This is a genomic window from Kitasatospora sp. NPDC004531 (genome assembly GCF_053602195.1).
Genome location: NZ_JBSGDD010000069.1, coordinates 1 through 42,014, shown reverse-complemented (window position 1 = coordinate 42,014; position 42,014 = coordinate 1). Strand labels below are relative to the sequence as shown.

34 protein-coding genes are annotated in these 42,014 nt (G+C 73.0%); 11 read left to right on the top strand and 23 right to left on the bottom strand.

What is annotated here, in order from left to right; genetic code table 11:
- Nucleotides 1-402 (top strand): phosphotransferase (locus ACWEMJ_RS24650; protein WP_452139288.1); only part of this gene is annotated, 402 nt, incomplete at its 5' end.
- Here the strand turns inward: ACWEMJ_RS24650 and ACWEMJ_RS24645 are convergent.
- The 4 genes from ACWEMJ_RS24645 to ACWEMJ_RS24630 form a co-directional block, all read right to left on the bottom strand.
- Nucleotides 396-1,316 carry a GNAT family N-acetyltransferase gene (locus ACWEMJ_RS24645; RefSeq protein WP_452139287.1) on the bottom strand — a complete coding sequence of 307 codons (921 nt, stop codon included), beginning with the start codon at nt 1,314-1,316 and terminating at the stop codon, nt 396-398. The genes ACWEMJ_RS24650 and ACWEMJ_RS24645 overlap by 7 nt on opposite strands.
- 29 nt (nt 1,317-1,345) lie before the next feature.
- The gene (locus ACWEMJ_RS24640) at nt 1,346-2,002 is read right to left on the bottom strand and encodes an HAD family hydrolase (RefSeq protein ID WP_452139286.1); all 657 of its coding nucleotides are present in this window, start codon (nt 2,000-2,002) and stop codon (nt 1,346-1,348) included.
- Nucleotides 2,003-2,092: 90 nt separating this feature from the next.
- Nucleotides 2,093-2,770 (bottom strand): maleylpyruvate isomerase N-terminal domain-containing protein, encoded by a 678-nt coding sequence (locus tag ACWEMJ_RS24635; protein WP_452139285.1) that lies wholly within the window; start codon nt 2,768-2,770, stop codon nt 2,093-2,095.
- Between the two features lie 45 nt (nt 2,771-2,815).
- The gene (locus ACWEMJ_RS24630; RefSeq protein ID WP_452139284.1) at nt 2,816-4,093 is read right to left on the bottom strand and encodes a PP2C family protein-serine/threonine phosphatase; all 1,278 of its coding nucleotides are present in this window, start codon (nt 4,091-4,093) and stop codon (nt 2,816-2,818) included.
- Between the two features lie 262 nt (nt 4,094-4,355).
- Here ACWEMJ_RS24630 and ACWEMJ_RS24625 point away from each other — a divergent pair, with 262 nt between their 5' ends.
- Nucleotides 4,356-5,582 carry an MFS transporter gene (locus ACWEMJ_RS24625; protein ID WP_452139283.1) on the top strand — a complete coding sequence of 409 codons (1,227 nt, stop codon included), beginning with the start codon at nt 4,356-4,358 and terminating at the stop codon, nt 5,580-5,582.
- Nucleotides 5,583-5,592: 10 nt separating this feature from the next.
- Here ACWEMJ_RS24625 and ACWEMJ_RS24620 read toward each other — a convergent pair whose 3' ends face one another.
- Together ACWEMJ_RS24620 and ACWEMJ_RS24615 are read right to left on the bottom strand one after the other, a co-directional pair.
- Nucleotides 5,593-6,144 (bottom strand): GNAT family N-acetyltransferase, encoded by a 552-nt coding sequence (locus ACWEMJ_RS24620; protein WP_452139282.1) that lies wholly within the window; start codon nt 6,142-6,144, stop codon nt 5,593-5,595.
- A 49-nt stretch (nt 6,145-6,193) separates the two neighbouring features.
- Nucleotides 6,194-6,727, bottom strand: coding sequence for a GNAT family N-acetyltransferase (locus ACWEMJ_RS24615; RefSeq protein WP_452139290.1), 534 nt, complete (start codon nt 6,725-6,727; stop codon nt 6,194-6,196).
- Between the two features lie 162 nt (nt 6,728-6,889).
- On the opposite strand from ACWEMJ_RS24615, the gene ACWEMJ_RS24610 reads away from it, so the two are divergent.
- Nucleotides 6,890-7,306, top strand: a complete 417-nt coding sequence (locus tag ACWEMJ_RS24610) for a nuclear transport factor 2 family protein (protein ID WP_452139281.1) — start codon at nt 6,890-6,892, stop codon at nt 7,304-7,306.
- Nucleotides 7,307-7,317: 11 nt separating this feature from the next.
- Here ACWEMJ_RS24610 and ACWEMJ_RS24605 read toward each other — a convergent pair whose 3' ends face one another.
- From ACWEMJ_RS24605 to ACWEMJ_RS24580, 6 genes are all read right to left on the bottom strand, one after another.
- Complete coding sequence (locus tag ACWEMJ_RS24605; RefSeq protein ID WP_452139280.1) at nt 7,318-7,770, bottom strand: MarR family transcriptional regulator; 453 nt, start codon at nt 7,768-7,770, stop codon at nt 7,318-7,320.
- A 98-nt stretch (nt 7,771-7,868) separates the two neighbouring features.
- The gene (locus tag ACWEMJ_RS24600; protein WP_452139279.1) at nt 7,869-9,320 is read right to left on the bottom strand and encodes an amidase; all 1,452 of its coding nucleotides are present in this window, start codon (nt 9,318-9,320) and stop codon (nt 7,869-7,871) included.
- Between the two features lie 106 nt (nt 9,321-9,426).
- A complete protein-coding gene (locus ACWEMJ_RS24595; protein WP_452139278.1) occupies nt 9,427-9,939 on the bottom strand; it encodes a hypothetical protein in 513 nt (170 codons plus the stop codon).
- Between the two features lie 305 nt (nt 9,940-10,244).
- The gene (locus tag ACWEMJ_RS24590; RefSeq protein ID WP_452139277.1) at nt 10,245-11,009 is read right to left on the bottom strand and encodes a bestrophin-like domain; all 765 of its coding nucleotides are present in this window, start codon (nt 11,007-11,009) and stop codon (nt 10,245-10,247) included.
- A gap of 81 nt (nt 11,010-11,090) precedes the next feature.
- On the bottom strand, nt 11,091-11,957 hold the full coding sequence (locus tag ACWEMJ_RS24585) for a hypothetical protein (protein WP_452139276.1): 867 nt from the start codon (nt 11,955-11,957) through the stop codon (nt 11,091-11,093).
- Nucleotides 11,958-12,167: 210 nt separating this feature from the next.
- On the bottom strand, nt 12,168-13,574 hold the full coding sequence (locus ACWEMJ_RS24580; RefSeq protein ID WP_452139275.1) for a family 2B encapsulin nanocompartment shell protein: 1,407 nt from the start codon (nt 13,572-13,574) through the stop codon (nt 12,168-12,170).
- A gap of 706 nt (nt 13,575-14,280) precedes the next feature.
- On the opposite strand from ACWEMJ_RS24580, the gene ACWEMJ_RS24575 reads away from it, so the two are divergent.
- Both ACWEMJ_RS24575 and ACWEMJ_RS24570 read left to right on the top strand, forming a co-directional pair.
- Nucleotides 14,281-15,501, top strand: coding sequence for a helix-turn-helix domain-containing protein (locus ACWEMJ_RS24575; protein ID WP_452139274.1), 1,221 nt, complete (start codon nt 14,281-14,283; stop codon nt 15,499-15,501).
- Between the two features lie 135 nt (nt 15,502-15,636).
- Nucleotides 15,637-16,980 (top strand): serine hydrolase domain-containing protein, encoded by a 1,344-nt coding sequence (locus tag ACWEMJ_RS24570; RefSeq protein WP_452139273.1) that lies wholly within the window; start codon nt 15,637-15,639, stop codon nt 16,978-16,980.
- Between the two features lie 7 nt (nt 16,981-16,987).
- On the opposite strand, the gene ACWEMJ_RS24565 is transcribed toward ACWEMJ_RS24570, so the two are convergent.
- From ACWEMJ_RS24565 to ACWEMJ_RS24550, 4 genes are all read right to left on the bottom strand, one after another.
- Nucleotides 16,988-17,182: a DUF1737 domain-containing protein gene (locus ACWEMJ_RS24565; RefSeq protein ID WP_452139272.1), complete on the bottom strand. Its 195-nt coding sequence runs from the start codon at nt 17,180-17,182 to the stop codon at nt 16,988-16,990.
- A gap of 336 nt (nt 17,183-17,518) precedes the next feature.
- On the bottom strand, nt 17,519-17,680 hold the full coding sequence (locus ACWEMJ_RS24560; protein WP_452139271.1) for a hypothetical protein: 162 nt from the start codon (nt 17,678-17,680) through the stop codon (nt 17,519-17,521).
- 97 nt (nt 17,681-17,777) lie between these two features.
- Nucleotides 17,778-18,329: a dihydrofolate reductase family protein gene (locus ACWEMJ_RS24555; RefSeq protein ID WP_452139270.1), complete on the bottom strand. Its 552-nt coding sequence runs from the start codon at nt 18,327-18,329 to the stop codon at nt 17,778-17,780.
- Between the two features lie 103 nt (nt 18,330-18,432).
- Nucleotides 18,433-19,341, bottom strand: coding sequence for an RNA polymerase subunit sigma-70 (locus ACWEMJ_RS24550; RefSeq protein WP_452139269.1), 909 nt, complete (start codon nt 19,339-19,341; stop codon nt 18,433-18,435).
- Nucleotides 19,342-19,404: 63 nt separating this feature from the next.
- On the opposite strand from ACWEMJ_RS24550, the gene ACWEMJ_RS24545 reads away from it, so the two are divergent.
- Nucleotides 19,405-20,385, top strand: coding sequence for a sigma-70 family RNA polymerase sigma factor (locus tag ACWEMJ_RS24545; RefSeq protein WP_452139289.1), 981 nt, complete (start codon nt 19,405-19,407; stop codon nt 20,383-20,385).
- A 6-nt stretch (nt 20,386-20,391) separates the two neighbouring features.
- Here ACWEMJ_RS24545 and ACWEMJ_RS24540 read toward each other — a convergent pair whose 3' ends face one another.
- A complete protein-coding gene (locus tag ACWEMJ_RS24540) occupies nt 20,392-20,679 on the bottom strand; it encodes a hypothetical protein (RefSeq protein ID WP_452139268.1) in 288 nt (95 codons plus the stop codon).
- A gap of 149 nt (nt 20,680-20,828) precedes the next feature.
- On the opposite strand from ACWEMJ_RS24540, the gene ACWEMJ_RS24535 reads away from it, so the two are divergent.
- On the top strand, nt 20,829-21,389 hold the full coding sequence (locus ACWEMJ_RS24535) for a dihydrofolate reductase family protein (protein WP_452139267.1): 561 nt from the start codon (nt 20,829-20,831) through the stop codon (nt 21,387-21,389).
- A gap of 266 nt (nt 21,390-21,655) precedes the next feature.
- Nucleotides 21,656-22,126: a hypothetical protein gene (locus ACWEMJ_RS24530; protein ID WP_452139266.1), complete on the top strand. Its 471-nt coding sequence runs from the start codon at nt 21,656-21,658 to the stop codon at nt 22,124-22,126.
- A 66-nt stretch (nt 22,127-22,192) separates the two neighbouring features.
- Here ACWEMJ_RS24530 and ACWEMJ_RS24525 read toward each other — a convergent pair whose 3' ends face one another.
- Complete coding sequence (locus tag ACWEMJ_RS24525; protein WP_452139265.1) at nt 22,193-24,385, bottom strand: MMPL family transporter; 2,193 nt, start codon at nt 24,383-24,385, stop codon at nt 22,193-22,195.
- 104 nt (nt 24,386-24,489) lie between these two features.
- On the opposite strand from ACWEMJ_RS24525, the gene ACWEMJ_RS24520 reads away from it, so the two are divergent.
- A complete protein-coding gene (locus ACWEMJ_RS24520) occupies nt 24,490-25,074 on the top strand; it encodes a TetR/AcrR family transcriptional regulator (RefSeq protein ID WP_452139264.1) in 585 nt (194 codons plus the stop codon).
- A 190-nt stretch (nt 25,075-25,264) separates the two neighbouring features.
- Here the strand turns inward: ACWEMJ_RS24520 and ACWEMJ_RS24515 are convergent, their stop codons facing one another.
- Nucleotides 25,265-26,035 carry an SDR family NAD(P)-dependent oxidoreductase gene (locus ACWEMJ_RS24515; RefSeq protein WP_452139263.1) on the bottom strand — a complete coding sequence of 257 codons (771 nt, stop codon included), beginning with the start codon at nt 26,033-26,035 and terminating at the stop codon, nt 25,265-25,267.
- A gap of 107 nt (nt 26,036-26,142) precedes the next feature.
- On the opposite strand from ACWEMJ_RS24515, the gene ACWEMJ_RS24510 reads away from it, so the two are divergent.
- Both ACWEMJ_RS24510 and ACWEMJ_RS24505 read left to right on the top strand, forming a co-directional pair.
- Entirely contained in the window at nt 26,143-26,739 is a 597-nt protein-coding gene (locus ACWEMJ_RS24510; RefSeq protein WP_452139262.1) for a TetR/AcrR family transcriptional regulator, read from the top strand.
- A gap of 252 nt (nt 26,740-26,991) precedes the next feature.
- Complete coding sequence (locus tag ACWEMJ_RS24505; protein ID WP_452139261.1) at nt 26,992-28,560, top strand: RICIN domain-containing protein; 1,569 nt, start codon at nt 26,992-26,994, stop codon at nt 28,558-28,560.
- A 73-nt stretch (nt 28,561-28,633) separates the two neighbouring features.
- On the opposite strand, the gene efeU is transcribed toward ACWEMJ_RS24505, so the two are convergent.
- From efeU to ACWEMJ_RS24485, 4 genes are all read right to left on the bottom strand, one after another.
- Nucleotides 28,634-29,482, bottom strand: a complete 849-nt coding sequence (gene efeU / locus ACWEMJ_RS24500; RefSeq protein ID WP_452139260.1) for an iron uptake transporter permease EfeU — start codon at nt 29,480-29,482, stop codon at nt 28,634-28,636.
- Nucleotides 29,483-29,525: 43 nt separating this feature from the next.
- Nucleotides 29,526-30,809 (bottom strand): iron uptake transporter deferrochelatase/peroxidase subunit, encoded by a 1,284-nt coding sequence (gene efeB / locus ACWEMJ_RS24495; RefSeq protein WP_452139259.1) that lies wholly within the window; start codon nt 30,807-30,809, stop codon nt 29,526-29,528.
- Between the two features lie 91 nt (nt 30,810-30,900).
- Nucleotides 30,901-32,052, bottom strand: a complete 1,152-nt coding sequence (gene efeO / locus ACWEMJ_RS24490) for an iron uptake system protein EfeO (RefSeq protein WP_452139258.1) — start codon at nt 32,050-32,052, stop codon at nt 30,901-30,903.
- 313 nt (nt 32,053-32,365) lie between these two features.
- Nucleotides 32,366-41,605 carry a DUF7507 domain-containing protein gene (locus ACWEMJ_RS24485; protein ID WP_452139257.1) on the bottom strand — a complete coding sequence of 3,080 codons (9,240 nt, stop codon included), beginning with the start codon at nt 41,603-41,605 and terminating at the stop codon, nt 32,366-32,368.
- Between the last annotated feature and the right edge of the window lie 409 nt (nt 41,606-42,014).

The following is a 42,014-nucleotide window of genomic DNA, read 5'->3' as shown; positions in this document are numbered from 1 at the left end:
CTTCGCTGGCTGGCGGGCGCGGAGGCCGGGCTGCTGGCGGGCGGCGCGGCGGCGGTGCCGGTGCTCGGGCAGGCGGACGGCAACCTCGCCAACTTCCTCTGGGACGGCGCCGAGGTGCGGGTGGTCGACTTCGAGGACTCGGGGCGCAGCGACCGTCCGTACGAGCTGGCGGAGGTGGTCGAGCACCTCTCGGCCTGGGTGGACACCGAGCTGGACGCGGCCGCGTTCCTGGCCCGTTTCGACCTCTCCGCCGCCGAGCGGGGCCGGCTGCTGGAGTGCCGCCGCCTGTTCGCGCTGCTGTGGCTGGTCTTTCTGACCGGCGACCCGGCGACCGCGGCCCGCAATCCGCCGGGCACCGCCGACCGCCAGGCCGACCGTCTGCTGGCGCTGCTCGCCTACTGAAGGGTCTTCTTCATCACCGTCGAGCTGTGCCTGACCGTCATGCCGGCCTTCAGGTACAGGTCGAGCGCGCCGGTCGCCGAGTGCGTCCACAGCGTGCAGCTGCGCAGGCCCGCGTCGCGGCAGGCGTGGAAGGTGTGGCGCAGCAGGTGGCGGGCGATGCCGCGGTGGCGGTGGGCGGTGTGGACGGCGACGGTCTCGACGTAGCCCTCGCCGGTGTCGGGGAGGTCGAGGGCGAGGGCGGCACCGACCAGCCGGTGGTCGGCGAAGGCGAGTGGGGAGCGGTCGGCGGCGAAGGCGGGGCGGTGCACGGTGTGGGCGGCCCATTCGTCGAAGTCCATGCGGCGGGGCTGCCAGGCGGCGAAGGCGTCCTCGGTGAGCCGGTGCGCGGCGTGTTCGTCCGCCGGGTCGCCGGCCCGCAGCGGGCGGACGGTGACACCGTGCGGGGCGGGCGGCAGGGTGTCCGGCAGGTCGTCGAGGTCGATGGCGAGCAGCCAGCTGGTGACGTCGGGGCGGAAGCCGTGCGCGGTGAGCAGGGCGGTGGCGGCCCTGTCGCGGTCGGGGACGATCTGGGCGAGTTCGGCGGTGTCGCGTTCGCGGGCGCGCTGTTCGATCCAGTGCAGCAGTGCGGTGCCGAGGCCCCGGCCGCGGTGCTGCGGGTGGACGTCGGCGTCGGTGCGCCGGTCGGTCCAGGCCCAGGCGGCGAGTCGGCCGTCGGGGGCGTGCACCAGCAGGGTGTCGCCGGCGGGGTCGAGTCCGGGCCGGGCGAGGACGGCGGTGAGTGCGCCGGTGTCGGTGGTGGCGGTGCCGTCGAGGGCGCGTTCGCAGGTGCGGACGAGTTCCTGGACGGCGGGGAGGTCGGTGGTCGGGTCGATCGGCCGTGCGGTGTAGCCGGCGGGCAGTGCGGCCTGTGCCATGGGGGCGTCGCTCCTCGGGTCCGGGGGTGTCAGTGGCGCAGCAGGGCGGGCAGGTGCCGCATGTCGGAGAACAGGACGGTGCCGGGCCCGGTGAGCGCGTCGGCGCCGGTGGGGCCGCCGGTGTAGCCGAAGCAGCGCATGCCGGCGGCGCGGGCGGCCTGCGTGCCGGGGCCGCTGTCCTCGACGACGGCGCAGGCCTCGGGGGCGTGGCCCATGCGGCGGGCGGCGTGCAGGAACAGGTCGGGTGCGGGTTTGCCGCGGGCGACCTCGGTGGCGCTGAAGATCCGGCCTTCGAAGTGTTCGTACAGGCCGGTGCGGCCGAGGGTGTGGCGCATCTTCTGGTGGGTGCCGCTGGAGGCCACGCAGGACGGCAGGTCGAGGGCGGCGAGCGCCTCCAGGATGCCGTCCACGGGCCGGAGTTCGGCGTCGACGAGTTCCCGGTGGCGCTGTTCGAAGCGGCGCTCCCATTCGGCGGCGGCGCTCGCGCCGAGGCGTTCGCCGACGAGCTGCCAGGCGGCGGCGTGGGAGCGGCCGATGAAGTGGTGCACGACCTCGGCCTCGGTGAGCGGCCAGCCGAGCTGGGCGCCGACCTCCTGCTGGACGCGGACGGCGATCCGTTCGCTGTCCACCAGGACGCCGTCGCAGTCGAAGATCACCAGTTCTACCGGCCGGTTCGAGTCGATCATCCGCTCAGCATATGGCGACAGGCCCGAACGCCCGCTCCGGCCGCGGACATTGAGCGGCCCGTTCCCGCTGTCCCGCGCATTCCGGCCGGTTCAGCCGAGCGTCAGCCAGGTGATCCCGGCGCGCTCGACCGCGTCCTGTTCGGCGGCGTCCAGTGCGGCCCGCCCGGTGGTCTTGCGCAGCAGGGTGGCCCGGTCCCAGCCGAGCGCGGCGCGCACCGAGGCGCCGTCGGCCCGGCTCAGCAGCAGGGCCTCCAGCAGGTCGGAGGCCTCCTCGGTGAGCCAGGCGGGGCGGCCGAGCGCGTCGGCCAGGTCGAGCCCGTGCACGGCGAGTTCCACCACCCGGGTGATCATGAACTCGGTGAGCAGCATCGGGTCGCCGTGCCGGGTGCGCACCGCCCGCGCCCCGCCCTCGGCCGCGAACCGGTCCGCCACCTCCCGCCAGGTCCGCCCGAACTCCTCGGCCGGGTCGGCGCCGGTGCCCGCTGTGTCGCGGGCAAGCGCGATCCGGGTGCTGTTGGCGGCGGCGTCGAAGCGCTCGTCGGGGCGGTAGTACCCGGCCGCGTCGATCTCCGGCCGCTCGGGCTCGGGGGCGGCCAGCATCGCCGGCACCCGCCCGACGGCGACCCGCACGTGCGCGAGCAGTTCCGCCGCCGTCCACGGTTCGCACCGGGTGGCCCGCGCCCACTCGCCGTCGGTGAGGTGGGCCGTCGCCGCTCCGAGCGCGCCGGCCTCGGCCCGGAACGCCTGCTCCACAAGGTCCTTTCGCATGGCGGGCAACCTACCGGCGGCCGCGCCGGGGCCTGCCGCCGGGGGTCAGCTCCGGGCGGGGGTGCGGATGGCGAGCACCGCCATGTCGTCGTGGCCGTCGCCCGGGTGCAGGTCGGCGAGGGTCCGCACCAGGTCGTCGAGCGGCAGCCCGGCGTGGGCGGCGGCGATCCGGGCGAGCGCGTCGAGCCCTTCGTCGAGGTGGCGGTCGGGGCGTTCGACCAGGCCGTCGGTGAAGAACAGCACGGTCGCGCCGGACGGCAGCGCGTGCTTGTGGTCGGGCCGGGGGACGGTCGGATCGACGCCGATCGGGATGCCGGGGTCGCCCTCCAGGTACCAGGTCCGCCCGTCGGGGCCGAGCACCAGCGGCGGCGGGTGCCCGGCGGTGCTCCAGTACACCGTCCAGCCGTCGCCGGCGGCGTCCGGTTCGATCCGGGCCAGGCAGGCGGTGGTGACCGGCAGGTCGGTGATGTCCTGCACGGTGCGGTCGAGTTGGGTCAGCACCGAACTCGGGGGGCTGCGGCGGTCGTACAGCAGTGCCCGGAGCATGTTGCGGGCCTGCGCCATCGCGGCGGCGGCGTGCAGGTCGTGCCCGACGACGTCGCCGATGACGGCCGCGCACGCCCGGTCCGGCAGGATCACGGCGTCGTACCAGTCCCCTCCGACGCCGGCCGGCTCGGCGGCGGTCCGGTACGCGGCGGCCGCCGAGAACGGCGACAGGTCCGGCAGGGTGGGCAGCAGCAGACGCTGGAACTGCGCGGCGCTGTCCCGCAGGTAGCCGAACAGCCGGGCGTTCTCGATCGCGATGCCGGCCGCCCCCGCGAGCGCCCGCACCACCTCCTCGTCGGCCTCGTCGAACGGCCGGCCGTCCCGGCGCTCGGACAGGTACAGGTCGCCGTAGATCTCGCCCCGGACGGTGATCGCCACGCCCAGCAGCGTCCGCATCGGCGGATGCCCCGGCGGGAAGCCCACCGACGCCGGGTGCGCGGCGATGTCCGCCACCCGCAGCGGCTCCGGATGCCGGATCAGGTGCCCCAACACCCCGCGCCCGCGCGGAAAGTCGATGCCCGCCAGCGCGTCCCGCTCCTGCTGCGACAGCCCCGCCGTGATGAACTGCCCCAGCCGGTCGCCCGACGGCGTGAGCACCCCGAGCGCACCGTAGCGCGCCCCCGCGAGCTCCATCGCCGTCGTCACGATCCGGTGCAGCACCGTCGGCAGGTCCAGGTCGCCCCCGATCGCCAACACCGCCGACAGCAGCCCCTGCAACCGGTCCCGCGCCCCGGCCAGCGCATTCAACTGCGCCGCGATGTCATCCGCCTCGTTCATCGCCCCCCACGGTACGCACCCCGCCACCCCCGGCCCCGCCCAACACGCGCGGCGCCGCCCGGCCGGAACGGGCGGCGCGCGGGCCGGAACCCGCACAACTCGCCTGCCGGCGCGGGGAGATCGACCGCCCCCGCCGTCCGGCTGTCAACGTCCGAACCCGCCGCTTCCCCCGCAACGGTGATGTCCGAAAGGTGCCAGCGGCCGCCCCGGGCGGGCTGTTGGACTGGCCGGGTACCCGACGGCCCGGCACAGGACGGAACCCATGGCCTCGCTCACCACCCTCTCTCCCCGCGCCGCCGGTCGGCCCGATCGGTCTCCCGCCGTGCAGTGGCTGTCCGTGTGGGCGGTCATGCTGGGGATCTTCTCGATCGTCACGACCGAGATCCTGCCGATCGGCCTGCTGACGTCGATCGGGTCCGACTTCGCCGTCTCGGACGGGATGGCCGGGCTGATGATGACCATGCCCGGCTTCCTCGCGGCGCTCTCCGCGCCGCTGGTCACCGTCGCGACCGCGCGCTTCGACCGGCGGGCCGTGCTCGCCGCGTTCATGGCGCTGCTGGCGGTGGCGAACGGGCTGGCGGCGGTGGCGCCGGGGTTCTGGCTGGTGCTGGTGTCGCGGGCGCTGGTGGGGGTGGTGATCGGCGGCTTCTGGTCGATCGGGGCCGGTCTCGCCGGGCGGCTGGTGCCCGGGCGCGCGGTCGGACGGGCGGTCTCGGTGATCTTCTCGGCGGTCCCGCTGGGGTCCGTGCTGGGCGTCCCGGCGGGCACGTTCATCGGTGACGCGGCGGGCTGGCGGGTGGCGTTCGTCGTCCTCGGCGTGCTGGCGGTCGGCGTGTTCGCCCTGCTGCTGGCGGCCATGCCGGCGCTGCCGTCGGAGGGGGCGACCCGGCTCGGCGTGCTGGGCGGCCTGTGCCGCCGGGTGAACGTCCGCTTCGCGCTGCTGCTGACGTTCCTGGTCGTGCTGGCCCACTTCGGCGCCTACACCTACGTGACCCCGTTCCTCGAACAGGTGACGCACGTGGGCCCGGGGGCGATCACCGTCTTCCTGCTGGTCTACGGCGCCGCCGGCATCCTCGGCAACTTCCTCGGCAGCACCCTGGTCGTCCGGCGGCCGAGGCTCGGCTTCGGCGCCGCGGCCGCGCTGCTCGCCGCCGCCACGCTGCTGCTGCCGGTGCTGGGCGGCTCGAAGGTCGGCGCGCCGGTGCTGCTGTTCGTCTGGGGGGTCGCCTACGGGGCGGTGCCGGTCTCCTCCCAGACCTGGTTCGCCAAGGCGGCCCCCGACGCGCCCGAGGCGGCGTCGGTGCTGTTCACCGCCTCGTTCCAGGCGACGATCTCGCTCGGCGCGCTGCTCGGCGGGGCCGTCGTCGACCACGCCTCGCCCGCCGCCGTGATGACGCTCGGCGGCATCACGGCGGCCCTGCTGGTGCCGGCCGTGTACGCCCACCTCGCCCGCGGGCTCGACTGGCCGGACGGCGCCGGCCGCCCCTGAGCGGGGCGGTTCAGCGGCCCCAGGTGCGCGGCCGCGCCAGCGCCTCCCACTCGGGGCGCAGCAGGGCGAGCATCGCGAGGTCGAGCCGCCGCCCCCGGTGCAGACACGCGCCGCGCCGGACGCCTTCGCGGGTGAACCCGGCCCGGGCGAGGGCGGCGAGCGCGGCGGCGTTGCCGGTGTGCGGCTCCGCGTCGAGGCGGTACAGCGGGAGTTCGCCGAAGGCGAGGTCGGTGACGGAGTTCAGGGCGGCGTTCGCGTAGCCGCGGCGGCGGTGCTCGGGGTCGGTCAGGAAGCGGACCCGGGCGGTGCCGTCGGACATGTTCTGGTCGGTCAGGAAGACCGCGCCGACCGGGGTGCCGTCCGGGCGCAGCACCAGGAAGCCGTCCTGGTCGGCGTCCTCGATGTCGCGCTCGATCCGCTCACGGGTCGCCGACAGCGGCCGGGGCCAGTTCCCCAGCTCGTGGGCCGTGCCCGGCTCGTGCCACCACTCGTGCAGCAGCTCGGCGTCGTCCACGTCGATCGGCGCCAGGGTGACGGCGGGCCGGGCGTTCTCACGGGTCATGGCGCGGATGCTAGGTCACATCCGCCCCACCGGTCACCCGGATTTGTCGCTACGGCAGCGCGAAGCGCCACATGTCGCGCGGCTCGCCGCCGACTTCCTGGTGCGCGGGCACCAGCGTCTCGCGCCGGTACCCGGCCCGTTCGGCGGTGCGCAGCGAACCGGTGTTCCACGGCTCGATGTACAACTCGACGCGCGGGACGGCGAGTTCGCCGAACGCCCAGGCGGTGACGGCGTTCAGCCCGGCGAGCGCCGCGCCGCGGCCCCGGGCTCGGCCGGCCACCCAGTACCCGGCGGTGGCGCTCCCGCGCAGCGGCAGCTCGCCGACCCACAGGCCGACGTTGCCGACCGCCTCCCCGTCGGGCCCCTCGATCACGAACGGATAGCCCGTCCCGATCGCGGTCCGCCCCCACTGCCGGCGCACGAACGCCTCCGCCTCGGCGTCCGAGTACGGCGCGGGCACCGTGGTGATCAGTGGAATGTACGGGTCGCCGGCCGCCTCCCGCAGCAGCTCCCGGTCCGCCGTCTCCCAGCGCCGCAGCCGGAATCCGTTCTCCGCCTCGATCACCGGCATCACCCTGGGCATCTCCACCCGCCCATCCTGCTCCACCCGCCCCGCCACCGGCCAGTCCGTTCTCCCCGCCCCGATCCGGACCGGCGGAGGTGTCGGTTCTCCGACTGCGGTCCCGTCAGGCCGACATAGGCTGCGGATCGCGCCGCCGCCCACAAGACCGACCGGAGTGTCACCATGACCGATTCGCCGCTTCTCGACGTGCTGGCCCGCTACCGGCGGGCGGTGCTCGACCTGGATGCCGATGCGCTCGCGGAGCTCTACGCGGCGGACGGGGTGCACGAGTTCCCGTTCCGGTTCCCGGGGTTCCCGGCCCGGTTCGAGGGGCGGGAGGCGGTGCGGGCCGGGTACCGCGCGGCGTGGGCGGCGACGCCGGCGCGGCCGACGGTGATCGAGGAGGCGGGCGTCCATCTCTCCACCGACCCGGAGGTGCTGCTGGTCGAGCAGACGGTGCGGGGCGAACTCGCGGGCGGGCGGGGCGGGTTCGCGGTCGCGGGCCTGCTGGTGCTGCGGGTCCGCGGCGGCCTGATCGTGCACGCCCGCGACTACATGGACGGCCTCGCGGCGACCGGCGGGGTCGGCGGCCGGTCGTAGCCGCGTCCCGGTCAGTCGTGGCCGAGGCGTTCCAGGACGGCCATCGCGGCGATCACGGTCTGGCGTTCGGCTTCGGTGCACTTGGCGTGGAGTTCGGCGGCCAGCCATTCGCCGCGGGCCCGGCGGCCGTCCTCGGCGCGGCGGCGGCCCTCGGGGGTGAGGGCGATGAGCATGCGGCGGCCGTCGTCGGGGTCGCGGCGGCGTTCCACCAGGCCCTGGGCGGTGAGGGCGGCGATGGTGGTGGCCATGGACTGGTGGCGCATGCCCTCGGCGACGGCCAGCTCGCTGGTGGTGAGGCCCTGGCCGTCGCTGTCGAGCAGTCGGCCCATCGCGGAGGCCTGGGTGAGCGTCAGGTCGCCCGTCCCGGCGGCGGCCCGGATGCGGCGGCGGAGCCGGCCGATCACCGATCGAACCTGCTGCGAGGCCCGCACGGCGGACGGCGCGGCCTCCAGGTCATCACTCATGGGGTCAGCCTAGGTTCCCGGCGGCCGGAGGTACAGTTTTCCTGTACACTCCGGCCCCCGGGTAGCGGGGGTGACGCCGCGTCACCCCGGCCGGCGGTTCAGTTCGGCGCGCGGAAGCCGCCCGTCTCCCGTTCGAGCAGTTCGGCCAGCCGCAGCGGGGTCCGGTCCTCGTACATCGGGCCGATCAGCTGGACGCCCACCGGCAGGCCCTCGGGGGAGGGTCCGGTCGGCACGGCGGTGGCGGGCAGTCCGGGCATGGTGGCGAGGCCCGCCCAGACCAGCTGGTCGAAGTACGGGTGGCGGGCGCCGTCGATGTCGAGCCGGCGCTCCAGCGGGTCGGGGTGGTGGTCGTGCGGGAACGCGGGCGTGGGCGTGATCGGGCACAGCACGATGTCGTACCCGGCGAACAGCTGCCGCCAGCCGTGCCGGTGCATTTCGCGGCGGGCGTTCAGCTCCATCCAGTCGTCGTGGCCGAGCACCATGCCGCGCAGCCTCGCCGCGTCGAGGCCGGAGTCGTCCGGGCGCAGCGCCGCGGCCCGGGCCTCCAGGCGGGCGCGCTCCTCGACGGGGAAGTGCGCGACGGACCCGGAGAACAGGAGCTGGGTGTAGATGCTCGCGGCGTCGGCGAGGTCGGGCAGCAGCGGGCTGTGCCGGTCGACCCGGGCGCCGCCGCGTTCGAGGATCTCGGCGATCCGGTTCAGGCCGGCGCGGACGGCGGCCCCGGTCGGGATGAACGGGTGGTCCTCGACGAGCAGGACCCGGAAGTCGCGCAGCCGTTCGTGGCGGGCGGGCGGCAGCGCCAGGCGGTACGCCGCTCCGCGGGTCAGCGGGTCGGGTTCGGCCATGATGTCGAGCAGCAGCGTCAGGTCGCGGGCGGTGCGCGCCATCGGGCCGACCACGGCGAGGTCGTGCTCGAACGGCAGGGCCGGCCCGGGCGGCGGGACCATGCCGCGGCCGGGCACCAGTCCGAGGCTCGGCTTGTGCGCGTGGACGCCGCAGAAGTGCGCGGGGGTGCGCAGCGAACCGGCCAGGTCGGAGCCGATGGACAGTGCGCCGAACCCGGCGGCCAGGGCGGCCGCCGATCCGCCGGAGGATCCGCCCGCCGTGCGGCTGTGGTCCCAGGGGTTGTTGGTGGTGCCGTGGAGGGCGTTGAAGCTCTGGATGTCCTGCAGCCCGAGCGGCACGTTGGTCTTGCCGAGCACCACCGCGCCCGCCGCCTTGAGCCGGGCGACCTGCACCGCGTCCTCGGCGGGCACGAAGTCCCGGTACGCCGGCATGCCCCAGGTGGTGGGCAGCCCGGCCACGTCGTAGGACTCCTTGACCGTGACCGGAATGCCGAGCAGCGGCCGGTCGGCGCCGCCCGCCCGGGCCAGGTCGGCGCTGCGCGCGGCGGCCCGGGCGCGGTCGAAGTCCGGCGTGCAGATCGCGTTGATCGCCGCGTCGTCGCGCTCGATGGCGGCGATCGCGGCGTCGGTCAGTTCCGCGGAGGTCACCTCACCGGCGCGCAGGGCGGCGGCGAGTTCCTCGGCCGAGTGGAAGTTCCAGTCCATGGCCGCGACCGTAGCGGCCCCTCGGACGGGGCACGAAATGCCGCTTCCCACAACGGAATCGGACGCCGAACTCCCGGCCGGACGACGCTTGCCACAGCGGGGCGGGTCAGGCCAGCCGCAGCCCGTAGTCCGCCAGCCAGCCGCGCACCTGGGCCCGCTCGGCGCGGGCCAGCGAGCCGCCGGTGAAGCGCGGGTCGTCGGTGACCTCGGCGAGACAGCCCTCCGGAGGGGCGAACGTTTCTGCGTCCTCGGCGGTCTCGAACTCGGCCTCCGCCAGCACCAGCCCGTGCAGCCGGCCGTCGAAGACGTCGACGCCCAGCGGGGGGACGCTCAGCCGGGTCTTGGTCAACTCCCGGCCGGGCAGGGCGTCCAGCAGCAGCGCGTACTCCTCCCCCGACAGGTACATGTTGGTGATCAGGCCCTGCTCGGCGCCGGTGGCGCCGGGCGGCGCCGGGACCTTCTGGGTGAGCTTGTGCGCGCACTCCCCGGTGTCGATCCGCTCGACGTGGCGCAGCCGCAGGCGGGTGCCGTCCACGTACCGGTCGGTGATCAGTCGGGCGCAGGTGACGGCCCCGGGCGCCGGGACGCGGGCGAGCAGGAAGCGGCGCTCCCGCTCCACCCGCGCGTACCTGCTCCCGCCGGCCGCGCCCGGCCCTGCATCCGGCCCGTCGGCCGGCCCTGCGTCCGACCCTCCGGCTGCGGCCGCCCGCGCGAAACCCGCCCCCGTCGTGCCTTGCGCCCCCATGTCGCTTCTCCCCGTAGCGAGTTGTGCCGCCACGCCCGCACCGCCCGTGGCGGTGCTCGGCGCGGCCTCCCCGTCGGCCGCCCGTTCGCGGACCCCCGTCCCCTCGTGGGCGGCCGAGCCCAGCGTAATGCGCGAACCGGCGCGGGGCGGACGGTTGTTCCCCATCTCTGCCGCTCGGCCTACTGGTTGAGGGACGGGAACAGGTCCAGGAACGGTTGCGTGGTGACGGACATGCCGCGTCCGAACGGATCGTCGAAGTCCCAGATCAGGAACAGCAGGAAGCCGATCAGCGCGCTGAACGTGCCGGCCAGCACCAACTCCCGCCGGGAGCGCCGGATCTGGAGCGCGAACAGCATGCCGATGGTGACCACCGCGCCGATGATCAGGCCGAACCAGACCACGCCGGGCATCGTCGGGCCGGTGTTGCCGCCACGGGAGTTGCGGGCCTCGTCGGCGCTCGCGATCCGGTCCATCATCGCCTGGTAGGCCTGCGCCTCGATGTCGTTCTGCGGGGCCCGGCCGGCCACGTCGGTGCGCAGCTTGGCGAGCAACTCCGTTCCCTCCGGGGAGAGTTCCCCGTCGGTGCGCATGTGCTGCCATTCGGTGTCCACCACGAACGAGACGTAGTTCTCGACGTCCTTGACCACCGTCGCCCGGTAGTCGGCGGGGAACACCTCGGCCCGGGCGCTGACCTCGTGCAGCGCCTGCGCCTCGCGCTGCACGTCGTCCTGCGCGGAGGAGCGGGACTCCCAGACGCCGGCGATCGCCAGGCCCAGCACGATGGCGTACACGACGCCGATCATCATGGTGATGTACTCGATGACGTCGGGCGTCTCCGAGGTGTCCTCGTGGACGTCGGTCCTGCGGTGCCTCACCAGCACCACCGCGACGACGACCAGGCACGCCCCGGCCATCACGATGGCGAGCGCCACCCATTCGGACATGACAGATCCTCTCCTGTTGCTCGGATCGACAACTGGGCCGTTTTGACGGCTACTTGAAGGACGGCTACGTGAAGGTCGGAGTCAGCGCCCGCGCCGGCCGGCGGCCCGGGACTTCCCGCTCGGGCGCAGCGCCGCGGCGGCGATGACGGCGGGGACGGTGACCACCAGCATCCTGGTGGTGGTCGAACTGCCGTGGTGCTTGGGCGCCGTGGCGTGCACCAGCGGCGGCGGCAGGTGGACGGAGGCCGTGGGCGCGGGTCGGCTCGGCACGGGCGTCGGGGGCGCCGGGGTGGGCGGCGCGGGCGCGATCGGCGCCGCGCTGCGGGTGGGCGCGGGTGGGTTCGGCCGGGGTGTCGGCGGCGCGGGCTTCGCCGGCTGCGGCGTGGGTGACGGCGCAACTGTCGGGCTGGGGTCGGGAGTTGGCGACGGCTTCGGGCTCGGCTTCGCCGAGGGCGTCGGCGTGGGTTTGGGCGAAGGCGTGGGCGTGGGGGTCGGGCTCGGCGTCGGGTGGCAGTGGTGGTGCCCGTGCCCGTGGTCGTCTCCCCCGCCGTGGCCGTGCCCGCCCCGGCCCCCCGCGTCCCCCCGCTCCCCCTGTTGTTCGTCCGCCCCGGGCCCGCGCTGCGGGTGGAGCGGGAGTTGGGCCGCGGCCCCGGCCTCGACGTCCGTCTCGACGTGGGTTCCGGCGGCCTCGACGAAGGTGTGCACGTGGACGCAGATGTCCAGCCACCGTCCGTCGTCCCGGTCGCTCACGGTGGCGGCGGTGTGGGCGGTGCGGGCGCCCTGGGTGGTGCCGGTGAGCACCGCGCACACCGCCAGCACCCCGGCGAGCGCCCAGCCCGTGCGAACTCCCGCCTCCCGCAGAAGAGTTGAACGGCCCCTGCGGGCAGGTAAGGCCTCCGCCGTTCTCCCGCCGCCGGCGGGCGGCCGGTCGTTCCGACGCATGGGCATGGTTCAACCTTCCTGTCGCTGTTGGACGATCGAGCTGGCGCCGCTGCGGCCTGAGCGCAGTCGAGGGCACGGCGGAGGATCGGTGCCGTTCCACAGCAGAAACGGAACAGCATGATCAATCCGACGTACCCTCAACTGGGTGGACCACCGTTTGGTTACGGCCCCCGGCGGTCCACCGTGATCTTCCTGGGAAAGGTTGCCGCCCCGGTCTCAGCGGACGGCGATCTCCACGTTCTCCAGCACGCCGACCGCGTCGGGCACCAGGATGGCCGCCGAGTAGTACGCGGTGACCAGGTAGTTGATGACGGCCTTGTCGTCGATGCCCATGAAGCGGACCGACAGGCTGGGCTGGTACTCGTCGGGGATGCCGGTCTGGTGCAGGCCGATGGCGCCCTGGTTGTCCTCGCCGGTCCGCAGCACCAGGATGGAGCTGGTGTTCTCCTTGGTGATCGGGATCTTGTTGCAGGGCAGGATCGGGACGCCGCGCCACGCGGGCACCTTGTGGCCCTGCAGGTCGACGGTGTCAGGGTACAGGCCGCGCGAGTTGAACTCGCGGCCCAGCGCGGCGATCGTCTTGGGGTGCGCGAGCAGGAACTCGGGGTCGCGGCGGCGGTTGAGCAGCTCGTCCAGGTCGTCGGGGGTGGCGGGCCCGGAGTGGGTCTGGATCCGCTGGTCGAAGGCGGCGTTGGAGAGCAGGCCGAACTCGCGGTTGTTGATCAGCTCGTGCTCCTGGCGCTCGCGGAGCGCCTCGACGGTGAGCTTGAGCTGCTGCTCGATCTGGTTCATCGGCTGGTTGTAGAGGTCCGCGACGCGGGAGTGCACCCGCAGCACGGTCTGTGCGATGGACAGCTCGTACTCGCGCGGCTTGAGCTCGTAGTCGACGAACGCGGTGGGCAGCAGGTGCTCGCCCTCGTGGCCGGCGGACATCGCGATCTCGGCCTCGCCGAGCTCGTTCTGGCGCTGCAACGGGAGGCTGGCGAAGTCCCGGATGTGGGCCTGCAGGCTCTCGGACTGGGCGAGCACCGACTCGAAGTCGGCCCGGCTGAGGGTGAGCAGGGTGCCGGAGGTCTTGGCGGTGGCGGTGTAGTCCCAGCTGGCGTCGGCGTCCAGCAGGGCGTTCTCGCCGAACCGGTCGCCGTCGCCGAGGACGCCGATCACCGCGTCGTCGCCGTACTTGCCGGTGGAGACCTGGTTGATCTTGCCGTGCGCGATCAGGTGGATCCGGTCGGACGGGGTGCCGCGCTCGACCAGGGTCTCCCCGGCCCGGAACTCGCGCTGCACACAGCGGTCGGCGAGCGCGGACAGCACGTCCTCGTCCTCGAAGCCGCGCAGCAGGGCGAGTTCACCGAGCTCCCGGGGGATGACCCGGACGTCGCCGCCGGTCTGGATGAACTCGATCCGGCCGTCGCCGACCGTGTAGGTCAGGCGCCGGTTGACCCGGTAGGTGCCGCCGGAGGTCTGCACCCAGGGCAGCATCCGCAGCAGCCAGCGGGAGGTGATCTCCTGCATCTGCGGCGCGGACTTGGTGGTGGTCGCCAGGTTGCGTGCGGCGGCGGTGGTGAGGCTGGTCTGCTGGCGCTGCGCCTGCTGGATCTCCGGGCTGCTGTCCACGGACATGGGGCCGCGCTCTCCTTCGTCTCGCCACGAGGGCTGACGGTGCGTCAGTCACGTGGGTGTGTTGGGGTCTTGGCAAAGAGGAAAGGGGGGTGGCTGTCGGGTTCGGAGTGACCTGTGGTCGCCGTGCCGCCCGCTGCCTCCGGAACAGTAGATCTTCGCCACTCCCGGCAGCGCCCCCGAGGCCACCGGTGCACCCGATCAGGTGAACATTGCCCCCAGAAGGATTGGGATCGGCTCCGGCCTGTTTGGCATCCGGATGACGTGCGGCAACGCAGGTTGACCGCGAACCACCCGCCCCGCGCGTCACACGCGCCCTGAACTCGCCACTGCGCCCGCCGGCGGCGCCCACGCCCAGAGCCCCGGGCCGCCCAGGCCCGCCGGCCGACCCGCGTACTCCGCAAGGGAGTTCACGGACGCCTCCCGAAGCATTCCGCGCGAAATTCCCCTGCAACGGAATCTGACGCACCGTCATCTCGCGCGCCACGCTGGTCGGTTAAAGCGGTCCGGCGGCCGTCGGGAATTGACACCCCCCTCCCCTGAAAGTGCCACGCAGGCAAACCGCTCCCGCCCGTCCGAGCGGGGCTGCGCGCTCGCGCCGATCCTCTTGACCGGCGGATGACCCCATCGCATACTCCCCCTGTCGCCGAATGCCAACAGCGTTCGCGGCACGCCCGGTGGAACATTTTCGCTACCTGGAGGATCGGAATTGGCTGGGCCCTGGGAGGGACTTCCGCGCGATTTATCGGCCGAACTCAGGGCGGAGCAGCAATCCCTGGCGACCGAGATCATCCGGGAGATCAGGTCCGCCGTCCCGGAATTCGCCCGCCCGCTGTCCGGTCAATTCGGCGGCGGAATCCAGCAGGCCGTGGAGACCGCGCTCGCCGAGTTCGCCGACCGGCTCGCCGGGCCGCCCGCCCCGGGCCTGCGGCAGGTCCGCGTGTACCGCTCGCTCGGCCGGAGCGAGTTCGCCGAGGGCCGCAGCCTGGACGCCCTGCAGGCCGCGTTCCGTCTCGGCGCCCGCCTCGCCTGGCGCCGCTACGCCCTGGTGGCCCGCCGGCGCGGCCTGGGGCCCGAGCAGCTCGTGGTGCTCGCCGAGGCGGTGTTCGCGCACCTCGACGAGGTCGCGGCGGCCGGCGTCCAGGGCTACCTGGAGGCCCGCACCGACCGGGCCGGCGCGCTCGGCCGGGCCCGGCACCGGCTGCTGCGGCTGCTGCTCTCCGAAGCCGCGCCCGCCGACTCCGCCGAACTCGCCGCCGCCGCGCGGTGCGCGGACTGGCCGCTGCCCGACCTGCTCGCCGCCGTCTCGCTCGACCCGTGCTCCCCCGTGCCGCAGCCCTCCGCCCGCCGTCCGCTGGCCCGCATCGCGTCGTTCGGCTCCCGCCCGCCCGGCGACGGGCGCTTCCCCGACCACGTCCTGGCCGACCTCGACGGCCCGCGGCCGCACCTGCTGCTGCCCGACCCGGCGACGGCCCTGGCCGATCCGCGCGTCGCCGCCGCCCTCCAGGGGCGCGGCGCGGTGATCGGCCCGGTCGTCCCGCCGGCCCTCGCCGCGCAGTCGCTGCGCTGGGCCCGGCTGCTGCGCGGCTCCCTGCCCCACCCGCCGGCGCAGCCCGTCGACTGCCGCGACCGCCTCGCCGACCTGCTGCTGCTCACCGACCCCGCGCTGGTCCGGCTGATCGCCGAACGCCGCCTGGCCCCGCTCGCGCCGCTCACCCCCAAGCAGCGCGACCGCCTCGCCGCCACCCTGCTCGCCTGGCTCCAGACCGGTCGGGGCACCGCTCCCCAGGTCGCCGCCCGCCTCGGCATCCACCCCCAGACCGCCCGCCAGCGCCTCCAGCGCGTCCACCGCCTGTTCGGCCCGGCCCTCGCCTCCCCCGACGCCCGCCTCGAACTGGAGGTGGCGCTGCGCTCCACCGGGCTGCCCTGACCCACCCGCACCCGCACCCGCACCACCGGCGCGGCCCCCGGTGGTCCCGTCCCCCAACACCGGCCCCGGTCAAGGCGGTTCGCGTTCGGACGAGTAGCATCCGTCCCGAAGCGGTGACCGCGGGACGGGGAGGGCATGAGCATGCTGGATGTGTTGGCCGGCCTGGACGAGTTCTGCGAGCAGGTGTTGGCGGAGCACACCTGCCCGTCCATCAGCGTGGCGGTGGTCCAGGGCGCCGAGGTGGTGTTCGCGCGCGCCTACGGGCCGGCGGACGTCGCGACCGGCCGCGCCGCCACCCCCGACACCGTCTACGGGCTGGCCTCGATCACCAAGGCGTTCACGGCGACAGCCGTCTGCCTGGCCGCCGACCGCAAGCTGCTCGACCTGGACGCACCGCTGCCCGGCGCCCACCCGTGGCCGGCCCTGCCGACGCCGCGGCAGCTGATGCAGCACCGGGGCGGCCTGCCCGGGTACTACGACTTCCACTACGGCGACCGGCCGTCCCCGATCGACCCGGCCGCCTACCGCCGCCAAGTGCGCCTGCCGGGCAGCGGGTTCGAGTACTCCAACCACGGCTACCACGAACTCGGCCGCCTCCTCGAACAGGCCACCGGCCGCCCCCTGCGCGACTGCCTGCGCGAGGACGTCGCCGCGCCGCTCGGCCTGTCCTCCTTCGACCTGGGCGTCACCTACTCCGGCCCCGCGCCGGTCGCCGTCCGCTACACCCCGGACGGCCGCGCCTACCCGGACTGCCGCACCAGCCACCCGGCCGCCGGGGAGGGGTGGGCCACGGCGGGCGACATAGCCCTGTTCGCCCGCCGAGCCACGAGCCTGCTCGCCCCCGCGACGGCGGACGCGGTGCTGGACGCCCCGGCGATCACCGACCGTCTCGGGTACGGCCTGGCCCGGATCGTCCAGCGCGACGGCGGCGTGCTGATCGCCAGTCACGGCGGCGGGATGGGCGGCGTCGCGAGCATGATGATCGACCTGCCCGAGCGTGAACTCTCCCTCGCCGTCCTGACCAACTGCACCGACAAGTCGGGCCGCAACGCCGTCGTCCGTCACCTGATGGACGCCCTGGCCCCGGAGTTCGACCCCGGCCACCTCCAGCCGGACACCGACCCGGCCGGCGAGTTCACCCTGCCGCCGGGCCGCTGGGCGGGCGCCGTCGAGACCCCGGACGGCGAAGTCCCGCTCCGGCTGGACGTCCTGCCCGACCGGCAGGTCCGGGTCCGCCTCGCCGACCTCCCGGCGACCACCGTCCCGGCCGCCGCCTCCCGCAGCTGGCGCCTCCAGCTCGTCGCCGACCTCCAACTGCCCACCGCCGACGCCCGGTTGAACAGCCCGTCGTTCGGCCTGGAACTGCGCGCCGACGCCGACCGGCTGACCGGCCGCGCCGTCGCCTTCAAGAACGGCGACCGCGAGGGCCTGCTCGGTCCGTGGCTGGTCCACCCGTGCGAGCTGCGGCCCGCCGACTGACGGCGGGCTACGCGGACGGCCAGAGCACCGCCTGCGCCACGATGACGCGCTCGCCGTCGAAGGTGACGGCGGGCCCCTCGTGCAGCCGGTAGCCCAGGGCGAGCAGCTCGCTCACCCGGTGGCAGAACGCGGCGTCGTCCGGTCCGGTCAGCACGCGGTAGCGGGGCAGTCCGTCCGGCGGCGTGCTCGAAAGTGTGCTCATCCCACCAGCATTCCAGACCCGCCCCGGTGGAGACCCGGCAGCTCCCGCACAGGCGTCCTGATCGGGCCGTCCCGTCGAGCACCCGGGCGAACAGCTCCGGCCACTGCGGCGGCCGCCCGGCCATTCGCGTCCAACTCGATTGCAGGGAGCGGCCGTTCCGGCAACCCTGGGACTGCTGCCCCGCCGTCCCGCCCCGCCGTTCCTCGCCGGCCGGGCGGGCCCGGTGGCCACCGCGCGGGGAGCCCCCTCGGCCCGCCGCAGCGGAACTCCCGGCACGGGCCCGTGCCGGGAGTTCGCGCGGCCTGCGGAGTTCGCGCGGCCCGAGGAGCGGCGCCGCTACTGCTGGTCGTCGTTGTCCTGCACGTCGTCCAGCTGCTGCTGGCCCTGCTGCTGCTCGGCGGCCTTCTGCTGCTCCTCGCCCTGCTGCGGTTGCTGGCCGAGGCGCTGCTTGGCCTCCTCCGCGGCTTGCTTGGCCTTGTCCTTGAACTTGTCGCCCATGCCCATGACTACTCCCTGTGTTCGGGTGGCTTCGGGTGGTGCCAGCCTGCCACGGACTTCACGCCGCCGCAGGTCGGCCCCGGAGCACCCGACGGCGTCAGCCGCGCCGGTGGCGGGCGTACAGCAGCGGCCCGACCCGCTCGGCCTCCTCGCAGCGCAGCTCCCCGGCGGGCGCGCCGTCGGGGAACAGCCGGGCGCCGGCGCCGAGGACGACGGGGACGGTGATGGTGCGGTACTCGTCGACCTGGTCGGCCTCGATCAGCTGGTGCACCACGCGGACGCTGCCGGTGACGATCACGTCGCGCGGCTCCTCCTTCACCGCGGTCAGCAGATCCCCCTCCAGCAGGCGGGAGTTGGCCCAGCCGGAGGTGTCGGTGAGGCTGCGGGTGGCGACCAGCTTGGTCGCGGCGTTCATCCGGGCGGAGAACTCGTCCTGGCGGGCGGGCCAGAGGGTGGCGAAGTGCTGCCAGGTGCGGCGGCCGAGCAGCAGCACGCCGTCGTCCAGGGTGGCGCCGAGGCGGAACTTGTCGCCGGAGACGTGTTCGTGGCCGTACCGGAACATCCAGCCGCCGCCGGGGGTGCCGTCGGAGCCGTCGGGGTCGGCGATCCGGCCGTCCAGGGTGGTGAAGCCGATGACGATGACGCTCATCCGTGCGTCCGCCTTTCCTCGTTCGGTGCTGCGCCGCCGGGCGGCGGCGCTCACCGGTACATACCGGCGGCGCGCCGCCGACTCATCGCCGCCGCCGGAGGAATTATCGGATCGTCTCCGGCAGTTCGAAGCGGCGCAGCACGGCGGGCTCGGTGAACACGGTGTTCCGGACGAGCGCCCCGCCGGCGGTCTCCAGTACCTGCAGGCTGTGCAGCCGGTGCCGTCCGTCCTCCCATGCGTAGGCGGCGAAGGCGGGTTGGCCGTTGGCGCGGGCGGGGCGGGTGCGCCAACGGGTGCCGCGCAGCCGGAAGATCCGGGCCATGAACCGCCCGTAGTCGGCCGGTCCGCGGAACCAGAGCGCCAGCGGCGGCATCTCCAGCACGGCGTCCTCGGCGAGCAGGGCGACCAGGGCGGGCACGTCGGCGGCCTCGAACGCGGCGAGGTAGCGGTCGACGGCGGCCCGCTGCCGGGGCTCGTCGGCCTCGCGCAGGGTGTCGCCGGGCGGCGTCGCGAGGGCCGAACGGGCCCGCTGGAGGGTGCTGTTGACGGCGGGGACGGTGGTGTCGAGCTGTGCGGCGACCTCGGCGGCGGTGAAGGCGAGCACCTCGCGCAGGATCAGCACGGCGCGCTGCCGGGCGGGCAGCAGTTGGACGGCGGCGACCCAGGCGAGGCGCAGGTCGGCGCGGGCGTCGAGGTCGTAGCGGCCGTCGGGGAAGGGTTGCAGCCACGGCACGTCGGGGGCGGGCGCGAGCGGTGCGCCGGTGTCGTCGCCGGGCGCGCCGAGTCCGGACGGCAGCGGGCGGCGGGCCCGGCCTTCGAGGGCGGTGAGGCAGACGTTGGTGGCGATCCGGTACAGCCAGGTGCGGACGCCCGCGCGGGCCGGGTCGTACCGGTCGCGGGCGTTCCAGGCGCGCAGCAGGGTGTCCTGGACGAGGTCCTCGGCGTCCTGGTGGGAGCCGGTCATCCGGTAGCAGTAGGCCGTCAGTTCGCCGCGGTGCGCCTCGAGTTCCACCCGGTCATGATGGCGCACGCCGGTGCGTTGTCGGTGGGCCGGGCTAGGGTGTGCGGCGTGCCAATGATCATGGATCGTGACGGGGTCGCGGAGCAGCTGGAGCCGTTCCGGCGGGAGTTGACGGCGTACTGCTACCGCATGCTGGGGTCGGCCTTCGAGGCGGAGGACGCGGTGCAGGAGACGCTGCTCCGCGCCTGGTCGAAGTTCGACGGTTTCGAGGGCCGGGCCGCGCTGCGGACGTGGCTGTACCGGATCGCCACCAATGTGTGCCTGGACATGGGTCCGGCGGCGCAGCGGCGGGCGCGTCCGATGGATCTGACGTCGCCGTGCCCGGCGGGGGCGCCGGATCTGACGCAGTTGGAGGAGAACATCTGGGTGGGTCCGGTGCCGGACGAGCGGGTGCTGTCGGGCGATCCGGCGGAGGTGGCGGTGGGCCGGGAGTCGATCCGGCTGGCGTTCGTCTCGGCGTTGCAGAAGCTGCCGGCCCGGCAGCGGGCGGTGCTGATCCTGCGGGAGGTGCTGGCCTGGTCGGCGGCGGAGACCGCGGAGCTGCTGGAGACGTCGGTGGCGTCGGTGAACAGCGCCTTGCAGCGGGCCCGGGCGACGCTGGCCGACGGCGCGGGGTCGGCGGGCGACACGTTCAAGCCGCTGGACGAGGCGCAGCGCGCGCTGCTGGCCCGCTACGTGCAGGCCTTCGAGGCGTTCGACATCGAGGGGTTGAAGCAACTGCTGCACGAGGACGCGGTGTTGAACATGCCGCCGTTCCGGATGTGGCTGCGGGGTCTGGCGGAGCTGGAGACGTGGTGGCTGGGCCCGGGCCGGGGCTGCGTGAACTCGCGGCTGCTGCCGGTGGCGGCGAACGGCTCGCCGGCGTTCGCGCAGTACCGGTCGGCGGAGGACGGCAACGGCTGGACGCCGTGGGGCATCACGGTGCTGGAGGTGGTGGACGGCCGGATCGCCGCCATGACCAACCACATGGACGTGGAGCGGCTGTTCCCGCTGTGGGGTCTGCCGATGCGTCTGACGGAGGACCCGCGGCTCTGATCCCGGTCAGCCCTCGGGGAGGGTGTCGGCGAGCCCGGTGAGGTCGAGCAGCAGCCTCAGCCGGGGTCCGACGCCGCGCAGTACCACCTGGTGGCCCGTCCGCCGTGCGAGCACCGCCAGCCTGCCGAGGCGGTGGAGGTCGCCGGGGGCGGGCCGCAGCAGGTTTCCGACCCGCAGGACGATCCGGGCGGGTGGCCGGTGGGCGGCCAGCAGTGCGCTGAACTGCTCTTCCAGGGCCGGGCGGGCGGCGTGCTGGGGCGGTACGTCGAATTCGACGGTGTCATCGGTGTGCATGCCGGTGCTGACCGCTCGGCGGGCGCGGATTCATCGGCGGGCGGGCGGAAAGATTTTTTCGCGGGGACCGATGAGTTCGGCGCGGCCGCTCCGTCGTACCGGGTGTGAGCTCGCCGCACCCGGCGGGCACGAGCGAGGAGCATCGAATCATGAGGAAGATCACCGCGGGCCTGTTTATCTCCGCGGACGGCGTGGTGGGCAGCCCGGAGCTGTGGCACCTTCCCTACTTCAACGACGAGGTGGGCGCGGCGGTGGGCGCCCAGGTGGGGGTCTCGGAGACCCTGCTGCTGGGCCGCACCACCTACGAGGTGTTCGCGGGCGCCTGGCCGGAGCGGGAGGCGGAGGGCGGCGAGGACGCGGGCTTCGCGAAGGCGCTGGGCGACATGCGCAAGGTCGTGGTCTCGCACCAGGACCTGGAGTTCAGCTGGCGCAACTCCGAGGTGCTCAAGGGCGATCTGGTGGAGGGCGTCCGGGCGTTGAAGGAGGAGGAGGGCGGCCCGATCGGCATGTCGGGTTCGGTCTCCGTGGTCCGCCAGTTGCTGGCGGCGGGTCTGCTGGACGAGCTGCACCTGTTCGTCCACCCGGTGGCCCGGGGCCGCGGCCTGCGTCTGTTCGACGAGAGCGCCGACCCGATCGAGCTCACGCTGCTGTCCTGCACGCCGTTCGCGGGCGGCACCGTGCACCTGGTGTACGGCCCGGGCGCGGTGTAGCGGAGCGCGGGCGGTTCCCGCCCCCCGGGCTCGCGAGGTCGGTCGGCCTCGCGGGCCCGGTCAAGTTTTCGCCAAGTGCCGGCAATCGCCACGCAATCTCGCCATCCATGGTCACTTTCCGGCCGAGACCATCGTTTCCTCCGCGAATCCCCCCACAACCCTTCGAACGTATGGCAGCTTAAGTCGTGGGTCATGTGCAATATCACATGTCGCACCCCACTATCACGTGCCTCGACCGGGCACCACCACATGGAGGAGAACGCACGATGAACCGCCGTTCGATGAAGGGGCTGACCCTGCTCGCCGCCGGCACGGCCGCCGTCGGCGCCCTGGCAGTCGCTCCCGCCCAGGCCGCCACCACCCCTGCTGCCGCCACGTCCTCGACCACCGAGACCTGCAGCCCGTGGTCGCTGCAGTCCGGGCTGATGACCCAGGTCTGCGCCTCGATCACCGGTGGCAGCGTCCAGTTCCTCGGCCGCGTCGCACTGGCCGGCCCGCCCTCGCCGGACTTCCCGCCGCAGCCCCAGGCGCTCTCCACCACGCTCTCCGGCCAGGTCGTCGGCGGTGCCTCGCTCGGCTCCATCGGGCAGAACGTGAACTTCCTCGCCAGCACCGTCACCGTCAACGGCCCGTCCGGCACCGTCGCGTGCGGCTCGACCGTCAGCGGCACCTTCGCGGTCAGCAAGTTCGGCTGGGGCCCGACCCCGGTCACCGTCAACGCCACGGTCCCCTGCTGACCCGAGCGCGCGCGGGCCGGGCCCGGGAGTCGCGCCTCCCGGGCCCGGCCCTGTTCCGACGCCCCGTCAGACCCGTTCGGCCGGGGCGGCCCCGACCGTCGGCCGGGGCTCGGCCGCGGGCAGGCTCGCGCCCTCAAGGTCGACGTCGGGGACGATCCGGTCGAGCCGGCGCGGCAGCCACCAGGCCCGCCGGCCGAGCAGCGCCATCGCGGCGGGCACCAACGTCATCCGGACCACGAAGGCGTCGATGAACACGCCGACGGCGAGCGCGAATCCGATCGACTTGATGATCGGGTCGTGGTTGAACACGAAGCCGCCGAACACCGCGACCATGATCAACGCGGCGGCGGTCACCACCCGTCCGCTGCGCGCGACGCCGTGCGTGACGGCCCCGGCGGCGTCGCCGGTGTGCTGGTGGTGCTCGCGCATCCGGCTGACCAGGAACACCTCGTAGTCCATCGCGAGGCCGAACAGCACGCCGATCAGCAGCACCGGCAGGAAGCTGGTGACCGGCCCGGCGGACGGGACGTCGAGCAGGCCGTTCAGGTGGCCGTCCTGGAACACCCACACGGTGATGCCGAGCGCGGCGGCCACCGACAGCAGGAACCCGAGCACCGCCTTGAGCGGCACCAGCACCGACCGGAACGCGACGGTCAGCAGCGCCAGCGCCAGCACCACGATCACGGCGACGAACACCGGCAGCGCGTCGGCGAGCTTGCCGGACACGTCGATCGCGGCGGCGGTCGCCCCGGCGATGTACAGCGTGCCGCCCTCGGCGGTGACGTCCGCCCGGTGGGTGCGCAGCCGGTCGACCAGGTCGCCGGTGGCCTTGTCGTCCGGGCCGGTGCGGGGGACGACGGGCACCGCGACGGTGCTGCCGTCCGCGTTCGCCACCGGGCGGCCGACGGCGGCGACGCCCGGGTCGGCGGAGAGTGTGGCGTGCAGCTCGGCGAGCGCGGGCTCGCGGCGCTCGGCCGGGATGCCGGTGGCGTCGACCACGGCGACCAGGGTGGCGTTGAAGCCGGGGCCGAAGCCCTCGCTGAGCAGGTCGTAGCTCTTGTGCAGGGTGCTGGCGGCGGGCTGCGAGGCGTTGCCGGGCAGGCCGAGCCGCAGGTCGCGGGCGGGCAGCGCGAGGGCGAGCAGCCCGACCACGCCGGCCAGCAGCACCAGCAGCGGCTTGCGCGTGACGGCCCGCGCCCAGGCCGCCGACCACGACGGCTTCCCGGGCTTCGCCGCCGTCGCGGGCCTCGGCCGAGGCCGCAGGCGTTCGCCGAGCAGCCCGAGCAGCGCGGGCACCAGGGTGACGGCGACCAGGACGGCGAGCAACACGGTGGCGGCGGCGGCCAGGCCCATCACGGTCAGGAACGGGATGCCGGTGACGGCGAGCGCGGCCAGCGCGATGATCACGGTGGCGCCGGCGAACACCACGGCGCTGCCCGCGGTGGCGGTGGCGCGGGCCGCCGACTCCTCGACCTCGCTGCCGGGTTCGGCGAGCTGCTCGCGGTGCCGGGCGATGATGAACAGCGCGTAGTCGATGCCGACGGCGAGCCCGATCATCAGCGCCAGCACGGTCGCGGTGCCGGTCATCTCGACCACGTGGGCGAGCAGTTGGGCGCCCAGCACGCCGATGCCGACGCCGACCAGCGCGGTCAGCAGCGGCAGTCCGGCGGCGACCAGCGAGCCCAGCGCGACGGCCAGCACGACGAACGCGACCACCACGCCGATCGCCTCGGCGGGGCCGCCGACCTCGATCTCCGGCGCCATCACGGTGCCGCCGAACTCGGCCTGCAGGCCCGCCTCGCGCAGCGGCGCGGCCACCCCGTCCAGCGCGTCCTTGGCGCTCTGCGGGACGTCCTGCGCGGGCCGGTCGAACTGCACGTCGGCGAAGGCGATCCGCAGGTCCGGCGAGACGGTCCGGCTCTCGAACGGGTCGGCGACGTGCGCCACGCCGGGTATCGCGGCGGCCCGCCGCAGGCTCTCCTGCACGGCCGCCCGGGCTTCCCCGGTGTCCAGGCTCTGCCCGGCGGGCGCGGCGACCACCAGCCGCGCGGTGCCGGCGGCGGACTCCGGCAGCTGACGTTCCAGCAGGTCCTGGGCCTGCTGGGACTCGATGCCGGGGACGGTGAACTCGTTGCTGGTGGGCCCGGCCAGGGTGGTGCCGAGCGCGCCGATCGTGGCGAGCAGCAGCAGCCACAGCCCGATCACCCGGCCCCGGCGGCGCACCGCCCACCGTCCCCATCCGTACAGGACCGACGCCATCGCGCCCCCTCGTGCTCGAAACCAGTGGATTTTTGCACTCTAAGGCAACTTTGCAGTCGGCTGCAAAATTACCGCCACTGGTAAGAACTGCTAGCATGCACGGCATGACCGAGGGTGCGAGGGAACGCGGCAAGGCCCGCCGCCGGGAGGCGATCCTGCGGGCGGCCTACCAACTGTTCGCGGAGCGCGGCTTCGAGGCGACCACCATCGCCGACATCGCCGACCGGGCCGAGGTGTCCGCCCGCACCGTCACCCTCTACTTCCCGACCAAGCTGGACCTGGCGACCTCCCACCTCGCCGAGTTCACCGACCGCCTCTCGCACGCCCTGAACGACCGGGCGCCGGGCACCAGCACGCTGGAGGCACTGGAGCGCTGGCTGCGCGCCGACCTGGCGGAGAGCACCTGCCAGGGCGAGCTCGACACGCTCTGGGAGGCGATGCTCGACCGCAACCCGCAGCTGCGCGCCGTCGCCAACAGCCGCCTGGCGGAAGCGATCCAGGAGGGCGCCCGGATCTTCGCGGCCGAACGCGGCGACGCCCCGGACGACTTCGCGCCCCGGATGGTCGCCGCCGCGGCCGCCGCCGTGGTCAGCGAGCTCTACCTGCGCCCCACCGAGGCCCACCTGGAGGCCGCGATGGCCTTCCTGGCCGCCGGCATCGCCACCCTGCCCCCCGGCCAGCGCCCCTGACCCGCTCCCCCGCCGGGCCCGGACGGCCGCAGGAGCCGCACGGCCGCGAGCCCCGACCGGCGGCCGCCCGGACCGCCGGACCGCCTCCGAACCCACCGGGCGCGCCAGGCCGTCCCGGACCCGCCACCGACCCTCCCGGCCGCGCCACCCGGCGCCCGCCCGACTCCCCCGCCGACCGCCCGCCCCCTCCTCAGGCGAAGAAGCCGCCGTCCACCGCCAGCACGCTGCCGGTGATGAACGCCGCGGCCGGGGTGGCCAGGAAGACCACGGCGGCGGCGAGTTCCTCGGGGCGGCCGTAGCGGCCGAGCGCGTTCAGCGCGCGCTGGGCGTCGGCGTTCGGCCCGTCCTGCGGGTTCATCTCGGTGTCCACGGGGCCGGACTGCACCACGTTGACGGTGATCGCGCGCGGGGCGAGCTCCAGTGCGGCGGCCCGGCTGAACGCGGTGACGGCCGCCTTGCCGGCCGCGTAGTCGGCGGTGCCGGTCCGGGTGGGCCGGGCGGCCAGGACCGAGCCGACGGTGACGATCCGTCCGCCGTCGCGCAGCACCGTCGCGGCGGCCCGGATCCCGGCCGTCACCCCGCCCACGTTGATGGCGTACTGCCGGGCCAGCTCCTGTGCGTCGACGGGCCCGCCGATCGGGCCGGTGGCGATCACGCCCGCGTTGTTGACCAGGATGTCCAGCCCCCCGAAGTCCGCCGCGACGGCGGCGACCAGGTCGGCGACCTGCGCCGGGTCCCCCTGGTCGGCCTTGAACGCGGCGGCCCGCCGGCCGAGCGCCTCGATCTCCCGGACCACGGCCTCCGCGCGCTGCGCCGAACTGCTGTGGCTGATCGCCACGTCGGCCCCGGCGGCGGCCAGCGCCAGCGCGGTGGCCGCGCCGATGCCGCGCGAGCCGCCGGTGACCAGCGCGGTGCGGCCGGCCAGCACGTCGGGCGCGAAGGTGGCGGTGGTGAGCGTCATGTGGATTCCCCTCCGAATTACGTACCGCTCGGTACACAACATCGAGGACGCTACCATATCGATCGGTACAGAATTGGAAAGCCGAATCCGACCGGAGGCAGGGCGACATGACGGGCCGTCCACGCGCGTTCGACATCGAGGACCGGCTGGAGCGCGCCATGCGGGTGTTCTGGCGGCACGGCTACGAGGGCACCGCGCTGTCCGACCTGACGGCCGCCATGGGCATCAACCGCCCCAGCCTCTACGCCGCCTACGGCAACAAGGAGGCGCTGTTCCGCCAGTGCCTGGACCACTACCACCGGGGGCCGGCCCGGCATGTCCGGGAGGCGCTGGACGAGCCCACCGGCCGGGCCGTCGCCGAGCACCTGCTGCGCGGCACCGTCGAGGTGGTGACCCGCGAGGAGGGCCCGGGCTGCCTGCTGGTGAACGGCGCACTGGCCACCGGGGAGGGCTCCGCCGCCGTCCGCGCCGACGCCGCCGCCCGCCGCGCCGGAGCCCGGGCCGCCCTGCGCGCCCGCCTCGAACGGGCCGCCGGGGCGGGCGAGTTCGCGCCGGACGCCGATCCGGCCGTGCTCGCCGACTACCTGACCACCCTCACCCACGGCCTGGCCGTCCGCGCCGCCGACGGCACGCCGGCCGAGGAGCTGCACCGCACGGTCGACTTCGCCCTGCTGGCCTGGCCCGACGCCCTCCCCCACAGCTGACCCGGCGTCAACCCGCCCGAGGGGCGCACCGAGATCCCACCGTGCGCCCGGCGCACACGAAAGGCCCACAATCGGAAGATGTGATTCCGCGCGCCCCTGGTGGTGGGCGCGTCGCCGCCCCGACGATGGCTCGCGGCTCGCTGACGCTTCGTCATCGCACGACGCGCCACGGGCCCGGGCCGGGCCCTCACCCGGCCCCGCCGCGCCCCACCGCCCTCCCGGCGGTGGCGGCCTTGGTCTGGAAGGACGTCCATGTCTCTGCGCACCACCACCGCGCTGCGCCTGCTGGCGCCTGCGCTGCTCGCCGCCGGCGGCCTCGTGCCGCTCACCTCGGGCGTCGCCTCCGCCGCGACGCCGGTCTGCATGAGCGGCAACCTCCAGTTCGACTACCAGTCCGCCGAGGCGGGCACGGCGAAGCCCACACTGACCCGGGCCGCCCGCAACGCCTCGGTCGAGCTCTGGGGCCGGGAGAAGTCGACCGACACCGACCACAAGCTGAACACCGGCACCCAGCTGACCGGCGCCAACGACGGCTCCTTCAACCTCTGCTACACGCCGGTCAACACGGCCGCGATGGACCACCTGTACGTCCGCTTCACCACCCAGAACAACCAGGTGTGGCGGGTCGTCCAGGACGCCAACAACACGCCCTACAGCTTCAACACGCCCACCCTGTCGAACGTCTCCACCAACATCGCGCTCGGCACCGTCAAGCCGTCGGCCGCCACCAACCGCGCCTGGCACGCGTTCGACACCGTCAACCTGCTCTGGGCGAAGCGGGCCAACACCACCACCCCGTGCTGGACGACCGCCGAGGCGAACGCCGCCACCTGCACCACGCTGAACGTGAACTGGACCTCCGGGTCCGGCAGCGGTCCGTGGTACATCACCGGCACGCACACCATATTCCTGTCCGACAGCGACCCGGACTCGGAGCACACGACGCTGCACGAGGCCGGCCACTTCTTCCAGCACCGGCTGTACAAGGACTGGTGGCCGAACGTGGCCAACTGCGGCGCGCACACCATCCCGCAGGCCTACTCCGACACCTGCTCCTGGACGGAGGCCTTCGCCGACTCGGTGGCCGCCTACGTGCTCGGCGACCAGCGCTACGTCTGGTCGACCGGCTGGGACCAGCCGTTCGTCCCGTCCACCGGCTGGCAGACCGGCGACCGGGTGCAGGGCAACATCGACGGCGCGCTGCTCCAGCTGTGGACCCAGGTCGACGGCAACTGGAACGGCACCATCGCCTCGATGGCCGCCGCCACCACCTCGACCTTCTCCGACTGGTTCAAGAACGTCCGGCCCGCCAACGGCCTGTCCACCACCGGCGCGGCGCTGACCGCGCTCGACTCGCACCTGATCAACTACGGCCCCACCGTGGCCGGTGACAACGCCTACCACTCGCTGTCCAACGGCGGCGGCGTCGCCCTGCAGCGTGGCGGCACCTGCAGCAGCGGCATCCCGTCGGTCGCCGTGTTCGCCGAGCCGGACACCACCAGGGCCTCGCAGCGCTGGTACTTCGCCGCCGTCGGCGACGGCACCTTCCGGATCAAGGACAGCTGCGGCGCGGACACCTCCCCGCTGTCGCTGACCGCGCCGGCCACCTCGGGCGGCCAGGTCACCCTGGAGCTCTACACCGGCGCCGCCAACCAGCGCTGGTCGGTGACCAAGAACGCCGCCAGCACCTACACCCTGGTCAACCCCGCCACCGGCTTCGCCCTGGACGGCAACGCCGTCGCCGGCAACCCGGTCACCGCCGTCACCGCCAACAGCAACACCCAGAGCCAGAACTGGGCGTCCTTCTACACCGCCCCGTAACTCCCCCGGAAACGCCGAACCGCCCGGGCGCCGCGCGACTGCGGCTCCCGGGCGGATCGTTACTGCCCGACGGTCAGGCGGACTTGGCCTCCACCTGCGGGGCGGGCTTCGGCGCGCTGCCGGCCGCCGCGGGCTTGCGGAAGAAGAAGTACAGCGTGGGCGCCAGGTACAGCAGCCACACCACGACCTGCACCACCGTCGGGTCGGGCTGGAAGTTGAACACGCCCTTGAGCAGGGTGCCGTACCAGCTGTCCACCGGAATGGTGCTGGAGATGTTGAACGCCAGCTCGTGCAGGCCGGGGATCCAGCCGGCCTCCTGGAGGTCGTGCACGCCGTAGGCGAGGACGCCCGCGGCGACCACGACCAGCATGCCGCCGGTCCAGGTGAAGAACTTCGCCAGGTTGATCTTGAGCGCGCCCCGGTAGAACAGCCAGCCCAGCACGGCCGAGGTGATCAGGCCGAGGATCGCGCCGACCAGCGGGTTCCAGCCGTCGCCGGTGGCCTGGACGGCGGTCCAGATGAACAGCGCGGTCTCCAGGCCCTCCCGGCCGACGGCCAGGAAGGAGGTGACGATCAGCGCGACGGTGCCCATCGCCAGCGCGGCGTCCAGCTTGCCGTGCAGTTCGCTCTTCAGGTGCCGGGCGGTGCGCTTCATCCAGAACACCATCCAGGTGACCAGACCGACCGCGAGGATCGACAGGCTGCCGCCGAGCGCCTCCTGCGCCTCGAAGGACAGCTGGCTGGAGCCGAACTGCAGCACCGCGCCGAAGGCCATGGACACCGCGACGGCGCTGCTCACGCCGATCCACACCGGGCCGAGCCGGTCCTTGCGGCCGGTCTTGACCAGGTAGGCGATCAGGATGCAGACCACCAGGCTGGCTTCGAGGCCTTCTCGAAGGCCGATCAGGTAGTTGGCGAACACGGCGGTTCTCCTCGGTGGGGGTGAGGGTGATGGGGGGCGGGGGTCAGCCGAACAGGGTCTGGCCCCACCACTCGCCGGGCTTGCGGACTCCGGGCGGGCAGGCGAAGTGGGCGGATCCGACGTGCGTGATGTACTCGTTCAGCTTGTCGCTGGCCGCCAGCCTGGTCTGCAGCGGCACGAACGCCTTGCGGGTGTCGCGCTGGTAGGCCAGGAAGAACAGGCCGGCGTCCAGGCGGCCGAGGCCGTCGGTGCCGTCGGTGAACGAGTAGCCGCGGCGCAGGATCATCAGCCCGTTGTTGCTGTCCGGGTGGGCGAGGCGCACGTGCGAGGTGACGGGCATCGCGGACAGGTCGGGCGCGTCGCGCTCCTTCTGCTTGCCGTAGGGCGCGCCCTCGATCTTGGTGCGGCCGAAGGTGTCCTCCTGGTCCTGCAAGGAGGCGCGGTCCCAGGTCTCGATGGTCATCCGGATCCGCCGGGCCACCAGGTACGAGCCGCCGGTCATCCAGTCCTGGCCGTCGCCGGGCGCCACCCACACGTGCTGGGCGAGGCCGTCAGCGTCCGTCCCGGCGATGTTGTGGGTGCCGTCCTTGAAGCCCATCAGGTTGCGCGGGGTCTGGCTGTCGGGGGTGGTGGACGAGGTCTTGCCGAAGCCGAGCTGCGACCAGCGGACGTTCACCACGCCCATGCCTATCCGGGCCAGGTTGCGGATCGCGTGCACCGCGACCTGCGGGTCGTCCGCGCACGCCTGCACGCAGATGTCGCCGCCGCTGCGGTTGGCCTCCAGCCGGTCGCCCTTGAACTTCGGCAGGTCCACCAGCGCCTCGGGACGCTTCGCCTTCAGACCGAACCGGTCCACGCCGTCCTTCTCGAACAGCGTCGGGCCGAAGCCGATGGTCAGCGTCAGCCGGGACGCCGGCAGGCCGAGCGCCTCGCCGGTGTCGTCCGGGGGCGACTGCGGGACGACGCCGACCGCCCCGCCGCCGACCTCGCGGCCGCCGGTGATCGAGGCGGCCGCCTTCGTCCACTCCTTGAGCATCGCGACCAGCTTGTCGCGGTCCTCGGTGATCACGTCGAACGCGGCGAAGTGCAGCCGGTCCTGGACGGGCGTCGAGATGCCCGCCTGGTGCTCGCCCCAGAACGGCACGTCCAGGTTCTGCGGCGCGGCCGCCGGGGTGTCGCCGTCCATGGTGGCGGCGGCCACCGTGCCCACGCCGGCCGCGCCGATCGCCACGCCCGCACCGGCCCAGCCGATGACGGCCCGTCGGCTCAGCCCGGCCCGCTGCCGCTCCTCGGCGGGGGCCGCCTGCTGCTCGTTCTCGGCGTCCATCGTGCGTTTCCCTCTCGGACGTGACCTGCTCGGACCTGCGCCGGACCGGATCCGACCGGACCTGCTGACAGAGGCTTAGCTTACGCTGCCCTTACTTCACCACGACGGCCGCGGCCAGCTTCGACAGCGGCTCGCTCAGCGCGTTCACCGCGTCGGAGAAGGTCTTGCGCTCGTCCGCGGTCACCTTGTCGTACGTGGTGTAGCCGCCGTCGGCCTGCCGGTACTTGCCCAGCAGGTCGGTGATCTTCTCGAACTCGGCGTCCAGGGCCTTCGACAGCGTCGGGTCGTTCTCCGAGGCGACCGGCTTCAGCAGCTCGTAGGCCTGGCGGGCGCCCTCGACGTTGGCGGCGAAGTCCGACAGGTCGGTGTGGCTGTAGCGGTCCTCCTCACCGGTGATCTTGTTCTTGGAGACCTCGTCCAGCAGCTCCTTGGCGCCGTTGGCCATGCCGGTGGGGGTGATCTCCGCCTCGGGGACGCGCTTCTGCCAGTCCTTCAGGTCGGTGACCAGCTGGGCGGCGAGGGTCTTCTCCTCGTCGCCGATCCTGCCGTCCGCCCACAGCGCCTTCTCCAGGCGGTGCCAGCCGGTCCACGCCTGGCCCTCCTCCAGTGCGTCCTCGCGGGCGTCGGTCTTCGGGTCGATGTCGCCGAAGCTCTCCGCCACCGGCTCGGTCCGCTCCCAGCCCACCCGGGACGCGGCGAACAGCGACTTCGCCTTCTCCACGTCGCCGGCGGTGATCGCCGCCGCGAACTGCTCCACCACCGGGAGGGTCGCGTCGGCCTGCTCCTGCGCGTACTTGCGGTAGTCCGCGACGGCCTGGGTCAGCCGGTCGTCGGTCTTCGCCGGCGCGCCCGAGGCGGCCGTCACGGTGATCTTCTGGCGGATGCCGTCACCGGTCATGCCCGGCTTGCAGGCCACCTCGTAGGTGCCCGCCTTGATCTCGGCGTTGATGCTCACCTTGGTGCCCGGGCCGATGTTCTCCCGCTCGGTGACGATCTTGTCGCCCTCGGCGTAGACGTACACCTCGGTGGTCTTGTTGCCCTTGTTCGCCACCGCCAGCTCGACGTGGCCCGCCGGGAAGGTGGTCTTCGACAGCTCGCACTTGCTGTCCGTCGCCGTCACCTGCACCGGCCCGCTGCCGTCCGCCGACACCTTCCCGTCGTCCTTCTTCGAGCACCCCACCAACGCGGCACCCGCCACGGCGAGAACGAGGAAGGTCGCGGCAGTCGTACGGCGGGCGGGCATGCTCACTCCAGGGATGAGGGTAGGGCGGACTCCACGGGCCGGGGTTCACCCCGGCGCCGCTCAGTAAGCTAAGGCATACCTTAGATCCCCCGTCATCCGGGGTCGAGACCGTCACCGCTCCGTTACCCCGGCCAACCTGCGGCTTTCGGCCAACTCCCCTCCCTGCCACGGCAGTTCAATCCGCCCCAGCAGAACCGGTGTGACCGGCGCCACGCCCCCGAACCGGCGTCAACTCCGGTCGCCCCACGACACGGACCGCCCCCGGGGCCCGAAGACCCCGGGGGCGGTCCGCTTCACCGAATGGCGATCGGCGTCACCCCGTGAACCGGTCCGCGTCCGCCCGGCGCCGTGCCCGGTGGAGCAGCACACCGCCCAGCGTCAGCAGCCCGCCGCCGGCCAGGCCGGCCGCCACGAGCACCGCCGGCGAACCCGTGTCCGGCAGATGACCGCCGCCCTCGCCGCCGTGCGGCGGCTTCGCCGGACCGCCCTGGTGCGGCGGCTTCACGCAGCCCTCCTCCGGGCACTGCGACACCGCGACGCACAGCTCGACCGACCCGCTCTCCACCAGCTCCCCCTGCGGGTCGCGGGCCGAGGCCTTCGCCGTGTTCGTCACGTGGCCGGCCTTGGCGTCCTCCGCCGTCACCAGGTAGGTGCCGCGGCAGGTGGTGCTCGCACCCGGCTCCAGCCTCGTCGCCTCGCAGGACACCGACGCCACCCGGTCGTCACGGACCGTCAGGTCCGTCAGCACCGTGGAGCCGGTGTTGGTCACCGTGTAGGTGTACGTCACCGTGTCACCCACCCGCGCGGCGCCCGTCACGTCGGCCTGCTTCGACACCGACAGCGACGACGCACCCGAGACGGTCTCCACCGTCAGCTCCACCGGCGCGCTCTCCACCGGCCGGCCCTCGGGATCGGTACCCGACGCGTGCGCCGTGTTCGTCACCCGGCCCGCCTCGACGTCCTCCTCCGTGACCACGTACGAGCCGTGACAGACCGTGCTCCGCCCCGGGTCCAGCGTCCTGGCGTCGCACACCACCGACGCCACCCGGTCGTCCGACACCGCGACGTCGTGCAGCGCCACGGAGCCGGTGTTGGTGACGGTGTACGTGTACCGCACCACGTCACCCGCCCGGAACGGACCGCTCGCGTCGGCCTTCTTCGTCACCGACAGCTGCGCCTCGCCCGTCACCGGGACGGTCACCTCGACCGACGGGCTCACCACGTGCGGGTCCGTGCCCTCCGCGTGCGCGGTGTTGGTCACCTTGCCCGCCTGCACGTCGGCGGCCGTCACCACGTAGCTGCCGTGGCACAGCGTGCTCGCGCCCGGGTTCAGGGTCGTCGAGTCGCACGTCACCGAAGCGACGTGGTCGTCCACGACCGTGATGCCGCCGATCGGCGCCGTGCCCGTGTTCGTCACCGTGTACGTGTAGGAAACGGTGTCGCCCAGGTGGAACGGACCGGCGCTGTCGGCGATCTTCTCGATGGTCAGCAGCCCCTCGCCGACCACCGGGACGGTCGCCTCGACCTGCGGGCTCAGCACCGTCCGACCTTGCGGGTCCGTGCCCTCCGCGCGAGCGGTGTTGGTCACGTGCCCCGCCGTCACATCGGCGGCCGTCACCACGTAAGTGCCGTGGCACAGCGTGCTCGCGCCCGGGTTCAGGGTCGTCGAGTCGCACGTCACCGGCACCACGTGGTCGTCCGCCACCGTGAGGTTGCTGACGGTCGCCGTACCGGTGTTGGTCACGGTGTACGTGTAGGACACCGTGTCGCCCGCGTGGAACGGACCGGCGGTGTCGGCCGACTTCTGGATGGCCAACTGCGCCTCGCCCACCACCTGCACGGTCACCTCGACCGGCGGGCTCACCACCTCCTGACCTTGCGGGTCGGTACCCGCCGCGTGCGCGGTGTTCGTGACATGGCCGGCCGTCACATCGGCGGCCGTGATGACGTAACTGCCGTGGCACAGCATGCTCGTGCCCGGCGCCAGGGTCGTCGAGTCGCACGTCACCGAGGCGACGTGGTCGTCCACGACCGTGAGGTTGCTGACCGGCGCCGTGCCCGTGTTCGTCACCGTGTACGTGTACGCCACGGTGTCGCCCACGCGGAACGGGCCGGCGCTGTCGGCGATCTTCTCGATGGTCAGCAGCCCCTCGCCGACCACCGGGACGGTCGCCTCGACCTGCGGGCTGACCACTGTCTGACCCTGCGGGTCGGTGCCCTCCGCACGAGCGGTGTTGGTCACGTGCCCGGCCGTCACGTCCGCGGCCGACACCACGTAGGTGCCGTGGCAGAGCGTGCTCTCACCGGGAGCGAGCGTCGTCGCGTCGCAGGTCACCGGGACCACGTGGTCGTCCGCGACCTTGAGCGCGTTCACCGCCGCCGTACCGGTGTTGGTCACCGTGTACGTGTACGTCACGGTGTCGCCCGCGTGGAACGGGCCCGCGCTGTCGGCCGTCTTCGCGATGGTCAGCTCGGCGATGCCCACCACCGGAATGGTGGCCTCGACGGGCGGGCTCACCACCTGCTGGCCCTGCGGGTCGGTGCCCTCCGCGTGCGCGGTGTTGGTCACCTTGCCCGCCTGCACATCGGCGGCCGTCACCACGTAACTGCCGTGGCACAGCGTGCTCGTACCGGGTGCCAGCGTCGTGGCGTCGCACGTCACCGAGGCGACGTGGTCGTCCAGCACCTTGACGTTGCTCGCCACCGCCGTGCCGGTGTTGGTCACCGTGTAGGTGTAGTGGACGGTCTCGCCCAGGTGGAACGGACCGGCGCCGTCGGCGATCTTCTCGATCGTCAGCAGCACCTCGCCCACCACCGGGACGGTCGCCGAGGCCGGCGGGCTCAGCACCGTCTGACCCTGCGGGTCGGTGCCTTCCGCGCGAGCGGTGTTGGTCACCTGCCCGGCCGTCACATCGGCGGCCGTGACGACGTAGCTGCCGTGGCAGAGCGTGCTGTCACCGGGGTTCAGCACCGTCGTGTCGCACGTCACCGACACCACGTGGTCGTCCGCCACCTTGAGCGCGTTCACCACCGCCGTACCGGTGTTGGTCACCGTGTAGGTGTAGTGGACGGTCTCGCCCAGGTGGAACGGGCCGACGCTGTCGGGCGTCTTCTCGATGGTCAGCGCGCCGACTCCCACCACCGGAACGGTGGCTTCGACGGGCGGGCTCACCACCTGCTGGCCCTGCGGGTCGGTGCCCTCCGCGTGCGCGGTGTTGGTCACCTTGCCCGCCTGCACGTCCGCGGCCGTGACGACGTAACTGCCGTGGCACAGCGTGCTCTCACCGGGCGCCAGCGTCGTCGAGTCGCACGTCACCGTCGTCACGCGGTCGTCCACGACCCCGAGGCCGCTCACGGTCGCGGTACCGGCGTTGGTCACCGTGTACGTGTAGGAAACGGTGTCGCCCAGGTGGAACGGGCCGGTGCCGTCGGCGATCTTCTCGATCGTCAGCAGCACCTCGCCCACCACCGGGACGGTCACCGAGTCCAGCGCGCTCAGCACCGTCTGGCCCTGCGGGTCCGTGCCCTCCGCGTGCGCGGTGTTGGTCACGTGCCCCGCCTGCACATCGACGGACGACACTACGTAACTGCCGTGGCACGTGGTGCTCTCGCCCGGGGCCAGCGTCGTCGCGTCGCACGTCACCGATACGACGTGGTCGTCCGCGACAGTCAGGGAGTTGACCGTCGCCGTACCGGAGTTCCGCACGAAATACGTGTAGGTGACGGTGTCACCCGCGCGGAACGGACCGCCGCTGTCGGCCACCTTCCGGAGGGACAGCTCCGCGACGCCGACCACGGCGATGGTGGCCTCCGCCACCGGGCTCAGGATCAACTGGCCCTGCGGGTCGGTGCCTCCCGCGTAGGCGGTGTTGGTCACGTGGCCCACCGGCACATCGAAGGTCGACACCACGTAGGTGCTGTGGCACAGCGTGCTCTCGCCCGGGGCCAGGACCGTCGTGTTGCACACCACCGTCCCCACCCGGTTGTCGATCACCTCCAGGCCGTTCACCGTCGCCGTCCCGGCGTTGGTCACGGTGTAGGTGTAGGTGACGGTGTCACCCGCGTGGAACGGGCCTGCGCTGTCGGCGACCTTCGAGAGGGTCAGCTGGGCGTCGCCCGAGATGTTGATGGTGGCTTCCGCAGGGGGGCTCTGGACGGGCTGCCCCACCGGGTCGGTGCCGTTGGCGACGGCCTTGTTGGTCACCGAGCCGGCCGCCTCGTCGGCTGCGGTGATGACGTACGAACCGTGGCAGAAGGTGCTCTCGCCGGGGTTCAGCGTCGTCGTGTCGCAGGTGACGGCCGGGATGTGGTCGTCCGTGACGGCGAGGCCGGTCACCGCGGCCGTGCCCGTGTTCGTCACCGTGTAGGTGTAGGGAACGACATCGCCCACGTGGAACGGCCCTGCGCTGGCGGCCGCCTTCTGGAGGACCAGTTCGGCCTCGCGGATCGTCGGAACCACCGCCTGGGCGGACGGGCCCAACACCGTCTCGCCCTGCGGGTCCGTGCCCTCCACACGGGCGGTGTTGACCACGTCGCCGGCCAGCACGTCGGCCTGCGTGACGACATAGCTGCCGTGGCAGAGCGTGCTCTCCCCCGGGTTCACCGTCGTCGTGTCACAGGTCACGGACGCGATGTGATCGTCCGTGACGACCAGGTTGTGCAGGGCGGCCGTACCGGCGTTCGTCACCTTGTACGTGTAGGAGACGACGTCGCCCGCACGGAACGGTCCCACGCTGTCCGGCGTCTTCGTGAAGAGCAGCAGGACCTCGCCCACCACCGGGACGGTGGCCTGGGCCTGCGGGCTCTGGACCACCAGGCCCAGCGGGTCGGTGCCCTCGGCGTGCGCGGTGTTGGTCACCTGACCCGCCGTGACGTCCGCCTCCGTGATCACGTAATTGCCGTGGCAGAGCGTGCTCTGACCGGGCAGTAGCACCGAGGTATCGCACCCCACGCCGCTGACGTGGTCGTCCACCACGATGAGGTTGTGCACCTCGGCCGTACCGGTGTTGGTCACCGTGTACGTGTAGCCGACGCTGTCGCCCAACCGGAACGGGCCGGCGCTGTCCGCCGTCTTCTCGATGGCCAGCAGGGCCTCGCCCACCACCGGGACGGTCGCCTGGGCCGGCGGGCTCACCACCGTCTGGCCCTGCGGGTCCAGGCCCTTCACCTCCGCGGTGTTCGTCACCTTACCTGCCGACACATCGGCGGCCGTCACCACGTAGCTGCCGTGGCACAGCGCGCTCTCGCCCGGGGCCAGGTCGCTCCGGTCGCAGGTCAGCGTCACCGGGTGGTCGTCGCTGATCACCAGGTCGTGCACGGGCGCGGTGCCCGTGTTCGTCACCGTGTACGTGTACGTCACCGTGTCGCCGAGGCGGAACGGGCCGGGGCTGTCCGGCGTCTTCTCCAGGTGCAGCACGGCCTCGCCCACCACTGGGACGGTGAGGCTGGCCGGCGGGCTCTGGACCACCTGGCCCAGCGGGTCGGTGCCCTCGGCGTGGGCGGTGTTGGTCACCTTGCCCGCCGCCACGTCCGCGGCCGTGATCACGTAACTGCCGTGGCACAGCGTGCTCTCGCCCGGGTTCAACACCGTCGAGGGACAGGTCACCGGCGCCACGTGGTCGTCGATCACGGTCAGGTTGTGCACGGACGTGGTGCCCGTGTTGGTCACCGTGTACGTGTAGAAGACCGTCTCACCCAGGCGGAACGGGCCCGCGCTGTCCGCCGTCTTCTCGATGACCAGCTCCGCGACACCGAGCACCAGCACCAGCGCCGAGGCCGACGGGCTCACCACGGTCTGGCCGATCTGGTCCGTGCCCTCCGCCTGAGCGGTGTTGACCACAAGACCCGCCGCCGCATCCGCTTCCGTGACCACGTAACTGCCACGGCACTTCGTGCTCTCACCCGGAAGCAGCAGCGTCGAGTCGCACGTCACCGTCACCACGTGGTCGTCGGTCACGATCAGGTTGTGCACCTCTCCGGTACCGGTGTTGGTCACCGTGTAGGTGTAGGACACCACGTCGCCGGGGCGGAACGGGCCGGTGCTGTCCGGCGTCTTCTCGATCTCCAGCCTCCCTTCGCCGACCACCGGAACGGTCACCTCCGTCGGGGGGCTCGACACCCGCTGACCCTGCTGGTCGGTGGCCTCGGCGTGGGCGACGTTGGTGACCTGCCCGGCCGTCACATCCGCTGCCGTGATCGTGTACGCGCCGTGGCAGAGCGTGCTCTCCCCCGGTTGCAGCACCGAAGTGCTGCACGTCACCGGTGACACCCGGTCGTCGATCACCGCCAGGCTCTCGGCCGGGGCCGTGCCGGTGTTGGTGACGGTGTACGTGTACGAGACCGCGTCGCCCAGGCGGAACGGGCCGGCGCTGTCGGGCGTCTTCTCGATGACCAGCAGGACCTCGCCGACCACGGGGACGGTCGCCACGACCCACTGGCTCTCCACCGGCTCGCCCAGCGGATCGAGACCGCTCGCGCGCGCCGTGTTCATCACATGGCCCGCTTTCACGTCCTCGGGCGTCACCACGTAGCTGCCGTGGCAGAGCGTGCTCTCCCCCGGGTTCAGGTCCGTCCGGCCGCACACCACCGACGGCACGTGGTCGTCGAACACGATCAGGTTGTGCACCGTCGCGGTGCCCGTGTTGGTCACCGTGTACGTGTAGTCGACGATCTCGTTCAGGTGGAACGGGCCGGGGTTGTCGGGTCTCTTCTCGATATCCAGCTTCGCCACGCCCACGACCGGGACGGTCGCCACGACCGGCGGGCTCACCACGTGCAGGCCCCCGGAGTCGGTGCCCTCCGCGTGCGCGGTGTTCGTCACCTGACCCGCCGGCACATCCGCGGCCGTCACCACGTAGCTGCCGTGGCAGAGCGTGCTCTCCCCCGGGTTCAGGTCCGTCCGGTCGCACACCACCGACGGCACGTGGTCGTCGATCACGATGATGTTGTGCATCGGCGCGGTGCCCGTGTTGGTGACGGTGTACGTGTAGGAGACCACGTCTCCCTCACGGAACGGACCGGGGGAATCCGGTGTCTTCTCGATGGCCAGCGCCCCGGCGCCGGCCACCACGACGCTCGCCTCCGCCTGCGGCGTGGTGTGCACGGTGCCGTCCGGGGTGATGTAGGTGGCCCAGACGGTGTTGACGGTGTCCTGGGTGACACCGGGAAGGTCGCAGAAGATCTGGTGGTCGGTGCCCGCCGGTAGGTCGAACGGTCCGCCGGCCGCGCAAGACGGGCTGACGGGGTCGGTCAGGGTGACGCCGCTGACGTCACTGGGCCCGGCGTTGCTGACAGTGATCCGCCAGTACGCGGTGCCACCCGGCGGAATGGTGGTCGTGCTCCCCCACGGACCTGGGCCGCCCGGCCCGCAGTCGCCGGGGTTGGTCGAGGCGCAGACCTCCTTGACGATCTTCACCATCGGGGTGCAGTCGGGGCCCGGCTCCACCTGGAGGGTGACGGTGTTGGAGGCGACGGGCGTCTGGCCGTCGGTGACGGCGGTGGCCTGGTTGAAGACGGCGGTGACGGAGCAGTCCGTACCGACCGTGGTCTCGAAGCAGATCTGCGGGGCGTCACCGACGAAGGTGACCTGCATCCGCGGGTTGCTGCCGGGCGGGAACGAGCCGCCCCCGATCAGGGTGATGTTGGCAACGACCTGGATCGGCGAGTCGGCGATCGGGACGGTCGAGATGTCCGCCGTCTCCGACCCGGGGTCGAACGGGAAGGTGCCGACGGTGCTGCCGTCCGCCGCCAGCACCGTCACCGTGGACTGGGTGAAGTCGACGGTGCTCGGATCGACGCCGAGCAGACTGACCTCCCCGTAGGACCTGACGTGCCCGGTGGCCCCGTCGCAGTAGAACGCGGCGGGGTTCAGCGAGGCCTGCGCCCTGGTCTTCTGACAGGGCGAGGCGCCGGTGACGGGGTCCAGCGAGAACAGGTACCCGGTGTCGCCGAGGCTGTACTTGCACTGGCCGTCGTAGGCGTAGCCGTACGGGCTGGTGTTGCCGCCGTTGACGTTGGGCGGGCCCTCGACGATGCCGTTCGTGCCGTACTGCGCGCACGGGCCCTGGATCGTCCAGTCGTAGCAGTAGGAGGTGCTGTTCAGGGTCGGCGTGACGCCCCGGTAGATCCACAGCGGGAACTCGGTCTCCAGGTGGCCGTTGGGGGCGGTGATGGTCAGCGGCACCTGGAAGTTGGCCTCGCCGATGGCGACGTTCGTGCTGACCAGCGCGGTGAGACCGGGCGGCGCGGCGATCGGGTTGCCGGCCAGGTCGAAGCAGACCACGGTGCCGACCGGCGGGGTGACCTGCTGGTAGAAGCCGCCGACGATCGTGCAGACGCCGGTGACGGTGCCGGCCGCGTCGTACATCTCGAAGACGTTGTCGGCCCGGGCGGGCTCGTCGGCGGTGGTCGGGGTGACCACGGTCTTCGGGGTGGCCCAGCCGGCGCACGCGGCGTTCGTGGACGGGTCGAAGCAGGACATCACGGTGGGCGCGGGGGCCAGCGTGTTGTCGGTGACGTAGATCTTTCCTTCGATCGTCCGCATGATGCCGGAGTAGTCGCCGCTGAAGACGTCCTGGCCCTCGTTGGGCGGCAGGCCGATGTCGAACGTCCCGCAGGGGGCGTTGGCGGCGGCGTCGTAGCAGAGGATCTCACCGGTGCCGGACACCGCGTAGAGGTTCTGGTTCGGCGCCTGGACGACACCGCCGATGACCTGCCCGGTGCCGTTCTGCAGCTCGGTGAAGCCGCAGCTGGCCTGGGTCTGGAGGTCGATGCAGCCGACGCCGATCACGGCGAACTCGGTGCGGCTGATCGCGGCGTAGTACAGCTTCGAGCCGATCTGCACGTAGGTCGGCGTGCGGGTGCTGCCGAGGTCGCCGGTGGTCGCTCCGGGCACCGAGGAGTTCAGTGCCTGCGGCCACGTGGCGGGCGCCCCGTCCGGGGTCGGGCAGGGGCCGTTGGTGAGCAGGTCCGTACAGACCACGCTGGCGGGGTTGGCGAAGCCGTGGTGGTAGATGTTCCAGACCTCGGGCGTCTGGACGCCGTTGATCGTGGCGGTGTACAGGATCGGGGTGAACCCGTCGCCGCCGGTGGCCGTGTTGATCGGCTCGAACGGCGGCGGGATCGACACCACCAACCCGGTCGCGGGCGACGCGAGCTCGGGGTTGCGGGCCTGCACGACGTTGGTCGCGGTGCCCTGGTCGGTGCCGCTGAAACTCGCGCCGTGGTCGGTCGACCACTCCTTGGTGAAGCCGGGCGGCGCCTGGAGCGAGCCCGGCACGTACGTCTGCGCCTGCGGGGAGCTGCCCGGCCCGCCCTGGATCACATCGGTGATCGTGGCATCGACCGGGGCGCCGTCCGGATTCGTCGCCGACACCACCCAGCGCACCGTGTCACCGTGCCCGGTCTGCGTGGTGCTCCCCGTGGCCAGGTCGGTACCGGTCTTGGACAGCGTCACCGGCAACTGCCGGTCCCCCGCGGCCGGCGCGGCGCTCGGCCCGGCGACGGACGCCGAGACCGTGGCGAACACCACCGCCAGCGGCACCAACGCCCGCACCAGCCGACTGCGGACCGCCGCCGGCCCATGACGTCTGCGCGCACGTTCCCAGGGGGGTCGACGGCGTCTCATGACGGGTTCCTCTCGATCGATCTGACGGCGAGTCTGCGCACGCTGCGCACATGAGTGGCTACTCACCGCGACCCTATGATCGAGCAACTAGTCTGAAAATCCGTCAAATGCCATCAATGACCCACAAGCTGGACGCGTTCACTCCGGCGGCCCACCAGAGCGCCCGGGCGGACGGACGCGAAAACCCAGGAGAGCAGGCGGGCGCGAAAACCCGGGAGAGCGGGAGGGTGCGAAAACAGGGGCGCGGGGAACTGCGCGAAGCGGAAGGCACCCCACCGCAAAGATCGCGACGCAGGACAATGACCTGCACTTGATCGCGACCCAGCTGACGTGCACT

What these genes read in the sequence shown, in the direction of transcription:
- ACWEMJ_RS24645 (WP_452139287.1), bottom strand. Translation starts at nt 1,316, where the DNA reads ATGGCACAGGCCGCACTGCCCGCCGGCTACACCGCACGGCCGATCGAC.
- ACWEMJ_RS24640 (WP_452139286.1), bottom strand. Translation starts at nt 2,002, where the DNA reads ATGATCGACTCGAACCGGCCGGTAGAACTGGTGATCTTCGACTGCGAC.
- ACWEMJ_RS24635 (WP_452139285.1), bottom strand. Translation starts at nt 2,770, where the DNA reads ATGCGAAAGGACCTTGTGGAGCAGGCGTTCCGGGCCGAGGCCGGCGCG.
- ACWEMJ_RS24630 (WP_452139284.1), bottom strand. Translation starts at nt 4,093, where the DNA reads ATGAACGAGGCGGATGACATCGCGGCGCAGTTGAATGCGCTGGCCGGG.
- ACWEMJ_RS24625 (WP_452139283.1), top strand. Translation starts at nt 4,356, where the DNA reads ATGGCCTCGCTCACCACCCTCTCTCCCCGCGCCGCCGGTCGGCCCGAT.
- ACWEMJ_RS24620 (WP_452139282.1), bottom strand. Translation starts at nt 6,144, where the DNA reads ATGACCCGTGAGAACGCCCGGCCCGCCGTCACCCTGGCGCCGATCGAC.
- ACWEMJ_RS24615 (WP_452139290.1), bottom strand. Translation starts at nt 6,727, where the DNA reads ATGCCCAGGGTGATGCCGGTGATCGAGGCGGAGAACGGATTCCGGCTG.
- ACWEMJ_RS24610 (WP_452139281.1), top strand. Translation starts at nt 6,890, where the DNA reads ATGACCGATTCGCCGCTTCTCGACGTGCTGGCCCGCTACCGGCGGGCG.
- ACWEMJ_RS24605 (WP_452139280.1), bottom strand. Translation starts at nt 7,770, where the DNA reads ATGAGTGATGACCTGGAGGCCGCGCCGTCCGCCGTGCGGGCCTCGCAG.
- ACWEMJ_RS24600 (WP_452139279.1), bottom strand. Translation starts at nt 9,320, where the DNA reads ATGGACTGGAACTTCCACTCGGCCGAGGAACTCGCCGCCGCCCTGCGC.
- ACWEMJ_RS24590 (WP_452139277.1), bottom strand. Translation starts at nt 11,009, where the DNA reads ATGTCCGAATGGGTGGCGCTCGCCATCGTGATGGCCGGGGCGTGCCTG.
- ACWEMJ_RS24585 (WP_452139276.1), bottom strand. Translation starts at nt 11,957, where the DNA reads ATGCCCATGCGTCGGAACGACCGGCCGCCCGCCGGCGGCGGGAGAACG.
- ACWEMJ_RS24580 (WP_452139275.1), bottom strand. Translation starts at nt 13,574, where the DNA reads ATGTCCGTGGACAGCAGCCCGGAGATCCAGCAGGCGCAGCGCCAGCAG.
- ACWEMJ_RS24570 (WP_452139273.1), top strand. Translation starts at nt 15,637, where the DNA reads ATGAGCATGCTGGATGTGTTGGCCGGCCTGGACGAGTTCTGCGAGCAG.
- ACWEMJ_RS24565 (WP_452139272.1), bottom strand. Translation starts at nt 17,182, where the DNA reads ATGAGCACACTTTCGAGCACGCCGCCGGACGGACTGCCCCGCTACCGC.
- ACWEMJ_RS24560 (WP_452139271.1), bottom strand. Translation starts at nt 17,680, where the DNA reads ATGGGCGACAAGTTCAAGGACAAGGCCAAGCAAGCCGCGGAGGAGGCC.
- ACWEMJ_RS24555 (WP_452139270.1), bottom strand. Translation starts at nt 18,329, where the DNA reads ATGAGCGTCATCGTCATCGGCTTCACCACCCTGGACGGCCGGATCGCC.
- ACWEMJ_RS24545 (WP_452139289.1), top strand. Translation starts at nt 19,405, where the DNA reads ATGATCATGGATCGTGACGGGGTCGCGGAGCAGCTGGAGCCGTTCCGG.
- ACWEMJ_RS24540 (WP_452139268.1), bottom strand. Translation starts at nt 20,679, where the DNA reads ATGCACACCGATGACACCGTCGAATTCGACGTACCGCCCCAGCACGCC.
- ACWEMJ_RS24535 (WP_452139267.1), top strand. Translation starts at nt 20,829, where the DNA reads ATGAGGAAGATCACCGCGGGCCTGTTTATCTCCGCGGACGGCGTGGTG.
- ACWEMJ_RS24530 (WP_452139266.1), top strand. Translation starts at nt 21,656, where the DNA reads ATGAACCGCCGTTCGATGAAGGGGCTGACCCTGCTCGCCGCCGGCACG.
- ACWEMJ_RS24525 (WP_452139265.1), bottom strand. Translation starts at nt 24,385, where the DNA reads ATGGCGTCGGTCCTGTACGGATGGGGACGGTGGGCGGTGCGCCGCCGG.
- ACWEMJ_RS24520 (WP_452139264.1), top strand. Translation starts at nt 24,490, where the DNA reads ATGACCGAGGGTGCGAGGGAACGCGGCAAGGCCCGCCGCCGGGAGGCG.
- ACWEMJ_RS24515 (WP_452139263.1), bottom strand. Translation starts at nt 26,035, where the DNA reads ATGACGCTCACCACCGCCACCTTCGCGCCCGACGTGCTGGCCGGCCGC.
- ACWEMJ_RS24510 (WP_452139262.1), top strand. Translation starts at nt 26,143, where the DNA reads ATGACGGGCCGTCCACGCGCGTTCGACATCGAGGACCGGCTGGAGCGC.
- ACWEMJ_RS24505 (WP_452139261.1), top strand. Translation starts at nt 26,992, where the DNA reads ATGTCTCTGCGCACCACCACCGCGCTGCGCCTGCTGGCGCCTGCGCTG.
- efeB (WP_452139259.1), bottom strand. Translation starts at nt 30,809, where the DNA reads ATGGACGCCGAGAACGAGCAGCAGGCGGCCCCCGCCGAGGAGCGGCAG.
- efeO (WP_452139258.1), bottom strand. Translation starts at nt 32,052, where the DNA reads ATGCCCGCCCGCCGTACGACTGCCGCGACCTTCCTCGTTCTCGCCGTG.